The organism is uncultured Gulosibacter sp., assembly GCF_963509965.1.
Classification (GTDB): domain Bacteria; phylum Actinomycetota; class Actinomycetes; order Actinomycetales; family Microbacteriaceae; genus Gulosibacter.
The window spans coordinates 57,672-99,391 of sequence record NZ_CAUPDE010000007.1; the positions used below are offsets into that span (position 1 = coordinate 57,672).

General features: G+C 62.2%; 40 protein-coding genes (1 of these 40 only partly in view). 29 read left to right on the top strand and 11 right to left on the bottom strand.

What is annotated here, in order from left to right:
* From RQ865_RS06030 to RQ865_RS06040, 3 genes are all read right to left on the bottom strand, one after another.
* Positions 1–281, bottom strand: partial view of a glutamine synthetase family protein gene (locus RQ865_RS06030; RefSeq protein ID WP_311478214.1) — the start only. The gene continues 1,033 nt to the left of window position 1, outside the view; only the first 281 of its 1,314 coding nucleotides appear in the window; it begins with the start codon at positions 279–281; its stop codon lies beyond the left edge, outside the window.
* A 24-nt stretch (positions 282–305) separates the two neighbouring features.
* Positions 306–1,814, bottom strand: coding sequence for an APC family permease (locus RQ865_RS06035; RefSeq protein ID WP_311478215.1), 1,509 nt, complete (start codon positions 1,812–1,814; stop codon positions 306–308).
* Positions 1,815–1,968: 154 nt separating this feature from the next.
* Entirely contained in the window at positions 1,969–2,883 is a 915-nt protein-coding gene (locus RQ865_RS06040; RefSeq protein WP_311478216.1) for a hypothetical protein, read from the bottom strand.
* 186 nt (positions 2,884–3,069) lie between these two features.
* Between RQ865_RS06040 and RQ865_RS06045 the strand changes: the two genes are divergently transcribed.
* From RQ865_RS06045 to RQ865_RS06080, 8 genes are all read left to right on the top strand, one after another.
* The gene (locus RQ865_RS06045; protein WP_311478217.1) at positions 3,070–4,734 is read left to right on the top strand and encodes a SulP family inorganic anion transporter; all 1,665 of its coding nucleotides are present in this window, start codon (positions 3,070–3,072) and stop codon (positions 4,732–4,734) included.
* Between the two features lie 52 nt (positions 4,735–4,786).
* Positions 4,787–6,325 carry a tRNA (N6-isopentenyl adenosine(37)-C2)-methylthiotransferase MiaB gene (miaB, locus tag RQ865_RS06050; RefSeq protein WP_311478218.1) on the top strand — a complete coding sequence of 513 codons (1,539 nt, stop codon included), beginning with the start codon at positions 4,787–4,789 and terminating at the stop codon, positions 6,323–6,325.
* Positions 6,322–7,266, top strand: coding sequence for a tRNA (adenosine(37)-N6)-dimethylallyltransferase MiaA (gene miaA / locus RQ865_RS06055; RefSeq protein WP_311478219.1), 945 nt, complete (start codon positions 6,322–6,324; stop codon positions 7,264–7,266). The genes miaB and miaA overlap by 4 nt, the downstream gene beginning before the upstream one ends.
* 45 nt (positions 7,267–7,311) lie before the next feature.
* On the top strand, positions 7,312–8,154 hold the full coding sequence (locus RQ865_RS06060; RefSeq protein ID WP_311478220.1) for a diaminopimelate epimerase: 843 nt from the start codon (positions 7,312–7,314) through the stop codon (positions 8,152–8,154).
* A gap of 150 nt (positions 8,155–8,304) precedes the next feature.
* On the top strand, positions 8,305–9,492 hold the full coding sequence (locus RQ865_RS06065) for an ABC transporter ATP-binding protein (protein WP_311478221.1): 1,188 nt from the start codon (positions 8,305–8,307) through the stop codon (positions 9,490–9,492).
* Complete coding sequence (locus tag RQ865_RS06070) at positions 9,489–10,667, top strand: spermidine/putrescine ABC transporter substrate-binding protein (RefSeq protein WP_311478222.1); 1,179 nt, start codon at positions 9,489–9,491, stop codon at positions 10,665–10,667. Before RQ865_RS06065 ends, RQ865_RS06070 begins: the two co-directional genes overlap by 4 nt.
* Positions 10,664–11,581 carry an ABC transporter permease gene (locus tag RQ865_RS06075; protein ID WP_311478223.1) on the top strand — a complete coding sequence of 306 codons (918 nt, stop codon included), beginning with the start codon at positions 10,664–10,666 and terminating at the stop codon, positions 11,579–11,581. Before RQ865_RS06070 ends, RQ865_RS06075 begins: the two co-directional genes overlap by 4 nt.
* Positions 11,578–12,417 carry an ABC transporter permease gene (locus RQ865_RS06080; protein ID WP_311478224.1) on the top strand — a complete coding sequence of 280 codons (840 nt, stop codon included), beginning with the start codon at positions 11,578–11,580 and terminating at the stop codon, positions 12,415–12,417. Before RQ865_RS06075 ends, RQ865_RS06080 begins: the two co-directional genes overlap by 4 nt.
* A 34-nt stretch (positions 12,418–12,451) precedes the next feature.
* Here the strand turns inward: RQ865_RS06080 and RQ865_RS06085 are convergent, their stop codons facing one another.
* Positions 12,452–13,060 carry a methyltransferase gene (locus tag RQ865_RS06085; protein ID WP_311478225.1) on the bottom strand — a complete coding sequence of 203 codons (609 nt, stop codon included), beginning with the start codon at positions 13,058–13,060 and terminating at the stop codon, positions 12,452–12,454.
* A 48-nt stretch (positions 13,061–13,108) separates the two neighbouring features.
* Here RQ865_RS06085 and hflX point away from each other — a divergent pair, with 48 nt between their 5' ends.
* Complete coding sequence (hflX, locus tag RQ865_RS06090) at positions 13,109–14,740, top strand: GTPase HflX (RefSeq protein ID WP_311478226.1); 1,632 nt, start codon at positions 13,109–13,111, stop codon at positions 14,738–14,740.
* Positions 14,741–14,758: 18 nt separating this feature from the next.
* On the opposite strand, the gene lexA is transcribed toward hflX, so the two are convergent.
* Positions 14,759–15,460 carry a transcriptional repressor LexA gene (gene lexA / locus RQ865_RS06095; RefSeq protein ID WP_399521806.1) on the bottom strand — a complete coding sequence of 234 codons (702 nt, stop codon included), beginning with the start codon at positions 15,458–15,460 and terminating at the stop codon, positions 14,759–14,761.
* A gap of 187 nt (positions 15,461–15,647) precedes the next feature.
* Between lexA and RQ865_RS06100 the strand changes: the two genes are divergently transcribed.
* From RQ865_RS06100 to RQ865_RS06130, 7 genes are all read left to right on the top strand, one after another.
* On the top strand, positions 15,648–16,001 hold the full coding sequence (locus RQ865_RS06100; RefSeq protein ID WP_311478228.1) for a LysM peptidoglycan-binding domain-containing protein: 354 nt from the start codon (positions 15,648–15,650) through the stop codon (positions 15,999–16,001).
* A gap of 145 nt (positions 16,002–16,146) precedes the next feature.
* On the top strand, positions 16,147–17,265 hold the full coding sequence (locus RQ865_RS06105; RefSeq protein WP_311478229.1) for a histidinol-phosphate transaminase: 1,119 nt from the start codon (positions 16,147–16,149) through the stop codon (positions 17,263–17,265).
* A 56-nt stretch (positions 17,266–17,321) separates the two neighbouring features.
* Positions 17,322–17,927 carry an imidazoleglycerol-phosphate dehydratase HisB gene (gene hisB / locus RQ865_RS06110; RefSeq protein WP_311478230.1) on the top strand — a complete coding sequence of 202 codons (606 nt, stop codon included), beginning with the start codon at positions 17,322–17,324 and terminating at the stop codon, positions 17,925–17,927.
* Positions 17,927–18,676 carry an imidazole glycerol phosphate synthase subunit HisH gene (locus RQ865_RS06115; RefSeq protein ID WP_311478231.1) on the top strand — a complete coding sequence of 250 codons (750 nt, stop codon included), beginning with the start codon at positions 17,927–17,929 and terminating at the stop codon, positions 18,674–18,676. The genes hisB and RQ865_RS06115 overlap by 1 nt, the downstream gene beginning before the upstream one ends.
* Positions 18,677–18,809: 133 nt before the next feature.
* On the top strand, positions 18,810–19,559 hold the full coding sequence (gene priA / locus RQ865_RS06120) for a bifunctional 1-(5-phosphoribosyl)-5-((5-phosphoribosylamino)methylideneamino)imidazole-4-carboxamide isomerase/phosphoribosylanthranilate isomerase PriA (RefSeq protein ID WP_311478232.1): 750 nt from the start codon (positions 18,810–18,812) through the stop codon (positions 19,557–19,559).
* A 5-nt stretch (positions 19,560–19,564) separates the two neighbouring features.
* Positions 19,565–20,431: an SseB family protein gene (locus RQ865_RS06125; protein WP_311478233.1), complete on the top strand. Its 867-nt coding sequence runs from the start codon at positions 19,565–19,567 to the stop codon at positions 20,429–20,431.
* Positions 20,432–20,440: 9 nt separating this feature from the next.
* The gene (locus RQ865_RS06130; RefSeq protein ID WP_311478234.1) at positions 20,441–23,038 is read left to right on the top strand and encodes a cation-translocating P-type ATPase; all 2,598 of its coding nucleotides are present in this window, start codon (positions 20,441–20,443) and stop codon (positions 23,036–23,038) included.
* 14 nt (positions 23,039–23,052) lie between these two features.
* Here RQ865_RS06130 and RQ865_RS06135 read toward each other — a convergent pair whose 3' ends face one another.
* The gene (locus tag RQ865_RS06135; protein WP_399521807.1) at positions 23,053–23,436 is read right to left on the bottom strand and encodes a DUF1844 domain-containing protein; all 384 of its coding nucleotides are present in this window, start codon (positions 23,434–23,436) and stop codon (positions 23,053–23,055) included.
* Between the two features lie 280 nt (positions 23,437–23,716).
* Here RQ865_RS06135 and infC point away from each other — a divergent pair, with 280 nt between their 5' ends.
* The 10 genes from infC to pheT all read left to right on the top strand — a co-directional run bounded on the left by infC (position 23,717) and on the right by pheT (position 33,133).
* Positions 23,717–24,352, top strand: a complete 636-nt coding sequence (gene infC, locus RQ865_RS06140) for a translation initiation factor IF-3 (RefSeq protein WP_311478252.1) — start codon at positions 23,717–23,719, stop codon at positions 24,350–24,352.
* Positions 24,352–24,546 carry a 50S ribosomal protein L35 gene (rpmI, locus tag RQ865_RS06145; protein ID WP_201517668.1) on the top strand — a complete coding sequence of 65 codons (195 nt, stop codon included), beginning with the start codon at positions 24,352–24,354 and terminating at the stop codon, positions 24,544–24,546. Before infC ends, rpmI begins: the two co-directional genes overlap by 1 nt.
* Before the next feature lie 64 nt (positions 24,547–24,610).
* A complete protein-coding gene (gene rplT, locus RQ865_RS06150) occupies positions 24,611–24,997 on the top strand; it encodes a 50S ribosomal protein L20 (RefSeq protein WP_311478235.1) in 387 nt (128 codons plus the stop codon).
* 88 nt (positions 24,998–25,085) lie between these two features.
* Positions 25,086–25,889 carry an RNA methyltransferase gene (locus tag RQ865_RS06155; protein WP_311478236.1) on the top strand — a complete coding sequence of 268 codons (804 nt, stop codon included), beginning with the start codon at positions 25,086–25,088 and terminating at the stop codon, positions 25,887–25,889.
* A 114-nt stretch (positions 25,890–26,003) separates the two neighbouring features.
* Positions 26,004–26,768, top strand: a complete 765-nt coding sequence (locus RQ865_RS06160; RefSeq protein ID WP_311478237.1) for an amino acid ABC transporter ATP-binding protein — start codon at positions 26,004–26,006, stop codon at positions 26,766–26,768.
* Between the two features lie 72 nt (positions 26,769–26,840).
* Entirely contained in the window at positions 26,841–27,683 is an 843-nt protein-coding gene (locus tag RQ865_RS06165; protein WP_311478253.1) for a glutamate ABC transporter substrate-binding protein, read from the top strand.
* A 143-nt stretch (positions 27,684–27,826) separates the two neighbouring features.
* Positions 27,827–28,474, top strand: coding sequence for an amino acid ABC transporter permease (locus RQ865_RS06170; RefSeq protein WP_311478238.1), 648 nt, complete (start codon positions 27,827–27,829; stop codon positions 28,472–28,474).
* Complete coding sequence (locus tag RQ865_RS06175; RefSeq protein WP_311478239.1) at positions 28,471–29,448, top strand: amino acid ABC transporter permease; 978 nt, start codon at positions 28,471–28,473, stop codon at positions 29,446–29,448. Before RQ865_RS06170 ends, RQ865_RS06175 begins: the two co-directional genes overlap by 4 nt.
* Positions 29,449–29,510: 62 nt before the next feature.
* Positions 29,511–30,563, top strand: a complete 1,053-nt coding sequence (pheS, locus tag RQ865_RS06180; protein WP_311478240.1) for a phenylalanine--tRNA ligase subunit alpha — start codon at positions 29,511–29,513, stop codon at positions 30,561–30,563.
* A gap of 2 nt (positions 30,564–30,565) precedes the next feature.
* A complete protein-coding gene (gene pheT, locus RQ865_RS06185) occupies positions 30,566–33,133 on the top strand; it encodes a phenylalanine--tRNA ligase subunit beta (protein ID WP_311478241.1) in 2,568 nt (855 codons plus the stop codon).
* Positions 33,134–33,519: 386 nt separating this feature from the next.
* On the opposite strand, the gene RQ865_RS06190 is transcribed toward pheT, so the two are convergent.
* From RQ865_RS06190 to RQ865_RS06210, 5 genes are all read right to left on the bottom strand, one after another.
* Complete coding sequence (locus RQ865_RS06190) at positions 33,520–34,374, bottom strand: DUF559 domain-containing protein (protein ID WP_311478242.1); 855 nt, start codon at positions 34,372–34,374, stop codon at positions 33,520–33,522.
* Between the two features lie 437 nt (positions 34,375–34,811).
* Entirely contained in the window at positions 34,812–35,945 is a 1,134-nt protein-coding gene (locus RQ865_RS06195) for a DNA recombination protein RmuC (RefSeq protein ID WP_311478243.1), read from the bottom strand.
* Between the two features lie 103 nt (positions 35,946–36,048).
* Positions 36,049–36,474 carry a DUF1648 domain-containing protein gene (locus RQ865_RS06200; RefSeq protein WP_311478244.1) on the bottom strand — a complete coding sequence of 142 codons (426 nt, stop codon included), beginning with the start codon at positions 36,472–36,474 and terminating at the stop codon, positions 36,049–36,051.
* Positions 36,475–36,571: 97 nt separating this feature from the next.
* Entirely contained in the window at positions 36,572–37,798 is a 1,227-nt protein-coding gene (locus RQ865_RS06205) for a hypothetical protein (RefSeq protein ID WP_311478245.1), read from the bottom strand.
* 86 nt (positions 37,799–37,884) lie between these two features.
* On the bottom strand, positions 37,885–38,496 hold the full coding sequence (locus RQ865_RS06210; RefSeq protein WP_311478246.1) for a 3'-5' exonuclease: 612 nt from the start codon (positions 38,494–38,496) through the stop codon (positions 37,885–37,887).
* 73 nt (positions 38,497–38,569) lie between these two features.
* On the opposite strand from RQ865_RS06210, the gene ychF reads away from it, so the two are divergent.
* From ychF to RQ865_RS06225, 3 genes are read left to right on the top strand one after another with little or no spacing between them, the layout of a single operon-like run.
* On the top strand, positions 38,570–39,661 hold the full coding sequence (ychF, locus tag RQ865_RS06215) for a redox-regulated ATPase YchF (protein ID WP_311478247.1): 1,092 nt from the start codon (positions 38,570–38,572) through the stop codon (positions 39,659–39,661).
* Positions 39,658–40,809 carry a DNA adenine methylase gene (locus RQ865_RS06220; RefSeq protein WP_311478248.1) on the top strand — a complete coding sequence of 384 codons (1,152 nt, stop codon included), beginning with the start codon at positions 39,658–39,660 and terminating at the stop codon, positions 40,807–40,809. Before ychF ends, RQ865_RS06220 begins: the two co-directional genes overlap by 4 nt.
* 13 nt (positions 40,810–40,822) lie before the next feature.
* Positions 40,823–41,536 (top strand): EcoRI family type II restriction endonuclease, encoded by a 714-nt coding sequence (locus RQ865_RS06225; RefSeq protein ID WP_311478249.1) that lies wholly within the window; start codon positions 40,823–40,825, stop codon positions 41,534–41,536.
* Positions 41,537–41,720: the final 184 nt, after the last annotated feature.

Below are 41,720 nucleotides of genomic sequence, written 5' to 3' on the forward strand. Positions count from 1 at the left end.
TCGGCGAAAGCGACGGTGAATGCTGGTTTTCCGGGCACCCCGTCGATTCGATAGAGCGCATCGTGATCGGGGAGGAGCCGAAGGTCGCCGCTGGATCCGAACGGAATGTTGTCGACGATGTGGCCGAGCGGGCCGATGCCGAGGTTTGCGGGCACCCAGCCGATCGAGGTGTTTTCGTTGAAATCTGCCAGGCGCATTGAGCGTCCCTTGGTGCGGGCTGCGATGTCGCTGGTGGCGATAAAGATCAGTTCGTCGGTGTTGTTGGCATCTTGCTGAGTCATGAGAACTCCTTGTTGAGGGGGTGGTTACGAGTTTGCCGGTTCGTCGATGAGCGGATCTTGTTCGGTGAGTCGCGCGCCGATGCGCTGTGCCAGTGCTGGTTTTGATAGCACCGCGATCAGCCCGATGAGACACCAGGCAGCGGCGATCCAGGGGAAGTAGGTATACGGTGCTTCCTGGCCAGCGACCTGGACGACGTACACCCAGACGAGGAACGCCAGGCCGAGCACGGGCACCACGATTTCCCACTTGGGGATGGGGGAGCCCCGACGCAGCGAGTAACCGATCACGCCGATTGAGGTCATGCCGTAGGCGATGATCATGCACAGTGTCGCGATTGTTGCGTACCAGTAGTAGGCATCGACACTGGTGGCACCGAACAGACCGAGCACGATGGTCATCAGTGCGGTGAGGATGACCGTGAAGATTACCGCGACGGTTGGCACTGCGGTCTTGGGGTTGCGGTGGGCAAATGATCTGGGTCCGAACCCGTCGCGTGCCAGGGCGAACAGCAGCCGCGATGCGGCAACCGTCGAGCTCAGGAATGAGGCGAAAGCGACCAGGAACGCGGTGATCGAGATGAGCAGCGAGAACCACTTGCCAATGTAGGTCGATGACAGCTGCGTGAGTGTGGAGGCCGAGTTGGCGAAAGCCGAGACTCCGGCTTCGTCGGTGCCGAACCCGATGGTCTGTGCAAACATGACGAAGACGTAGACGAGACCACCGATGAACACCGCCAGCGTGAGCGCTCGCGGCACGACGCGGCGGGGGTTCTCGGCTTCTTCACCGAGCGCGGTTCCCGATTCGAATCCCGCCCACGAAAGGAACGCGAAGACGGCGGCGGTCATTACGGCGCTGATCGGGGCGTCGCCCGGTGTGAAAACTGACCAGTCGATGCCGGTTGATGCGGGAGCATCGCCGGAGCCGACACGGAACAGGATGACGATCGACAGCACCACCATGGCGCCGATGCCCAGGAAGCCGATGGCGAGGAGGGTGCGCGCGGTGACTGCCGATTCACGCAGGTTGAGCGCGAGTGCGGCGATCGCCACCACGGCGGGAACAGCGAGCCAGAGCATCGGTGGCAGCTCGAATCCGAGTTCGCTCATCATTGCTTCGAAGAACACCGAGCAAGCGCCGGCGATACATGCCGCGAATAGCAGGTAGGTGCCAAGCAGCGCGAATCCGCCGAAGAATCCCGCGCGTGGGCCGAGTGTTGAGCCCGCTAGCGCGTACACCGAACCGGCGTGCGTGAAGTATCTGGTGAGCCGGATGAATCCGTAGGCAACCAGGAACGTTCCGATGAACGAAACCAAGAAGGTGAAGGGGACGGCTTTGCCGACAAGGCCGGCAACACCAATTCCGTTGAGTGACATTGCCATAACCGGGCCCATGAACCCGATTGAGATGGCTGCGACTTCCCACGTCTTGAGTGGTCGCTTGGGCTGTTCTGCCGTGGATGCTGTCGGCGTCGTTGCTGACATATCGTCTCCGATGCTGGTGGTGGAGTACCCGTCATTGGGTGAATCAAGCATTACGTAGAAGCTTGATTACGTCAAGTATGTAATAACTATTACGCACGGTTTGTGGTGGGTTACTCACAAAGTGAGTGGGGACACTGCCAACACAGTGTCCCCACTCACTACCCGGGCCCGTTCTAAGCCGACCCGTTCAACATAAGTAAACGAACTAGGTCGCTGGCACCGTGGGCGCCGGCTCGGTTGAGTCGACCTCGTTGTTAGTCAACTCCTCCACATTTGCCGGCGGTTCCCAGCTCAGGTACACATCATCAGGCTGCGGCAGGCCGCACTGATTGATCTCCATCTGCACCTGCTTGGTCAGTCGCGACTTACCGGCATCGATCGCATCCTGCACCGTGCCGACCACGATTTCTTCTGCCGTTGACGTCTTCTGCAGTGGCGACACCTCAGCGCACAGGTGGTACACCTCGCCGCCGTCGACCCAGTACACCTCGTCCTTACCGGTCATCGCGATCACTCGCTGCTGATCCCACTGCGCCTCGGCAGTGCGCTGCTCAATCGATGGCGGATTCCAGTCGATGCCCACCAGCACTGCAATCGCCATAACGACCACGCCGATCACCCCGGCGATGGTCTTCTGCTTCTGATCCATGTCTTTGTTCAAGAACACGAGCACGATCAGGGGCAGGAACGCAATCACCGCGATAATGGCGCCCAACTGGTTCTGAATAAAGAACCGCACCGGGTCGTTCTTCGAAGCCGGGTCGAGCTGATTGGCGCGCTTCCACAGCAGCGACCCCGTGATGGTGAGCGCACCAATCACCACCACCAAGACGATCAAGAACACGACCGCCCAGCCGGGGAAAGCCTCGTCACCCGGATCCCAACCAAAGGTCACACCAATATGCGCGCGTGAATTCGAGTTCAGCAGACCGAAGATCGCGAACGCCTCCAAGACAATCGCGATAACCCAACACACAATCGCCCAGATGCGCAGATTGCGGGCCCGGTGCTTGGCCTGTTCGGTTGCGCGCCAGGTCGGTTTATCGCCACCGCCTTCGGCAGCCCCGCGGTCGCGCTTCGGAGCGCGAACCACCTTTTTATTGCTCTGCTGCTCAGCCACGTTTTTCCTCTCGAAAATGCAAGTTGAAGATAAGCAAGCTATCGCTCGAAATCCTACCGACGAATGGCGCCGATGTCGCCGCGCCCGCTGCGGCCCCCGCTGGCGCGTGCTCGATACTATGAGTCTCAGACAGACCGGGTCGCGATCGCATATCCGCCTCGCGACAAACAGCGAAGGAAACTCTATTTGTCGACTCCCTCGAGCGCGTCAGCACCGCGGGCAAACTTTGCGGCGCGTTTTTTGCCATCGGCGGGTGACTATGCGCAGCTGCGTAAGAGCTGGCGAGTCGATATCACCGCCGGTGTGACCGTCGCTATCGTGGCGCTGCCACTGGCACTAGCGTTCGGCATCTCATCGGGAGTCTCGGCCGCGGCGGGGCTTGTGACCGCGGTGGTAGCGGGTATCGTCGCCGCAATTTTTGGTGGCTCGAATGTGCAGGTGTCTGGCCCCACCGGGGCGATGGCGGTCATCCTCGCGCCGGTGGTTGCGGTTCACGGGGCTGGTTCGGTGCCGCTTTTGGCAATCATTGCCGGGATCATGCTCATCGTGATGGCGCTCAGTGGCCTCGGGCGCGCGGTTTCGCTGATTCCCTGGACCGTGGTGGAGGGTTTCACGCTCGGTATCGCCATGATTATCTTTTTGCAGCAGGTGCCGATGGCGCTCGGCACCACGGCCGAGGTGGGGCAGAACCCTGCGGTGGCGGCCGTCGCCGCATTCAGGGATGCTGACTGGTCGGTTGCGCTGCAAACACTCGGCATTGTGGCGGGCGTGTGGGCGCTCATCCTGCTGCTGCCAAAAATCCACCCGATGATCCCCGGCAGTCTCATCGGGGTGATTGTCGCCACCGTCGTGGTGGTGCTGACGGGAATGCCGGTGCCGACAATCGGAGCGCTCCCCACCTCGCTACCGGCACCGCAGCTACCCGCCTTCGACCTGGCGATGCTCGGTGATCTGGCGGGTCCAGCAGTGGGGATCGCGATTTTGGCGGCGATCGAATCGCTGCTGTCGGCGCGGGTTGCTTCCCGGATGGCAGACACCGGCCCCTATTCACCCGACCGCGAACTCAGCGGACAGGGCCTCGCTTCAATCGCTTCGGGGCTCTTTGGTGGAATGCCGGCAACCGGCGCTATCGCCCGCACCGCGGTGAATGTGCGCAGCGGTGCCCGCACCCGCGTCAGTGCGATACTGCACGGCCTGTTGCTGCTGGTGGTGATCTATTTCGGGTCGTCGCTCGTGGCACACATCCCGCTTGCCGCGCTCGCGGGCGTGCTGATGGCAACCGCCACCCGAATGGTCGCGCCGACCACGTTTAGCGCACTGGCGCGGGCACCCCGTTCGGATCTGCTGGTGTTTGCGATCACGGCACTGATCACGGTTGCGTTCGACCTCATCATCGCTATCGAGATCGGCCTCGTCGTTGCCGCCGTATTTGCTCTCAAACAGGTGGCCAGCCAGGCGGGTGTGCGGCGTGAGGAGCTGCCCGGTGAACACCAGCCGGGAGACGAACGAATTGCGCTGGTACGCATCGACGGCGCCATGTTCTTCGGGGCCGCCGAGCGGTTGCGCCGCGAACTCGACAGTTTCAGCGGCATCGGAGTGGTCATTATCCGGCTTTCGCACCTCTCGGGGCTCGACTCAAGCGGCGCGAACACCCTCGTCGAGGTGATCGAAACGTTCGAAGACCGTGGTGTGACAGTGCTGCTGAAGGGCCTCCAGCCGCAGCACCGAAAAGTGGCCGATGCCTACGGTGTGCTCGGTGCCCTGCGCAGCAACGAGCATGTCTTCGACAGCATCGAGGATGCGGTGGAACACGCTCGCAGCCACATCCGACGCGGCCCGGTGTGGCAGTAGCGCGCTGTGGCGGATGCAGTGCCTGCATCTCGAGCCGTAGACTAGCGACACTATGACCGAAAGCCCCACGACTATCGCGCCGTCGCCCGCATCCCGCAATGAGGATGGCACTCAGCGCACGTTCTATGTCCGCACCCTCGGCTGCCAGATGAACGTGCACGACTCCGAGCGGATGACCGGCTCGCTGCTCGCCGCCGGCTACGCGCAGGGTGAACCAGACACCGCCGATGTGATCGTCATCAACACCTGCGCCGTGCGCGAAAACGCGGCCAACCGCCTCTACGGTAACCTCGGTCAGCTCGCCGCCGTAAAACGCGAACACCCCGGTATGCAGATCGCGGTTGGCGGCTGCCTGGCTCAGATGCACCAAGACGAGATCGTGCGCCGAGCCCCGCAGGTGGATGTGGTGTTCGGCACCCACAATATGGGGTCACTGCCGGTGCTGCTTGAACGCGCCCGCCACAACGGCGAGGCCGCGGTTGAGCTGCTGGAGTCGCTCGAGACGTTCCCCTCAACGCTCCCCACCAAGCGTGACAGCACCTATTCGGGTTGGGTGTCGATTTCGGTTGGCTGCAATAACACCTGCACGTTCTGCATCGTGCCGTCGCTGCGCGGCAAAGAAAAGGATCGCCGCCCCGGCGACATCCTCGCCGAAGTGCAGGCGCTAGTCGATCAGGGCGCTATCGAGGTGACCCTGCTGGGACAGAACGTCAACTCGTACGGTGTCGAGTTTGGTGACCGGCAGGCATTCAGCAAACTGCTGCGCGCCTGCGGTGAAATCGAAGGCCTCGAGCGGGTGCGCTTCACGAGCCCGCATCCGGCCGCCTTTACCGATGACGTGATTGAAGCGATGGCACAGACCCCGAACGTGATGCCGCAGCTGCATATGCCGCTGCAGTCGGGTTCTGATCGCATCCTGCGCGAGATGCGCCGTTCGTACCGCTCAAAGAAGTTCCTCGGCATTCTCGACCGGGTGCGCGAAAAAATGCCGCACGCGGCCATCACTACCGACATCATCGTTGGTTTCCCGGGCGAGACCGAAGAAGACTTTGCCGACACGATGCGGGTGGTTGAGCAGTCGCGGTTCGCGAATGCGTTCACCTTCCAGTACTCGATCCGCGAGGGAACCCCGGCGGCGACGATGCCGAATCAGGTGCCGAAAGAAGTGGTGCAAGAACGCTTCGACCGGCTGATCGAGTTGCAGCACCGCATCTCGCTCGAAGAGAACCAGCGGCTTGTGGGTACGCGGCAAAAGCTTTTGGTTTCGGTGGATGAGGGCAAAAAAGATGACGCTACGCACCGGCTCACCGGCCGGGCCGAAGACGGGCGCCTGGTGCATTTCTCGCTACCGGAAGGTAATGAGACGCCCCGCCCTGGTGACTTTGTTGAGGTGAAGATCACCCGCGGCGCCCCGAGCTATCTGGTTGCCGATAGCACCGAGGCTGTGCCGGTAGTGCGCACCCGGGCAGGGGATGCGTGGGATGCGGCTCAGGCAGAGTCGTGCGGCACCTCGGGTGGTGGTGAAGCGGGCGGGCGCGCGGTGAACCTCGGCCTGCCGACGCTGCGAATCGGTGCACCCGGCCGACCGTGACCAGCGAGCTGATCGTTATTGGCGGCGCCACTGGCACCGGTAAAACCGCGCTCTCGCTCGATGTTGCCGAGCGCTTGCGAGCCATTGGACGCGACGCGGAGATCGTCAATGCGGATGCCATGCAGCTGTATCGTGGTATGGATATTGGCACCGCGAAGCTGCCTATGGCGCAGCGGCGCGGCATCCCGCATCACCTGTTTGATGTGCTCGAGGTTACCGAACCGTCGACAGTGGCCTGGTATCAGCGCGAGGCGCGTGCCCGTATCGACGAGATCATCGGTCGCGGCGCGGTGCCGATTCTGGTTGGTGGCTCGGGGCTCTACATTGCCGCGGTGGTGTTTGAGTTGAACTTCCCGGCGCGCGACCCGCAGGTGCGGGCCGATCTCGAGCGTGAACTTGAACAGTGGGGGCCGGGGATGCTCTACCGGCGGCTGGCCGAGTTTGATCCCGAGGCTGCCGAGCGTATCGACCCGCGCAATGCCCGTCGGGTGATTCGCGCACTCGAGGTGATCCGCATCACCGGTGAGAAGTTCTCGGCACAGCTACCCGAACAAGACAATTGGTGGCGGTCGACAAGCGTGGTGCTGGTGGAACGCGATCGTGCCGAACTGGTTGCGGCACTGGATGCGCGCGTGGTGGAAATGTGGCGTACGGGGCTGCTGGATGAAACGCAGCGGTTGCTGGATGCGGGGCTGGTTGCGGAATCAACCGCGGGCAAAGCAATCGGGTATGCCCAGGCGGCACAGCAGCTGCGGGGTGAGCTCAGCGAAGCCGAAGCGATTGCCGAATCACAGCTGTTGACTCGCAAATATGCTCGCCGACAGGTGTCGTGGTTCAGGCGCTATGAGAGCGCGCTGCGGATACCGGCGGGCGATGCGTGGAGTGCGCAGCGGGTGCTTGAGTTTGCCGGGTATGCGGCCGCTGATGGGCCTCGCGAATAACTGGCGCGACCGTTACCGCCAGCGCGCAGCAAGCACGACTCTGGGATGATTGAGGGCATGATCCTGCCCCGGCAATTCACCAAGATCGAATCGAACGGCAACGACTATGTTCTCGTGCTCGATGAGCGGTATGAACTCGAACTCGACTCCGAACAGATCGCGGCGATTTGTGACCGGCAGCGAGGCATCGGTGCCACGGGGCTCGTGCGACTATCAAAAACCCAGCCGCTGCACGGCGATACCCCGCAGTGGCTTGTGGATGCGCGCAATGCCGACGGTACGGTTGCCGAGCTGCGCGGCGACGAGGTGATTGCCGCCGTCGAATATCTGGCCGCAGCGAATGATTTTCCGACAGTAATTTCATCCCGTGCCGGTGAACTCGAAATCACCCGCAGCGGTAACCAGACCCAGATCACGCTCGGACGCTGGCGACTTGCCGGCGGTGAACCGCTCGTGGAAGCAACCCGGCTCGATGTGCCGCGCCCAGGGCTTGGCATTGAACTGCGCACGCCACACGTGGTGGTGGCACTGTCGAGCGCCGAAGAGCTAGAACAGCTTGACTTACGCGACCGGCCCGAGCTTGATCCAGCACCCGTCGACGACGCCACCTTGGTGTTTGTGGTGCCGGGTGATCCGCTCATCCAGGCGGGCCGCGGCTGCCTGTCAACGCGAGTGTATGACCGGATGCTCGGTGAGGTTCCCGGCGGCGCCGTGGCGGCGGGTGCGGCGGCGCTCGCGGTGCGCTATTGGGCCGGCAGCGGTGCGCCGCGCCAGTGGGAGGTGCGGGGTAATTTCGGTGCGAATGGCGTGTCGATTGAGCTCAGTGAACAGGGCGAGACAGTCAGCGTGTCGGGAAGCGCGCGGCGCGTGTTTGTGGGGGAACGCTGAGCCGAGCCTGCCGCTGAGGCCGCTTCGTTGAGGTGGCGCTGCAGGCGGCGGCACGACCCCACCCGTCGACATATACCGTCTAGTTGGTATAGTGGCAGCACCTTGCTGAAACCCAGCAATTCTTACGACGGTGTAGGAGGGGGTACGACGATGCGTACCGCAGGAGACAATCAGCCCACGAACGGCGAAGTTGCTGTTCGGCTCAAGTCAATCACCAAGGTCTACGGCGATCACGTGGCGGTCGACAATATTTCGCTCGATATTGAAGCGGGAGAGTTTCTCTCGTTACTTGGCCCATCGGGTTGCGGAAAGACCACGACGTTGCGCATGATCGCGGGGTTCGAACATCCCGACTCGGGCAGCATCGAGCTGGGCAACCGCAACGTGGTTGGCGTGCCGCCGCACAAGCGCGAGGTTAATACGGTGTTTCAGCAGTATGCGCTTTTCCCGCACCTCTCGGTTGCTGAAAACGTGGCTTTCGGCTTGCAGCAGCGCAAAACCCCGCGGGCAGAAATTGCCGAACAGGTGGCCGAAGCGCTCGATATGGTGCAGATGCGCAAGTTTGCCGACCGCAAACCCACCATGCTCTCGGGTGGACAGCAACAGCGTGTGGCAGTGGCGCGAGCGCTCGTGAACCGCCCGGCCGTGTTGCTGCTCGACGAGCCCCTCGGTGCCCTCGATCGCAAACTCCGTGAAGAAATGCAGCTCGAACTGAAGCTGCTGCAGCGCCGGCTCGGCACCACCTTCGTGTTCGTAACCCACGACCAGGCCGAAGCGCTGTCGATGAGCGACCGGATTGCGATCATGCGTGCCGGCAACATCGAACAGCTCGGCACCAGCCAAGACATCTACGACCAGCCCGCAAGCGCCTATGTTGCAGCGTTCGTGGGGCAACAGAACTTCTTTGATGGCACACTCGATTCGGTAACCGAGATGACCTCAGGGCTCGTGCGGCTGGCGGCCAGCCAACCCTCGGCAGTCGGCGACCTCAAGCCGGGTGCCGAAGTGCGCGGCGCGGTTCGCCCCGAATTCGTGCGGTTCGCCCGCTCCACCGGCGAACCCGCCGCGGTGAACACCCTCGAAGCCAGCGTCAGCGGGTTCGCGCACCAGGGCGAGACGATGCAGTACCTCTTCCAGGCAAATGACGGCAGCACCGTGCTCGCACGGCAGCCGGTAGCGGCACGCGGCGACCTCGAACTCGGTGACCGGGTGCGGCTGAGCTGGGAACCCGAACACGTCCGCATTTTTGCCGCCGACCCCGACCTCGAAAAGGTGCGCGGGCAGATCGACGCAAATCTCTCCACCCAGACGATCGCGGCGATGGGAACGGGACGATGACCGACCGCCAACCCATTCGCATCCTCGCAAACGCCCTCTCGGCGCCACGCATCCGCGCCGATCTCACCCGCCGATCATTTCTCGCCACGTTTGGTGCCTTTGCCGCATCGGGTGCGCTGGCGGCCTGCGCCGGGCCGGCGCGTGACACCCGGGCCGGCGTTGACGGTGAGCCCATTGAAGACAAACTCTTGATGTACACCTGGGGTGAGTATGACGACCCGGAAGTGCTTGACGAGTTTCGTGAGACCTTCAACACCAACTTTATCGTCGACGCATTCGGTTCGAACGAAGAGCTCATTTCAAAGCTTGTCGGCGCCCGCGGCACCAGCGGCTACGACATTGTGGTGCCCACCGGCGGCTACATTGGTGCGATGGCCGAACACGGGCTTATCGAACCGCTCGATCATTCGCTCATCCCGAATATGAAGCATGTCTTGCCCGAACTCATGAGTCAACCCTGGGACCCCGACAACAAATACTCGATTTTGAAGTCGTGGGGCACCACCGGGTTCGTGTACGACACCACCAAGATCAAACGCGAATTGCGCGACTGGAACGATTTCTTCGACTGCGCAACGAACGAAGCGTCGGGTCGAGTGTCGATGATTGACGACCCGCAGAGCCTGGTGGGTACCTATTTTTGGGCGAACGAATACAGCACCAACGACGACAATGCCGCGCACTTTGACGAGGCTGAAGAGTTCCTCGTCAATAAGCTTGCCCCGCATATTTCTGCCTTCGATTCCTATCCGGGCTCGGGTGCGATTCCGCAGGGAACGCAGTGGCTTTTCCAATGTTGGAATAGCGACGCGCGGCTGGGGATTCTCGAATCACCCGACCCCGAGCGGTGGCGCTGGGTGGTCGGGGCGCCGCACAGTGAGCTGTGGATGGACAACTGGTGCATCGCCGCTGGGGCCCAGCACCCTAAAGCGGCCCACGCCTTCCTCAACTTTGTGCTCGAACCCGATATTGCCTATCGCGAAGTCGACTACATCGGGTCGGATGTGGGCATTCAGGGGCTCCGCGAGCGCGCGGACAAAGAGGGTATGGAACTGCCCGACATGGTCTTTTTCGACGCCGATCAGGTGGCGAACTTCAAGGTCATGCTGCTCACCGAGAGCCAGCAGCGCTTCGTGGATATTTGGAACGCAGTCAAGGGGAGGGCAGCAAATTGACCTCGACGACAGCAACTGCAGCTAAGCGCCGCCAGCGCGGGGGTTTGCTCGCGCTACCCGCCGCCGGTTGGCTGCTCGTATTCTTCTTCATCCCGGTATCGCTGGTGCTGTTCTACAGCTTCGGTGAGAAGCCCGATATTTTTGAGACTCACTCGAACGAGGTTTTCACTTTCCAGCGATACGTGGAGGCACTCACCGGCTCGAATCTCGGTATTCTGCTCAACAGCATTTGGATTGGTGTGGTCGGTACCTTCCTGTGCCTGGTGGTGGCGATGCCATTCGCCTATTGGCTCGCCACCAAGGCACACCCCAGCCGCCGCGGTCTCTACCTCGCGCTGGTGCTGGTGCCGTTTTGGACGAACCTGCTGGTGCGCACGATCGGTTGGCAAATCATCCTGGCGCCAGAGGGTTGGCTTTCGCAGTGGCTCATGGGTGCTGGGCTACGGGCCGAGCCGCTGGGGCTGCTCAACACTCGTGAAGCGGTGCTGATCGGTGTGGTCTACAACTATCTGCCCATGATGATCCTGCCGCTATATGTGGCCTTCGACCGGGTGGCAGGAAACCTCCGCGAAGCAAGCGCCGATCTCGGTGCCGGCCGCGTGGCAACCTTCACCCGCGTGACGCTCCCGATTGCCTGGCCGGGCATCCTGGTGGCCATCCTGCTGGTATTCATCCCGCTCATGGGCGACTACATCACCCCGACAGTGCTCGGTGGGGCGCAGGGATCAATGATTGGTCAGCTGGTCGCGAGCCAGTTCCAGACTGCCCAAAACTGGGCGCTCGGCTCGGCCATGGCGGTGCTGCTGGTCGTTGTCGTGCTGCTCTTGGCCGCCGGAATCTGGCTGCTCACCAAATTGATCGCACTGCCATTCCAGCGCCGCTGGCGCGTTTCGATCGAGGAGACGAACTCATGAATCGCACATTGGGAAGCACCCGGTTGCTGAATATCTGGGCGGTGCTGGTATTTATCTTCCTGTTCCTGCCCATCGCCGTAATTGTCATCTACTCGTTCAACCAGGGGCGATTGCTGGTGTCATTCACCGAACCCGGGTTCGGTGCCTACGAGTCGGCTTTCGCGAATGAACGGATCACGAGTTCAGTGGTGGTGACGCTGCAAAGCGCGGCCTGGTCGGCGCTGCTGGCCACCCTGCTCGGCACCCTCGCCGGGCTGGCACTGGCACGACGCGGCGGCCGCTGGGTGCCGTGGCTGGTGCTCGGGCTGGGGCTTGTGACCGTCACCCCAGAAATTGTGGATGCAGTTTCGCTGCTGCCCTGGCTGGTCACGCTGGGGCAAGACCTCCACCTCGGCATTTTCAACAACGGCATCGTTCGTCTGGTGATCGGTAACTCGCTGTTTGCCACCGCGGTGGTCACCTTCATAGTGCGCGCGCGATTCGCCGGCCTGGATGAACGGCTCGAAGAAGCCGCGGCCGACCTGTTTGCCCCGCCCGCGGTGGTGTTCCGCCGGGTGACGTTGCCGTTGGCAATGCCCGCGGTGCTGTCTGGCGGGCTGCTGGCGTTCACGCTATCGCTCGATAACACGGTGATCTCGTCGTTCGTGCAGGTATCGGGGTCGACACCGTGGCCGGTATACATCCTGTCGACACTCAAAACGGGGATGCGGCCAGAAATTGCCGCGATGTCGACCGTGATGATCGTGCTCACCCTCGCGGCGCTCGCAATCGTGGCGCTGGTGCTGCGCCGCTCGGGTGAATCGACCGCCGATATCGTCAAGACAATGGCCGGATAGTAAGGATGCGGCGAGTGCGGCTGAGCTGGCCGAACTAGCTCAGCCGCTCCACTCGCAGCACCCGAAAGCCGCCGCTGGTGGATGCGCGGGAGACACGAAACCCGTCACCCAGCGCATCCGCCAGCCGTCGTTGCAGTGAATCGGCGCCGAGATTTTTACCGACCACGTACCAACCGACACCTCCCGGCGCCAGCCGCCGGTTCCAGGTGAGCATGAGCTCATCCATCGCCTGTTTACCGATGCGGATTGGCGGGTTCGACCAGATCACATCAAACATCACGCCATCGGGAATTTCATCGGCGGTGACGGCACGCACCCGCTCGAGGTCGTGCCGCGCCGCGTTCTCGGCGGTCAGTTCGAGTGCGCGTGCGTTCACATCGAGCGCCCACACTTCGAGTTCTGGTGCTGCCAGCGCCAGCGACAGTGCAAGAGGGCCCCAGCCGCAGCCCAGATCGAGCGCATTGCCGTGTAGCGGGGGATTGGGCACCTCGTGCAGCAGGATGTTCGTGGCTTTGTCGAGTCGGTTGCCGCTGAACACCGATGCCGCCGTGCTTACCCGCACTGGCGTACCGCGCAACTGCACCTCGATTTCGCGGCGACGCTCATCGGTGTCGGGGTCGGCATCAAAATAGTGCGAGGTCATAGCAATGACAGTACCCGCTTGCCGTAGCCGCGTAGACTTGATCAGAATATGAATCTTGACCCATCTGACCGACTCGCTGGTAATGACGCCGACAGCGTGATCGACCGCATCCTGTCGCGCGGCGAAACCAACCGCGGCCACACCGCGGTATTCAGTGCTGCCGAGGCGCTCATGGACGATGCCGACACGGCTCACAATGACGATATTGATGGCCTGCAGCTCGACCGTGAGGCGCGCCAGTCGCTGCAGCGCGTCGATGGGCTGTCGACCGAACTCGAAGATGTCACCGAGGTTGAGTACCGCCAGGTGCGGCTCGAAAAGGTCGTGCTCATTGGCGTCTATTCGGCGGGAAGCCAGCGGGATGCCGAAAACTCGATGCAGGAACTTGCGGCACTGTGTGAAACCGCCGGCGCGGTGGTGCTCGATGGCGTCTTGCAGCGGCGACCGCATCCCGATCCGGCCACCTATCTTGGTCGCGGCAAAACTGAAGAGTTGCGCGAGATCGTCATCGCCTGCGGCGCCGACACCGTTGTCGCCGATACCGAACTGGCGCCGAGTCAGCGACGCGCACTCGAAGATGCCGTCAAGGTGAAGGTGATCGATCGCACCGCGGTGATCCTCGATATTTTTAGTCAGCACGCAAAAAGCCGCGAGGGTAAAGCCCAGGTCGAACTCGCGCAGCTCGAATACCTGCTGCCGCGACTGCGCGGTTGGGGTCAGTCGATGTCGCGACAGGCCGGTGGCCAGGTGTCCGGCGGTGCCGGTATGGGCTCGCGCGGTCCGGGTGAAACGAAGCTCGAACTCGACCGGCGCCGCATCCACATTCGGATGGCGAAACTGCGGCGCGAGATCGCCCACATGAAAACCGCCCGCGACACCAAACGCGCTCGCCGTGCTCGCAATATGCTGCCGGCGGTATCGATTGCCGGCTACACCAACGCCGGTAAATCATCGCTACTCAACCGCATCACCCGCGCTGGAGTGCTCGTTGAAAACCAGCTGTTCGCCACGCTTGATGCCACCGTGCGGCGCTGCTCCACCCCCGACGGACGCCCCTACACGATGGCCGACACGGTCGGTTTTGTGCGAAATCTGCCACACCAGCTGGTTGAGGCATGCCGGTCGACGCTCGAGGAGGTTGCCGACTCTGATCTCATCGTGCACGTGGTGGATGCGGCGCATCCCGACCCCGCCGGTCAGATTCAGACCGTGCGTGAGGTGATTGGTGAGATCGACAGCCGGGATATTCCCGAAATCATTGCGTTCAACAAATGCGATCTGATTGACGATGCCAAGCGCATCGAATTGCGCGGCCTGGAATCAAACTGCGCGTTTGTTTCGGCGCGCACCGGTGAGGGAGTCGACGAGCTACTCGAACGCATCGCCGAGATGCTGCCAAACCATGATGTTGATGTCGAACTCGTGGTGCCGTTTGATCGCGGCGATCTCGTGTCGATGCTGCACGAGCGCGGTGGCGTGCTCGCCGAACGTTACGAAGCCGACGGTACGCACCTGGTGGCGCGCGTGCATCCCGATCAGCTGGGGTTGGTTGAGCCCTACCGGGTCGACGGTAAGCACGCGCCCGAGCGTCAGCGCCCGACGCTCAAACAGCGTCCGCGCCGCAGTGAGGATGCGCCAGCCGATCGGGTGCTCGACCTACCGCGCAACGATTCGCAGTAGCGCGGCGGTGGTGCCGACCTAGACCGACCGCAGCACTGCAACAACTTTGCCGAGCACCTCGGCGTGATCGCCAAGGATTGGTTCGAACGCGCTATTGCGGGGGAGCAGCCAGGTGTGCCCGTCACGCTGTTTAAAAGTCTTCACGGTCGCCTCGCCGTCGATCATCGCGGCAACAATTTCGCCATTGGCCGCGGTGCGCTGCTGGCGCACAACCACCCAGTCGCCATCGCAGATTGCCGCGTCAATCATCGAGTCACCCACAACGTTCAGCAAAAACAGGTCGCCCTCACCGACGAGGCTGCGGGGGAGTGGCAAATATTCTTCGACCTGTTGCTCGGCCGTGATCGGGATGCCCGCGGCAATACTTCCCACCAGCGGCACCACGGCGGTTGCTGAAATATCCGGAGCGCTCGCGGAATCTGATTCGTTGATGTCGATGAGCAGCTCGATGGTGCGAGCCCGGTTGGTATTGCGGCGCAGGTAGCCGAGTTTTTCGAGCCGGTCGAGCTGATACGACACCGATGACGATGAGGTCATGCCGATTGCGTCACCGATCTCGCGCATTGAGGGGGCGAAGCCGTTGCGATGCAGGTGTTCAGCGATGAACGACAGGATGCGCTCCTGCACTTCGGTGAGGGGTTTGCGGGCTGCTGGCACGGTGGCTCCTCGGGCTTCGACCTGTTGAGCTCGGCCGGGGCGCCGAAAATGTCGGAGGCTCATGGTCTGGTGGTTGGTGTTGGTTTTGACGCTAGTCGAGGCCAGCACGGTTCTCAAACACATTTTCGAGCGTGTTGTCGAAAAACTTTCGAACATCTGCTTGAAATCGACGATGTTCGAATGTATGTTTGGAACAAATGTTCGAAAGCTTGCGGGTGCACGCGATCCGCTCAACCGAGAAGGAACCACCATGACGATCAACGCACTGCCTCAACGGGTAAACCGGGGTGCTCGGCTGCGCTTGACTGCGCGTGGACGTCGAGCATTGGCTGGAGCACTACTCATTCCCGCTGTTTTGGGAGTCGGTGCCGGCATTGCTCAGATTCCGACCGCGATGGCCGGTCACGAGCAGCAGGCTGCCGCAGCATACGAACAGTTCGACACCTACACGGTGATGGGTGGCGAGACGCTGTGGTCGATCGCCGAAAAGGTTGCTGGTGACCGAGACGTGCGCGATGTGGTGCACGAGATCATGCGACTCAACAACCTTCCGAACGCCAATGTGCAGGCGGGGCAGCAGCTTGCCCTGCCCAACTTCAACTAACGTCGCCTAGCTTCAGCAGGCGCCAGACCGGCTTCTGCTGGAACCATCCAACTTCAGCTGGCACCAGACCGGTGAGCAGTGATGAGTGCCAGCGCCGTGGGACGCTGCGGCGCCCGGTTCTGCGGCCTCGACCTAGAATGGAGCGGTGACTGTTATCGACGACCTTCCCATTCGAGACGACCTGCGTGGCCGCACCGCATACGGGGCGCCGCAAGAACCCGTGCGTGTTTCGATCAATGTGAACGAAAACCCGTACGACGTGCCGGCCGAAGTCGTTGAGCGGGTGCTTGATCGGGTGCGTGCAGCGCTACCGGGGCTCAACCGATACCCCGACCGTGAGTTCATCGAGCTGCGCGAAAAACTTGCCGAATATCTCGGGCACGGGCTGAGTGCCGACCAGATTTGGGCTGCGAACGGGTCGAACGAGGTGCTGCAACACCTGCTGCAAACCTTCGCCGGCCCGGGGCGCTCGGTGATGGGGTTTGCCCCCACCTACTCAATGTATCCGCTGCTCACCGCGGGGGTGGGAAGCGAGTGGATCGCCGCCGAGCGCGACACCGGCTATGAACTCAGCGCCGCCACTGTAGCGGCCGCTATCGAAACGCACCGGCCCGACGTGGTGATCTTCTGTGCACCAAACAACCCCACCGGAACCCCGGTTGACCTCGAAGTCATCAAAGCTGCCTACGCTCAAACACCAGGAATTGTCATCGTCGACGAAGCCTACGCCGAGTTCCAACCCGACGGCACCCCTTCAGCCCTCGAATTGCTGCCGGGGCGCGAACGCCTGGTGGTTAGCCGCACGATGTCGAAGGCATTCGCGTATGCCGGGGCACGGCTCGGCTATCTCGCCGCCGACCCGACGCTGTGCGACGCGCTGCGACTGGTGAGATTGCCCTATCACCTGTCGGCAATCACGCAGGCCGCCGCGATCGGGGCGCTCGAGTGCACCGACATTATGCTCGGCCAGGTTGCAGCGATTCGCGTGCAGCGCGACCGGCTACTCACCGAAATTCCCAAGCTCGGTTTCCCGGTTTACCGCTCCACCGCAAACTTCGTCACCTTCCACGGGATTACCGACCCGCAAGCAATGTTTGAAGAGTTCTATCGGCGCTCGATCCTGATTCGCAATAACGGCCTCCCCGGCAGCCTGCGAGTCACCGCCGGCACCGAGGCAGAAACCACGCAGTTTCTTGACGCGCTCGCCGAGATTGTTCGCGAGCATCCCGAACTGCGCGCCGGCACCACACCGGCCGGCAACTAGCACCTAACATCCACCGCGCGGAAAACCACCAGCCGCGCCGCACACCCGGAGGAACTATGAGCACCACACGTCAGGCAACGGTGAGCCGCGAAACCAGCGAGTCGCGCATCCAGTTGACCATCAACCTTGATGGCGCCGGCAAGAGCGAGATCGACACTGGGGTGCCGTTCTACGACCACATGCTCACCGCCTTCGCGAAGCATTCGCTCAGCGACCTCACCGTCAAAGCCGTTGGTGACGTGCACATCGATGAACACCACACCATCGAAGACACCGCCATTGTGCTCGGCCAAGCCATCCGCGTGGCTCTGGGCGACAAGCACGGCATCGCGCGGTACGGCGACGCGCTAGTACCGCTCGACGAAGCGCTCGCGCAGTGCGTTGTCGATACTTCCGGTCGCCCGTTCTTGGTACACGGTGGCGAACCCGAAGGATTTGCGTTCCACCGCATCGGCGGCCACTTCACCGGGTCGATGGTGCGGCACGTGTTTGAAGCGATCAGCTTCCACGCGGGGCTGACCGTGCACCTCAATCTGCTCGCCGGACGCGACCCGCACCATATCGCCGAGGCCGAGTTCAAGGCATTCGCGCGCGCGTTCCGCGCCGCCAAGCGACTCGACCCCGAAGTTGACGGCGTGCCCTCAACCAAGGGAGCGCTGTAGTGGCATATCGACCCGATGTTGTCGTATTCGACTACGGCTCGGGTAACGTGCACTCGGCCGTAAAAGCTCTCGAGGCAGCCGGTGCGCGGGTAGAGCTCACCGGTTCGCGTGAGCGCGCGCTGGCCGCCGACGGGCTGCTCGTGCCCGGAGTGGGAAGTTTCTCGGCGGTGATGTCAGCGCTCAACGCTGCCGGTGGCCCGCAGATCATCGACCGGCGACTGGCTGGCGGACGCCCGGTGCTGGGTATCTGCGTGGGAATGCAGGTGATGTTCTCACGCGGCCTCGAAGGGCAACGACCAGCAGCAGACCGTCCCGAAACAATGCCCGACCCGCAGCGGCACGCCCACGCCCACAACGCCGACGACTTCTGGTGGCGCGAGCACGAGCCCAGTGTCGACGGTGGCGGAGTAGCGGGTCTTGATCAGTGGAATGGTCAGGTGCGGCGGCTGCGGGCAGATGTGCTGCCACATATGGGCTGGAACACGGTGGAGGTGGCTCAGGGGTCACGGCTTTTTGCGGGTATCGAAACCGAGCGCTTCTACTTCGTACACAGCTATGCGGCCACTGATATCGAGGTGGATGAAATGCTGCCGTATGTCGCACCCATTCAGAAAACCTTTGCCACCTACGGCGAACGGTTCCTGGCAGCAGCCGAGAATGGTCCGCTGAGTGCCACCCAATTTCATCCCGAGAAATCTGGGGAGGCAGGAATCGCCCTGCTGCGAAACTGGGTTGATTCGTTAGGCTGAACGATGCGGCCCGCTCGCAAAGCGTGATGCCGGGCCAGCCAAGGCAGTTTCGCTGCAGCTACGGGTGCTGCCATCAGCACCGCACAACAATGTTTGTCTCCACGTCATTTCACACTCAAAGGATTTCAACGCAGTGAGCGAATTCAACACCTCGCCGACTCTCACACTGTTCCCGGCAGTTGACATTGCCGATGGTAAAGCAGTGCGCCTCGTTCAGGGCGAGGCCGATAGCGCAACCTCATACGGTGACCCCGTAGACGCTGCCACCGATTGGGCCGAGCAGGGCGCCGAATGGATCCACTTGGTCGACCTTGACGCCGCATTCGGTCGCGGCGAAAACCGTGCTGTGATCCGCCGGGTAATCCGCGCGATGCGTGGACAGCTGAACGTTGAGCTTTCGGGCGGCATTCGCGACGACGAATCGCTCGAGCACGCCGTTGAAATGGGGGTGAAGCGCATCAACCTCGGCACCGCCGCCCTCGAAAATCCCGAGTGGGCTGCCGCAGCAATCAATCGCTACGGTGAACTCATCGCGGTGGGGCTCGACGTTCGTGGCACGACGCTCGCCGCGCGCGGTTGGACCCGCGACGGGGGCGATCTGTGGACGGTGCTCGAACGCCTCGAAGAAGCCAACTGCTCGCGCTACGTGGTTACCGATGTCAACAAAGACGGCACCCTCAAGGGCCCGAATATCGAGCTGCTGAAAGCAGTGATGGAACGCACCGACCGCCCCGTGATCGCATCCGGTGGTGTCTCGAGCCTTGACGACGTTGCCGAGCTGCGCCAGCTTGTACCGCTGGGGCTCGAAGGCGCGATCATCGGTAAAGCGCTCTATAGCGGTGCGTTCACGCTGCGCGAGGCGCTCGACGTCGCAGGCGACTAGCCACGATGGTCGAAATCCCCGAGCACCTGCGCGGCCATCTCACCGACTCTGCCGGTCAGCCGTGGGCGGGACGTAACTTCAGTGAGAATCCCTGGCAAGATGACCGCGGTGAGGCGCCGCCCAAACTACTGGCGGCAATCCGTGCCTTCCGTGCCGGTGAAGCGCCCGGCAGCGCAGTGGTCGATGCGCTGCGCGATTCGCGGCTGCTGATCCCGCTTGTTGCTGAGCTGGGTGAGGCCAGTGTCAATGAGCACGGACAGACTGTCGATAAGTCTGCCGACCTGTCGATTGTGACGGTGGCCGCACCTGATGGGCGTGGTGTCGTGCCGGTTTTCAGTTCGGTTGCGGCAATGAAAGCCTGGGATGCAGATGCCAGGCCCGTGCCTGTCGACGCGCGCCGGGCAGCGCTTGCTGCAGTAGAGGCCGGTAGTGACGTGCTCATACTCGACGCCGCAAACCTCGAAACCGAGTTTGTGGTGCGTCGCCCCGCCGTGTGGGCGATTGCCCAGGCACACGACTACATCGAACCGTGGACCGACCCGAAGGTGCTGCAGCGCATCCAGCCGCTGCTCGAGATCGACCCGGCGGTGGTGGGCATCAACGTGCTGCCGGGGGATGCGCAGGCGCGGTTTGCCGGCCCCGAAGTGCAGCTGGTTGTTGAACTTGTCGACACCGAGCGCGAACACCGGCAGGCCGTGCTGCACGAAATTCAGCAGCGTATCGCTGCCGATACCGAGCTCGTGCAGCGGATCGACTCATTGAGCATTGCGGCAGCACAGGCCACCCCCTCCGAAAGTATCGATCAGAATCCGACTTCAGAACCAGTAACACCCACCCGGCGATTCGGCTTCGGCCGACGCAAGCGGCGATAGGCTCAAAGAATGGCCAACCAGACAACTACGAAAAAAGTGACTGCGGACGAATCCGGTGCTGTGATCGATCCGACAAATGTCAGGGTTCGGCCAAAGGATACCGAGACCGGTATGACCTCAGCCGAGGTCGAACAGTCGCGTCAAGAGTTTGGCGACAACAAACTGCCCAGCACCACGAGTCGCTCAATGTGGGCGATTTTGCGGGCCAACGTGTTCACGCTCTTTAATCTGATCGTGCTGGCATGTTTCACGCTGCTGGCGGTGCTCGGGCGCTGGCAGGATGCGATCTTCGGCTTCGCGGCGATTGCCAACTCGGTCATCGGTGTCTGGCAGGAATACTCTGCGAAACGCCAGCTCGACAATCTTCGAGTGCTTCACGCCCCCCACGCACATGTGCTGCGCGATGGTGAGGTTTTTGATCTTGACCGTGAAGATCTGGTGCTCGGCGACATCATTCAGGTGCGCGCGGGCGACCAGGTGCCGGCGGATGCGGTGGTGTTGAGCGCATCCGGGTTGCAGGTTGACGAGTCGCTGCTCACCGGCGAAGAAGACGCCGTCGATAAACACAACGACCTTGCCCTGCTGTCGGGATCGATCGTGGTGGCCGGTTACGGCACTGCGGTGGTTACAGGCGTGGGTGCCGAATCGTTTGCCGCCAAGCTCACGGCCGAAGCGAAGCGATTCTCGCTCGTGAACTCTGAGATTCGTGACGGCCTCAACCGGGTGCTGCGCCTGGTTGCCATCCTGTTGGCGCCGGTGATGCTCATCGTTATTAACGGCCAAATGCAGGCTTTTGGCGGTTGGCAGTACGCGATCGATTCGGGACAGTGGGTGGATGCGGCTGTGGGTGCGGTTGCCGCCGCAATTGCGATGGTGCCGCTGGGGCTGCTGCTGATGACCTCGGTGGCGTTTGCTGCAGGAGCTGTCAAGTTGGGTCGCCGACAGGTGCTCGTACAAGAGTTGCACGCGGTTGAGGGGTTGGCACGAGTGGATATGCTCTGCTTCGACAAGACCGGCACGCTCACCGAGGGCGGTATGGCCTACTGGGGTACGCACGAGGGACCAAAGCCGCAGCCTGGCTGGGAGAACGTGCTTGCAACTATCGGCGCCGACAAGAACGCGAACGATTCGGCGGCCTGCCTTGCCGAACCATATGGCGCCGAACTCGCCCTACCGGTGGCGCGCGAGATTCAGTTTTCGTCACAGCGAAAGTGGTCGGCGGTCGTCATTGAAGATGAGCGGGCGCGCGGCACCTGGCAGCTTGGCGCACCAGATATTGTGCTCTCGCCCGAATGCGACCAAGAACTTCTCGATGAAGTGGCCGAGCTGAGCAATATGGGGCGCCGCGTGTTGGCGCTGTGCTATTCGCCCGAGCTGCTCGACGAAGAACAGGTGGCCGCCGAGACTGCGCCGCAGAACTGTCACGGCGTGGTGCTCGTGTCGCTGCGCGAACGTATCCGCCCCGATGCGGCCGATACGGTTCGCTACTTCCGTGAAGAGGGCGTCGACCTGCGAGTTATCTCGGGCGATGATCCGCGCACCGTTGCGGCCGTGGCACGCGAGGTGGGGCTCATCGAACCAGACGCGGCAGGCTTTGATGCCCGCAAGCTACCCACCGATATTGATGAGATGGGAGAGGTGCTCGAACGGGAGCGCGTATTTGGTCGCGTTACTCCCACTCAGAAGCGTGACATGGTGCTGGCGCTGCGTGAGCGTGGGCACGTGGTTGCCATGACCGGTGATGGCGTTAACGACGTATTGGCCTTGAAAGACGCCGACCTGGGTATCGCGATGGGACACGGCTCAGCTGCTGCCCGAGCGGTTTCACGATTGACGCTGCTCAATAACCAGTTCGAAGCACTCCCGAAGGTGGTGGTCGAGGGTCGTCAGGCAATCGCGAATGTCGAACGAGTTTCGATGCTGTACCTGTCGAAGACTGCCTATGCGGTGATGTTCGCGGTGCTGTTTGGGCTCATCCTCTGGCCGTACCCGTTCTTGCCGCGACAGCTTTCGATCCTCGATGGCGTGACGATTGGCTGGCCAGCCTTTGTGCTCGCGCTGCTTCCCAACTCGCGCCGCTATGTGAGTGGGTTCTTCCGGCGGGCGCTGCAATTCGCACTTCCCGCTGGTGCCGTGGTGTTGCTTGGAGTGTTCACCATTACCGCGGTTGGTCGCTTCACCGATGCGAGCGTTCCTCAGCAGCAAACAACCGCGTCGCTCTTCCTCGCGGTTGCCGGCCTGTGGATTCTGAGCCTGGTGTGTCGCCCATTCAAACCACTGCTGGCGGCCGTGTTCGCGGGCTGTATCGCGGTATTCCTGTTGGTGCTTGCAATTCCATTCGGGCGCTGGTTCTTGCAACTTGAATGGCCGACGAATGAGCTTTGGATTGCGCTCGCGATCACCTGCTTGGCCGCAATTGCACTGCTCGAACTGCATGGCCGCTGGCGGGCCGGTGCGCTGGGCGCCGAGGTTGAGGCTTCACTGCAGCGCATCCACGATCGTCGTGAGCGTCTGTCGCGATTGATCCCGGGGCAGCGCCACGGTGATGGGCCGGTTCAGCGCCGCCAGCGTCACGGGCGTCATGCCGATACCCAGCGCCACCGCTAGTTACCGCGGCGCGACTATCCGAATACCGGGCCGGTGAACTCCTCGCCAGGCCCCTTACCGATCGGGTCGGGGATGGTGGAGGCTTCGCGGAAGGCGAGCTGCAGCGAACGCAACCCGTCGCGCAGTGGACGACCGTGGTGGTCACCCAGGTAGGGCGTGGCCCCCTGGATGAGTCCAGCGAGTGCGCTGATGCACTTGCGCGCTTCATCGAGATCGGGTTCGGTGCCATCTTCGGCAAGACCCAGATGCACCGCGGCGGCACTCATCAGATGCACCGCGAGGGTCGAGATCAGTTCGACGGCTGGCACCTCGGCGATATCGCGAAGCTGAGCATCGATCTGTTCGTTGTCGAAAGCAAACTGATGGGTGCCTGCATCGGCGGCATTGTTCTCGGCCACAGGGTTCCTTTCACACGAAGATTCTGGTAGCCTATTGGGCGGTGTCTGCACTGTTTGCTGCTTCGGCAGTGGTCAGTTCAGACGGCCTAGTCAAGAGGACTCGTCCCACCCGCGACTACCGCTCAAGGTTACCGGGTAAACCACTCCCTTAGCGCTGTATCGACAGTGTTGAGTGATCCAGCTCTTGGATAGTGGGTGGCTGCACGTGCTACGAACTGTCGTTGCCGGTGGGAAGATCCGAAGCCGGTGAAGCGATTCACGTGCAAGAAGAGGAGCCACCATCAGCGAACCACGCACCAACGACCGAATCCGCGCCCACGAGGTACGCCTCGTCGGGCCTAGTGGAGAGCAGGTCGGCGTCGTCAAACTCGAGGTCGCACTGCGCCTCGCCCAGGAAGCCGACCTTGATCTCGTCGAGGTGTCACCGAACAGCCGTCCTCCCGTGGCGAAGATCATGGACTACGGCAAGTTCAAGTACGAGGCAGCACAGAAGGCGAAAGAAGCTCGCCGTAATCAGGCCAACACGGTGCTCAAAGAGGTCCGTTTCCGCCTGAAGATCGACGATCACGACTACGAGACGAAGCTCAAGCGAGCCATCGGCTTCCTCTCGGCGGGTGACAAAGTCAAGGCAATGATCCAGTTCCGTGGCCGTGAGCAGTCACGTCCCGAACTCGGTCTGAAGCTGCTGCAGAAGTTCGCTGACGATGTTGCCGAATACGGCACGGCCGAAAACCGACCGAAGCTCGACGGTCGCAATATGGTCATGATCGTCGCACCGATTCGCAACAAGTCCGAGGCGAAGGCCGAGCAGAACGCCCGACGTAACCAGCAGAAAGAAGCGGCTCGTGCCGCTAAACAAGCCGGCAAGGCAGGCGCCGACAGCGCCGACGCCCCGGCAACTACCAAGGAGAACTGATGCCGAAGCAGAAGACCCACTCGGGTACGAAGAAGCGCTTCAAAGTCACCGGCACCGGCAAGATCAAGAAGCAGCAGGCCGGCATGCGCCACAACCTCGAGGTCAAGGCCCCCGGCCGTAAGGCGCGCCTGAACAACGACAAGATCGCTGCACCTCAGGACGCCAAGGTTATCAAGAAGCTGCTCGGTCGCTAGTCGGCAGCCAACAAACGTTTTGCCGGAGCATCCCGGCACTGAAAATCACTAGGAGAACACTGCTATGGCACGTGTGAAGCGTTCAGTTAACGCGAAGAAGAAGCGCCGCGTCATTCTTGATGAAGCCTCTGGCTACCGCGGTCAGCGTTCGCGCCTCTACCGTAAGGCGAAAGAACAGGTCACCCACTCGTATGTGTACAACTACGCACACCGTAAAGACCGCAAGGGTGACTTCCGTCGCCTGTGGATCCAGCGCATCAACGCGGCATCGCGCGCAAACGGTCTCACCTACAACCGTCTCATCCAAGGCCTGAACCTGGCTGGTGTTGAGGTCGACCGCCGGATGCTCGCCGAACTTGCTGTGAACGAGCCGGCAGCGTTCGCCGCAATCGTTGAGACCGCGAAGGCTGCTCTTCCCGAGAACACCTCGGCACCGAAGAACGCCGCGTAGCGATCTGTGTGAGTGGGCGGCCAGCCGGAGAGTTTCCGGCCGGCCGCCTTCTTGCATCCCGAGCAGTGCGACCAGAAGGAGTCATCTCATGATTGAGTCGGTACGCAACACCCGCGTACGTGATGTGCGCAAGCTGGCACAAAAGACCGAACGCACCGAGCGCGGTCTGTTTGTGCTTGAGGGGCCGCAGGCTGTGCGTGAAGCGCTGCACGATCGCCCCGACCTGATTATCGAGCTGTTTGCCACCCCCACCGCAATGGAACGGCATCACGATCTTGCCGAGCTTGCCGACGCGGCCGGTATCGAGGTTGTGTGGGCGACCGAAGAGGTCGTTGACGCCATGTGCGACACCCGCACCCCACAGGGCGTGGTTGCGGTTGCGCGGCAGTTCCCGGTGGCAATCAAGCGCCTGTTTGACGAATCGCCGCAGCTGGTGGTGATTCTGGAAGAGGTGCGTGACCCGGGAAACCTCGGCACCATCATCCGGGTGGCCGATGCTGCCGGTGCTGACGCGGTCATCCTCACTGGCCGCTCGGTCGACCTCTACAACCCCAAGGTGGTGCGTGCCACCACCGGTTCGCTCTTCCACGTGCCGATCGCGGTGGACGGCGAGTTCGTTGACGCCAGCGTGCGTGCTAAAGCGGCGGGGATGCGGCTGGTCGCCGCCGATATTGACGGCGACGATCTGCTGGCGGCCCGCAATGCTGGCGAGCTGGCGCAACCGACGGCCTGGGTGTTCGGGAATGAAGCGCGCGGCCTATCAGACGAGATTATTGCGCAGTGTGACGCCTCGATTGCGGTGCCGAATTACGGGCGAGCCGAGTCGATGAACCTCGCCACTGCGGCGAGCGTTTGCCTGTACGAGTCGGCGTTCGCGCAGCGTTCTGCCTAGTTTCAGCCCGTGGTGGCGGTTGCAGCTGCGGCAGCCACCACGCGGGTGCTCGGTAGCCGAGCTGGTTACCTGCCGTTTCCACACTCGGTTTCGTTGTGTGGTTATATGTCACCCATGAACTCGAACAATGATGTTGAGTCGACGCGGCCACTTGTAGAAATCAACGGCGTGAACAAGTGGTACGGCGAGAACCACGTGCTGAACGACATTAATCTCACCGTGCATCGCGGTGAAACGGTTGTGATCATCGGGCCTTCCGGGTCGGGAAAATCAACGCTTTGCCGATCGATCAACCGCCTCGAAACCATCGATGAGGGTGAAATCCGCATCGACGGTGTGAAGCTTCCCGAAGAGGGCGCCGACCTCGCGAAGCTGCGCAGTGATGTGGGCATGGTGTTCCAATCGTTCAACCTCTTCCAGCACAAAACCGTGCTTGAAAACGTCACGCTGGCGCCCATGAAGGTGCGCAAGATGAACAAACAAGAGGCCGAAAAACGCGCGATGCAGCTGCTGGAGCGTGTCGGCGTCGGTGCCCACGCACACAAAATGCCCGCGCAACTGTCGGGCGGGCAGCAGCAGCGCGTGGCAATCGCCCGGTCGCTGGCAATGGATCCCAAACTCATCCTGCTCGACGAACCCACCTCGGCGCTCGACCCCGAAATGATCAACGAGGTGCTGGATGTGATGGTCGAGCTGGCACGCGGCGGTATGACCATGGTGGTGGTCACCCACGAAATGGGCTTTGCCCGCAAAGCCGCCGATCGCGTTGTATTCATGGCCGATGGGGCAGTGGTAGAAGAAGCCGACCCCGAACAGTTCTTTTCGCATCCCACCAGCGACCGAGCGAAAGAATTCCTCTCGAAGATCCTCGAACGTTAATTCTGAACCCCACACCACGACGACAAAGGAGTCACAGTGAACAAGAAACGCCGACTGCTCTCAGGCCTCGCAATGGTTGCCGCCAGCTGCCTCGCACTCGCCGGCTGCTCGAGCTCAGGCAGCGGCCCAGAAGTGGCCGAAAACCCCGAGTTTGCCGACGGCACCACGATGGCAAAGCTCGCCGACGCCGGCACGATCACCATCGGAACCAAGTTCGACCAGCCGCTATTCGGGCTATCGGGCCCCGACGGCACGCCCGAGGGCTTCGACGTCGAAATCGGTAAGCTCATTGCGGCCGACCTCGGCATCGCACCCGACAAGATCAAGTGGGTCGAGACGGTATCGCAAAACCGCGAGGCCTTCGTTCAAAACGGCACTGTCGACATTGTGATCGCCACCTACACCATCAACGACAAGCGCAAAGAAGTAATCGACTTCGGCGGCCCCTATTACGTCGCTGGCCAGTCGTTCCTGGTGCCCACCGGCAACCCCGGCGGCGTCACCACCGAAGAGGGCAAGATTGCCGACTCGCTCAAAGACAAGACCGTCTGCACCGTGGTCGGTTCAACCTCGGAAGAGAACGTTCGCGAGTACACCGACAAGGTCATGACCGTCGACAAGTACAGCGACTGCATCGAACCGATGCGTTCGGGACAGGCCGACGCGCTCACCACCGACAACGTGATCCTCGCGGGGCTCGCCGACCAGAACAAGGGCGAGTTCGAAGTGGTCAGCGGCACCTTCACCGAGGAACCCTACGGCATCGGTTTGAAGAAGGGTGATGACGAGTTCCGCACCTTCATCAACGACACCCTCGAGGCCGCCTACGAGGATGGCCGCTGGGAAGAAGCCTGGAAGTCAACCGTTGGCGACAACCTCGAGCTTCCCGACCCGCCCGCCGTCGACCGCTACTAGGCCGACTCGAAGCAAACTGACCGTTTCGGCTCGGGCGCCAGCTGAACTCGCGCCCGGGCACGACATTCATCCCGAGCTGCGTGACACCGCCACGCAACTGTTGCACCGGTGTCACGCAGCTCACCACCACAGGAAACATCAGGATGCAGGCACTCTTCGAGAACTTTGACCAGGTGTGGGCAGCGTTCGTTAACACGCTGCTGCTGCTCGCCGTGGGCGGCATCGGAGCATCCATCATCGGCATGTTCGTGGCGCTACTACGAATCTCACCGATTCCGGCGCTGCGGATGATCGCCACCGTCTACACCGAGCTGGTGCGGAACACGCCACTGACGCTCGTATTCTTCCTCGTGATCGTCGTGCTGCCAGTGCTCAACCTGGGGCTCGACTCAATGGCCGGCGCATTTCTCGCGCTCTCGATCTACACCTCACCATTCATCGCCGAAGCACTCCGCTCGGGTGTGAACGGCGTGCCCATGGGGCAGGCTGAGGCGGCTCGATCGCTGGGGCTCAATTTCAATCAGACGATCCGGCACGTGATCTTCCCCCAGGCGATGCGTATGGTTGTGCCGCCGCTCATTAACGTGTTCATCGCACTCACCAAAAACACCTCGGTGGCATCAGGCTTTTACGTCGTTGAACTGGTTGCGCAATCAAAAATTTTGGCCAACGCAAACGGTGACCAGGTCATGTCGATGCTGCTCGGGATCGCACTCTTCTACCTGATCATCACCGTGCCGCTCGGTCTCGTTGCGGCACGCATCGAACGAAAGGTGGCGGTGCTTCGATGAGCGCATCAGTTCTCTATGACGCGCCCGGCCCCAAGGCGCGGAGACAGTCACGCATTATTTCAGCCGTGGCCACCGCCGTCATCGTGGTGCTATTGGGCTGGTTCATCTTCGAGCTCGGCCAGCCACGAACCGCTGCCACGGGAGCCGAACTTACCGGCTTGTGGCACCCCGACCGCTGGGATATTTTCACCGACCCGCGAGTCTGGGAGGGGCTGCTGTGGCGTGGACTCGTGATGGGTACGCTGCGTGCGGCCGCGCTCGCAGCCGTGCTCGCGATTGTGCTTGGCGTTTTGTTTGCGCTCGGGCGACTGGCACGCAGCCGCTGGATACGCATCCCGGTCACTATTGTGCTCGAATTTTTCCGCGGTATGCCCGTGCTGCTGATGATGCTGTTCATCCTGCTCGGCCTCAAAGTGGGTGACTACTGGGCCGTGGTTGGCGCGCTCGCGCTGTATAACGGCGCCATCATCGGTGAAGCACTGCGCGCTGGTATTACCTCGCTGCCACGCGGTCAGCAAGAAGCGGCGCTCTCGCTGGGAATGACCCGGATGCAGACCCGCTTTTTGATTGAGCTGCCGCAGGCTTTCCGGCAGATGCTGCCGATCATCGTGGCGCAAACCGTGGTGCTGCTGAAAGACACCTCGCTGGCCTACATCGTGTCGTACCCCGAACTGCTGCGAGTTTCGAACCAGCTCAAAGATTATTACGGCTCGGGCAACTATTCGTTCTCGATCTTCTTCGTGACGCTGGCGATCTATCTGCTTGTGAACCTCACATTGAGCGCCTTCGCGCGCTGGATCGCGCGTCGATCGGGGCCGCGTGCCGTGGGCGCGACCCGACGCCGAACCCGCCGCGGCGGTGACGCCACCACACCACCGCCCGGACAGATCGGCACCGACACCTCATTGCTATCGATCGGGAAAGCAGAAGGGATGACCGGCCGCACCGAACAAACCGGTGGCCAGTCGAGCTAGTGCGTGTTCGCGAGCGGGATGCAGCGCGCGTCTCGCCCGCGACTTCACTAGACTTAACCTTTGTGTCAGACCTAAATGCGCCAGAAAACCCGATTACCCCGGCAGCGGTCGAAGCGGCAGAACAAGCCGCGCTGACTGCCATCGCCGCGGCTGCGAGCACGGCCGAGCTCAAGCAGGTGCGCAGTGAACACCTCACTGAAGCATCGCCGCTCGCAACATTCAACAGCCAGATGCGCGCGGTGCCGAAAGAGCTGAAAAAAGAAGCCGGCAAACTGATCGGCGGGGCTCGAGGACGAGTCAACCAGGCATTTGCGGCCCGCGAAGCAGACATTGCCGCAGCCGAAGCTGCCGCGCAGCTTGAAGCTGAACGGGTTGATGTCACTGCCGCACCGCTACGTGAACGCGTCGGTGCCCGCCACCCGCTCACCATGCTGCGCGACCGGGTCTGCGACGTTTTTGTTGGCATGGGTTGGGAGATTGCCGACGGCCCCGAACTTGAAAGTGAGTGGTACAACTTCGACTCGCTCAACTTCGACGCCGACCACCCCGCACGCGCACTGCAAGACACCTTCTTCGTCGAACCGGTTGAACGGCACATGCTGATGCGCACCCACACCTCACCTGTGCAGATGCGCTCGATGCTCGAACGCGGTGTGCCACTGTATGTGCTCGCCCCCGGACGCACCTACCGCACCGACGAACTCGACGCGACACACACCCCGGTGTTCATGCAGTTCGAGGGCATCGCGATCGATAAGCACCTCTCAATGGCGCACCTGCGCGGCACCCTCGAACACTTTGCCCGCAGCATGTTTGGCGAGGATGCACGCATCCGGTTGCGGAACAACTACTTCCCATTCACGGAACCGAGCGCCGAACTCGACGTGTGGCACCCCGGAGCCAAGGGCGGCCCGCGCTGGGTTGAATGGGGCGGTTGCGGCATGGTGCATCCGAATGTGCTGCGTGCCGCGGGCGTCGACCCGGAAGAGTACCGCGGTTTTGCCTTTGGGATGGGTGTCGAGCGCACGCTCATGTTCCGTAACGATCTCAGCGATATGCACGACATTGTTGAGGGCGACGTCCGTTTCAGCCAGCAGTTCGGGATGGTGATCTAGTTATGCGTGTACCTCTCTCTTGGATTCGCGACTACGTCGAGATTCCCGCCGAAGCAACCCCGCGTGAGGTGCTTGACGCATTCGTGCGCGTGGGTCTTGAAGACGAAGCCATCCACGCCACCGAAGCATCCGGCCCCATCGTCGTGGGGGAGGTGCTCGAGTTCGTTCCCGAACCGCAGAAGAACGGCAAAACCATTAACTGGTGTCAGGTGCGGGTTGCTCCCGACGGCGCCAGCGCGGCCGACGGCGGCGAGGCCGTGCGCGGCATTGTCTGTGGCGCCCACAACTTTAAGGTCGGCGACCAGGTGGTGGTCACTCTGCCCGGAGCGGTACTGCCCGGTGACTTCCGCATCTCGGCACGCAAAACCTACGGCCACGTGTCTGACGGGATGATGGCGTCGGTGCGCGAGCTCGGCATCGGCGATGATCACGACGGCATCATCGTGCTGGCAGACCTCGGTATTGAGGCAGAGGTTGGCGAACTCGCGCTGCCGCTACTTGGTCTCGACGATGTTGCGGTCGAGGTGAACGTCACCCCTGACCGCGGCTATGCCATGTCGATGCGCGGGCTCGCACGCGAATACGCGAACTCGACCGGTGCGGCGCTCACCGACCCCGCCGAGCGCGACGAACTGCAGCAGATTCTTGCCGCCGGCGTGGCGACCGACGCTGCCGATGTGCGGGTGCCGCTGTCGATCAGCGATGAACTCGGTGTGCGCGACCAGCAACTGGCACCGGTGTTTGCCGGGCTGGTGGTGACCGGTGTCGACGGGCATCGCCCAACACCGGCGTGGATGGCGCAGCGGCTACGCCTGGCGGGAATCCGTTCGCTCGGGCTGCTGATCGACATCACCAACTATGTGATGCTCGAACTCGGCCAGCCGATCCACGGATACGACCTCGACAAGCTGCGCGGCGGCATCCACGTGCGTCGCGCCAAAGCGGGCGAGCGGCTCACCACCCTCGACAGCAAAAACCGCGAACTGTCGCCCGAAGACATCCTGATCACCGACGAGCGCGGCCCGATCGGCCTCGCCGGCACGATGGGCGGCGAAGAAACCGAGCTCACCGACGACACGGTGAACGTGTTCATCGAAGCGGCAAATTTCGCGCCAATTTCGATCGCCCGCACCGCTCGCCGGCACAAGCTGCCGAGCGAAGCATCCCGCCGTTTCGAACGCGGAGTCGACCCGGCGATCGCACCTGCCGCAGCCGCACGCGTGGCCGAACTGCTGGTGAAACTTGCCGGCGGCAAGATCGAACCGGTCGGCCAGATCATCGGCTCGGTGGTGCCGCGCGACGAGATCGCAATGCCCGCATCCCTCCCCGCAACCCTGATGGGTGTGGATTACGGTGCCGATGAGGTGCTGGATGCGCTGCGCGCCGTTGGCTGCGAGGTGCGAGTGGACGGCGACACGATCTTCGCGCGTCCGGCCAGCTGGCGCCCCGACCTCACCAGCGACGTCAACCTGGTTGAAGAAGTTGCGCGGCTGCTCGACTTCGACCGCATCCCCGCAGAGCTACCCATTGCGCCCGCGGGCCGCGGATTCACTCGCGAACAGCGTCTTCGTCGCCAGCTTGCGGATGTGCTCGCCGCCACCGGTTGCACCGAGGTGATGAGCTACCCGTTCGTGAGCGCCGACGACGTGGCGACGTTTGGTGCGCCCGAGGCTGACACACAGCCGGCGATGAAGCTTGCGAATGCGATGGATGCGACCGTGCCCTATCTGCGCACGAGCACGCTGCCGGGGCTGATCGGGGTGGCGCACCGCAATGTTTCGCGCGGACTCACCGATATTGCCGTGTTTGAACTTGGCCGCGTGTTCCGTCCCGTGGCGGGTAAGCGGTACGGTGTCGACTCGCTGCCGCCGGTGGCTGAACGCCCGAGCGACGAGGTGCTTGCCCAACTGAATGACGGGCTGCCGCCGCAGCCGCACTATCTCGGTGCGCTGCTCGTGGGGGAGCGTACGTCGGCGCAGCCGGGTGTGCGGGCCGTGAAATTCGGGTGGCAGGATGCGCTTGAACTGGTGCACCGGATTGGTGCGGCGGTGGGTGCCGAGATCGTGGTGCGCCAGGGGCGGCACGTTGCCTTCCACCCCGGACGCTGCGCTGAAATTTCGGTGCGCAACACCGCCGGTGTTGAGCGGGTGATCGGCTACGCGGGTGAGCTGCATCCCGAAATTGCGGCCGAGCGCGACCTGCCGCGAGTGGTGGGCGCCGTTGAAATTGACGTGGATGCGCTGCTTGCGGGCACCGACCGGCATGTTTCGGCGGTGGTGATCGCGGGTGTGCCGGCAGCCACCCAAGATCTGTCGCTCGTGGTGCGCGAAGAGGTTGCGGCCGGTGAGCTGCGGGATGCGGTGGTTGAGGGCGCTGGTGAGCTGCTCGAAGACATCCGGCTCGTGGCTGACTACCGCGGTGAGGGGCTCGAGCCCGGCACGAAGTCGGTGACCTTCGCGCTGCGGTTCCGCGCGAACGACCGCACTCTGACCGCTGCCGAAGCCACCGAGGCGAAAGAAGCCGGTGCCGCCGTGGCTGCCGAACGCTACGGAGCCAGCATCCGCGCCTAGCCCAGTTTGCGGCTGCTGCCCGCAGCCGCCCTGCAGCTGTCGCGCGTCTCCTTCGGGCGGCAGCTGCTTGCTTTTGTTGCCGGTTGCTGTCTTGCTGTCTTGCTGGGGGCCCGCATCCCCCGCATCCCCTGCATCCGCTTGCGGAATTTTGTTTCCTGACTTCATCCCGGTGCTGAAATTTGTTTCCTGGCTGCAAAACTTGAGTTTTAGGTGCCATTTGGGCTGGATGCGGGTAATTTGCAGCCAGAATTCTGAGGCCAGGAAACAAAAATCTGCAGACAGACAGGGAAACAGGTGGACAGGTGGGGGCAGCAGGTTGGGTAGCTGGGATGCGCATCCCAGGGCGGGGGAGGCGCGCTTCTCAGATCGGCAGGATGCGTCGCGTCTCAGGCCGGCACGATGTGCCGCTGTCCGAGCGCTGCAAGAATAGCTTGCGACACTGCAGGCCAGTTGAAATACACGTCTTCATAGGTGACACGAATCACCCGGAAACCCAGCGCTGACAGCTGCTGGTCGCGCGTGCGGTCGCGCTGGTAGTGCAGTTCGCCCGTGTGATGCGCACGACTGTCCACTTCGATGACCACATTGTCTTCGACGAGAAAATCCACGCGCGCGTGCAGCTGTTCCACCACAAACTGCGGCACGAAACGAAGGTTTTCGGCTTCGAGCCACATGCGAACGAGAGTTTCGGCGCCCGACTCAGCTCTGCCATCCACCCGGGCGATGCGGCTGCGCACCGACTGCGGATAATCCTGGACCAATTGCTGCATCTCATCGCGGGAGAGTAACTGGCGCTGAACGAGGGAATCGCCGACGACCGTGCAGGTTGCCCGGTCGCTTGTCAACACCATGACTTGAAAAGCAACCTGTAGCGAATCAACTGACTGGATGATCGGCGCATTTTTTCGTTGCGGGAGGGCGACAGGGTGCACTCCGTCGCGCTGCTGAATGCGGTGGATATAAGCGGCGCGCACCGGGATGTCGGGGCCGCCCGGATCCCAGGCTCCGCGCAGGGCGAGCGCGCGTGCGCCAGTGAGCACGCCTCCGGCAGCGACCGCCGTAACCACATCGGGATTGGGAGTCATGAATCCCGGTGCTTGAAACCAACCGTGGCGGATGCGTTTCAGGACGCCGCGGCGTAGGCCGCGGTCGACATCGTGTGATCGGAAGCCGGCGTTCAGTAGTTGGAACCTTGCGACGACTCCGAAATTTGCTTCAAGCAATTCTTCGATTGATTGCATGCTGTCAGGTTGGCAAGACATCGCGTTTTGTTCCTGGCCTAGTGCGGTCTCTGGGGATAGCTCACTATCCACAGCCCCTCCGGTCTGGTTTGCGGTGTTCAGCTCATTGTCTCGGTGTCTAACCGGCCCTCCGCTCTTGCTCAGATAACGTCGCTGCGTGCTTGGTAGCGCAATCAGGGGCTCAAGTAGCCTCGCCCAGCTGTCGCCAGCTGCTCGGTGCGAAATTTGTTTCCTGGCTGCAGAATGCCTGCAGTTGAGGCTAAACCGGCCTGATTTGGCCTTATTTCGCTGTGTATGCAGCCAAAAAACAAAAAACAGGAAACAAAATTCTGAGGTCAGGAAACAAATTTCTGCAGGGATGGCAGAGGCTGGGCGCAGGGGCTGCAGGCAGCGGTAGGGGCTGCAGGCAGGGCTACTGGCTGGGCCCGGCGCGGGGGCTAGGCTCCGGGTGCGGGTTCGGTGAACTCGGGGGCGGTGAGGGTGCGCGGCGCGACGCCGAGCGGCGGCGTGCTGGGCAGCTGCTTGGCGGCCGCATCAAAATCGGCGAGGCGCCGCGCGGTGGGCAGCACTCGCGCTTCGAGCGACCCGACCAGCTGGTCGTAGGCCTCCACCGATCCCTGCAGCTGCCGGCCAAGTTTGGCGAGGTGCCCGGATGCGGTAGCAAGTCGGCGGTACAGCTCGGTTGACAGCTCAAGCACCTCGGCAACTGAATCGCTGACTCGCTCCTGCTGCCAGGCCGCTGCCACGGCACGCAGAATCGCCCAGAGCGTGGTGGGAGATGCGAGCGCCACATCACGGCTGAACGCATAGTCGAGCAGCGCCGGGTCGGCACCAACCGCCGCCGATAGCGCCGCCTCACTCGGCAGATACGCGATCACCAGTGGCGCCGCGCCCGAAACCGCAGCCGGATAGTCGCGGGTGCGCAGCGCATCCACGTGCCCCCGCACTGCACGCGCGTGCTCGAGCAAGAGCCGCTGCCGCTGCTTTTCATCGGCCGCATCCCCAGGATTTGGCACCGCCAGCGCCTCCAAATACCGTGCCATTGGCGCCTTGGCGTCAATGATCAGTTCGTGTTCGCCGGGAAGGTGCACGAGCGCATCCGGTCGCGCCCCGCCAGAACCTGATGCCACCGTCACCTGGGTATTGAAATCGACATGCTCGAGCATCCCGGTTGCCTCGAGAAGATTGCGCAGCTGCGCCTCACCCCAGTTGCCGCGGGCACTGCTCGACCGCATCGAGGTGGCCAGCTGTTCGGTGGCGGCCCGCAGCTCGGCATCGGATCGCGCCTGCACACGCAGCTGCTCGCTCAACCGGCCGTGCAGCTCGAGCCGCTCGCCTTCAAGCTCTTGCACCACGGCACGCAGCTGCTGCAGTTCTCCGCGCACGGGGGCCAGTTCGCGAAGCACCGCAGTGTCGCCGCGATGCCGCGCATCCTGCGTTTCGAGCGCGCTGCGCAGCTCAGCGACCCGCGCTTCGGCAGCGGCCGCGCGGGCGCGGTTGACGAGCAGGCCGATGGCGATGCCGAGCGCAGCGCCGACGATCAAGCAAAGGATGAGCCAAATGGGATGCATGGGTGAACTCTCGCATGAGCCTCCGACATTTTCGGCTCAACACCGGCCAAAGCCGAAACAAGACCGCCCAAAATCCGGCTCAACACCGGCCCAAAGCCGAAAACTATCGCTGCCGCACCATCAGTACGATCACGGGCACGGGCGACACCAACAGCACCGCCAGCCCAACCCAAAGCAGCCACACGATCGGTGACCCGAATAGCGACGCTGCGATTCCCGCGTAGATCAGCTGCATCCCCACTCCCACGATCACCAGCAGCTGGTAGCTCAGCGCGTAGAGGCGGGCGGCGTTGTCGGCAGTCACCGGCACCGGATAGTTGACGATGCGTGGCCGCGCCGCCAACCAGAAAATGAGCACCGTCAACGCGAGCATGATTGCGACGAGCCAAAACACGCTCGTTTTCGGCCCGAAGTTGTCGGGTTCACCGTTGAAATCGAAGTGGATTGGCACGATATCCGGCATCGAGGGGTAGGCGGCGAGCAACGCTACCGAAATCGCGATTGCCGAAATCAGTGATGCCCACCGCAAGATCCGCCAGACGGGGCCAACAGCGGGTGCAATGCGGGGGCGGGATTCCATAGTTATCTCTCTGTCGGATGCTCGTGCAGGCCGCATTCAAGCAGCGTTAGTTGCTGAAGAGCCTACCGAGAAATCCGCGGTCGCGACGAGTGGGTGGCTGTGCTGCCGGCACAGGATCGGCTTCAGGCAGCTCATGCTCGAGGGCCCAGCTGGCATAACTTGCCCACTCGAGCGCGAGCGCGTCGTCGTTGGGGATATCGAGCGACTCGGCGATTCGGTGCGCGATGGTCATCGTGTCATCGGCCTCGTCAACGACTTTGGCGAGTGCTGCGCGGGCTTGCCTGCCGGGGCCGGTTCCTTCGTATCTGGCGAGCAGGCCCGACACGTGCATCCCGTCGAGCACGAGCTCGACGCGTTTCAGCAGCGGCGGTCGCACACCCGCCAGTCGCCGCCGCCGAGCAGCAAGTAGCTGCACTGCAAGTCCCGAAGCGGGGACTTCGGCGCGGGCTATTTCGAGCAGGTGCGTTTCGGCGGTGTTGCCGACGGTTGCTTCCAGTGCGCGCAAATACTGTTCGGCGGCCATGCTTGAGCTGGTCCACCCTTCGCGGTGTCCGTGGGCGACTTCGATGACTCGGTCGGCAAAGGCGGCATCTCGGGTGCGGTGGATGAGTTCGCAGGTGGCGGTCCAGGATGCGGGCTGTTCGCCCGGTTGCGGTTCGCCGGTGGGCACTGCATCCAGTGGCTGTTCAAGCCCCCAGTACGACAGTACGGTGTTGCGCACGTCGGGCCGGTCGGGGGTGGCGGATGCTGCTGCAACGAGTAGCTCGTCGGTGACTCGTTCAACGGCCGGGTCGTTGGGCTGTGGCGCGGCTTCGGTGAGGTCGCGCCGCAACTGCAGGTACACCTCGCCGCGGTCATCGGCGCGCAGGGCCCTTGCCGATCGCGCCAGGTCGAGGGGGAGCGAGTCGGCATCGTGTGCGACGAGCCAGGTGCGCAGCTCTTCGATCACTTTTGGGCTGAATGCCCGGCGCACCGGCTCGCTTGCTGGCTGCAGGTAGCAGCGCCAGGCGAATTCGTCGGGGAAGGGTTCGGGCCAGTTTTGGGCGATGTATTCGACGGCACGGTGGTCGTCGAAGCTGCGTGCCAACATGAGCGCGAGTCCGGCGACCAGGTCGCGTTTGCCGCTGTCGCGCATCCGCACCCATTTGTCGAGCAGCGCCCGGTAGGCTTTTTCGCCGCCGTCAGCGACAAGGGCAGCGTACACACCGTTGGGGTCGGCCTGTTCGGCGTGATCGAGGGCGTATTTCCAGAGCGGAGTTTGCGCTGCGGTCATGTCGTCATAGTAGGTGGGCAATCTTGCGGCAAACTCAGTGCGGCACTGTCAGTGCCGCGTTGACGGGATGCGTGCCAGAGCCGGCGCTAGAAGGTTGCTTTTCGCTCGAGTGCGGTGAGTGCGTCGGCATCCTCGGCGGGGATTTCGCGGATGAACACCGCGGTTTGTTTTGACAGCTCGGCGAGCGTTGCGGCTTCCATCCGTCGGGCGATGTCGATGACGATTGCCGCGCAGGCTTCGGCGTCTTCGAGCGGGTCGTGATGGTTTTGCAGCTCGTATCCGGCTTCGCGGGCGGCGTTGGGTAAGCGGTATGACTGCATCTGATAACCGCGCCGGGCGAGGCGCAGCGAACAAAAATATCGCACGCCGGGCACGGGTAGTGCGCAGGCGCGGGTGGCGGCAACGAGCACCCCGGCGTCGAAACCGGCATTGTGGGCGACGATGATGTCGTCACCGACGAAGTTGAGGATGCGTTCGAGTGCTTCGGGCCATTCGGGTGCGCGGGATACTCGCTCGCGTGAGATGCCGTGCAGCTGCACGTTGAAGGGGGTGAATTCGTCGTGCCCGGCCGGCGGGCGGATGAGGAAGTGTTCGCGGTCGGTGATCTCACTGCCGCGCACCCGAACCATCCCGACGGCGCAGGCTGATGCGGGGGAGCGGTTTGCGGTTTCAAAGTCGAGCGCGACGAAATCGGGCATAGCAACCATCCTTGCAGGTGCCACCGACTCTCGCCGAGCTAGGCGGGGCTTGCGGCGGGTAGAATCGGTGCCTATGGCTCTTACTCTCGGAATTGTCGGTCTGCCCAATGTCGGTAAGTCGACGCTGTTCAATGCTCTGACCAAGAACACCGTGCTCGCGGCGAACTATCCGTTCGCGACGATTGAGCCGAATGTGGGTGTGGTTGAGCTGCCCGATGAACGTCTCGGCCGGCTCGCCGAGATTTTCGGTTCTGAACGCATCCTGCCTGCGACCGTGTCGTTTGTGGATATTGCCGGCATTGTGAAGGGTGCTTCGGAGGGCGAGGGTTTGGGTAACCAGTTCCTCGCGAATATTCGCGAGGCGGATGCGATTTGCCAGGTGGTGCGCGGGTTCAGTGACCCGGATGTGGTGCACGTGGATGGCAAGGTGTCGCCGGCGAGCGATATGGAGACGATTAATACCGAGCTGATTCTTGCCGATCTGCAGACGATCGAGAAGGCGCTGCCGCGCTATGAGAAGGGCGCGAAGCACAAGACGCTTGACCCGCAGATGTACAGCACTGCGAAGGAGGCGCTCGCGGTGCTTGAAGAAGGCAAGCTGCTGTCGATGAGTGATCTTGATCTTGAGCCGATTCGTGAGCTGGGGCTGTTGAGCGCGAAGCCGTTTATTTACGTGTTTAACGTGGATGAGGATGCGCTTGGCGATGAGGCGAAGCTTGCGGAGCTTGCCGCGTTGGTGGCGCCGGCGAAGGCGGTGTTTTTGGATGCGAAGACCGAGTCGGAGCTAATTGATCTGCCGGCCGATGAGGCGGCTGAGCTGCTCGCGTCGTTGGGGCAGGAAGAGTCGGGGCTTGACCAGCTGGCGAGCGTCGGTTTCGACACGCTGGGCTTGCAGACGTATTTGACTGCCGGGCCGAAGGAGTCGCGCGCGTGGACGATTCGCAAGGGGTGGAAGGCGCCGCAGGCTGCGGGTGTGATCCACACCGATTTCGAGCGCGGGTTCATTAAGGCTGAGGTCGTGTCGTTTGACGACCTGGATGCGGCCGGTTCAATGACGGATGCGAAGGCCGCCGGCAAGGTGCGTATGGAGGGCAAGGACTACGTCATGCAGGATGGTGATGTGGTGGAGTTCAAGTTTAATGTAACCCCTGGAGGCAAGAAGTGAGTCAGGCGACGCTTTTCGAGCTTGGACTGAGTGATCAGGTAGAGCCCGGCGAGGATCCTTCCTACCTGACTCGACAGCTCGTCACCTATATCGGGAACAAGCGGGGTCTGGCTGGTCCGATCAGTCAGGCTGTCATCGATGCGCGAAGTCGACTCGGCGGACGAAAGTTGAGGTCGATCGACTTGTTCGCGGGTAGCGGGTTCGTCGCGCGCCTCTTGAAGAAGCACTCTTCGCTAGTGGCGTCGAACGACCTGGAACTATACGCGCAGGCGATTGGGGAATGCTTCCTCGCCGACCGTGACGAGGCGCTGCTGGCCGAGGCGGCGCAGCACGCCGACCGCCTCAACCGCGCCGCGCTCGACGGGGCGTCGCACGACGGCTTCATCCGTGAGCTGTATTCCCCAGTTGACGACCAAGACATCCAGCTGGGTGAGCGAGTTTTCTACTCGAACGACAATGCGCGCCGCCTCGATTTCTACGTTCAGGAATTGTCGAAACTGCCGGACGAGATCCGTTGCCTTCTTCTTGGACCGTTGCTGTCAAGCGCATCGATTCACGCGAACACGGGAGGCGTCTTCAAGGGGTTTTATAAGGACAAGAACACTGGTATCGGTAAGTTTGGCGCGGCGGCTGGCGATGCCACGAGCCGGATCCTCTCTCCGATTACTCTCGAAGCGCCGGTTCAAAGTGTTTTCCGGTCCGAGCATAAAGTCTTTCGACGAGACGCTAATGACCTTGCACCCGACTTGGGATCCTTCGACCTGGTCTATATCGACCCTCCCTATAACCAGCACCCCTACGGTTCGAACTACTTCATGCTCAACCTGCTCGCGAACTACGAGCGTCCCGAGGAAGTGAGTCGGGTTTCCGGCATTCCGACCGACTGGAATCGCTCGGGGTACAACGTAAAGAAGCGATCTCTGACGCTCCTCACTGACCTGTTTGAGAAAATTCGAGCGCGATTCCTCCTCGTGTCGTTCAACTCTGAGGGTTACGTGTCCACGGAGGAGATCAAGGAAGTTCTGGGCTCGCACGGTCGAGTCGACGAGGAGATTTTTAAGTACAACACCTATCGCGCCAGCAGGAACCTGCGCGGCAGGCCGATCCACGTGAACGAGCACCTTTTCCTGCTCGATCGAGAGGGCTGAGGACAGGAGTGAAATGGCTCATAAAGCACGACTTCGACAGAATCGCTATGGCACTGTCATCAACACGACTTCGTTGAAGCAGGAGCTTCAGCTCGGCGACGCACTCGTTGATGCCACTGAGCGCCTGACCGAGAAGTTTGGAATCGCGTTCAAGCATGAGAAGAGGGTCATGCTCAGTGACATCGTCACCTCCCTCCGTGGCAGTTTCCCAACGGTCTCGTTCAGCGATCCGCTACCAAACACGTTCATGAGCCCCGACGGTGGCATTCTCTCGATCGTGGCGGCGGACAGCGGGCGCACGTTCCCCGTGTTGATCACGGAAGTGAAGAATCAAGGGACCAACGACCTGCGGGCGCGAGAAGGGCTGAAGAAGCAGGCGATGGGCAATGCCATCGAGCGCCTCGGGAAGAACGTGATCGGATTCCGCGCAATGATGCTGGAAGACGGCATCATCCCCTTCGTGTGCTTCGGTTATGGCTGGGACTTCCATGAAGGCAGCTCGATTCTCGACCGGGTCAAGACGATCGCAATGTTCGGCGAGTTGAATCAAGTGAGTGTCATTCCCGAGGGCGAAGAGGGTCTCTTCAACCGAGGCAGCTTCTTCTTCCGCCTTGAGCCTTGGTCCTTGGAGGAAATGTCGGACGTCATGTTCGACGTCGGGAGTCGCGCGATTCATTACTACTTTGCCAAGTTCGGCGACGACGCATTCAGGATGATCGAGACCTGACCCACTGCTCAGCACCTTCGGTAGACACCAGTCATTCGAGACCCCCGTAACTTGTCGGTTGCGGGGGCTTCGCGTCCTACGGGCGCTGGTCGAGCAATGGGAACCCGAAACCCGGTGGAGTTCAAATTTAACGTGTAGTGCTTAACCTCTGCGATGAACTCTTTGATCCCGGGACGTGATGAGG

What these genes read in the sequence shown, in the direction of transcription:
- RQ865_RS06170 (WP_311478238.1), top strand. Translation starts at nt 27,827, where the DNA reads ATGCAGGCACTCTTCGAGAACTTTGACCAGGTGTGGGCAGCGTTCGTT.
- RQ865_RS06080 (WP_311478224.1), top strand. Translation starts at nt 11,578, where the DNA reads ATGAATCGCACATTGGGAAGCACCCGGTTGCTGAATATCTGGGCGGTG.
- hflX (WP_311478226.1), top strand. Translation starts at nt 13,109, where the DNA reads ATGAATCTTGACCCATCTGACCGACTCGCTGGTAATGACGCCGACAGC.
- RQ865_RS06210 (WP_311478246.1), bottom strand. Translation starts at nt 38,496, where the DNA reads ATGCCCGATTTCGTCGCGCTCGACTTTGAAACCGCAAACCGCTCCCCC.
- rpmI (WP_201517668.1), top strand. Translation starts at nt 24,352, where the DNA reads ATGCCGAAGCAGAAGACCCACTCGGGTACGAAGAAGCGCTTCAAAGTC.
- RQ865_RS06205 (WP_311478245.1), bottom strand. Translation starts at nt 37,798, where the DNA reads ATGACCGCAGCGCAAACTCCGCTCTGGAAATACGCCCTCGATCACGCC.
- rplT (WP_311478235.1), top strand. Translation starts at nt 24,611, where the DNA reads ATGGCACGTGTGAAGCGTTCAGTTAACGCGAAGAAGAAGCGCCGCGTC.
- ychF (WP_311478247.1), top strand. Translation starts at nt 38,570, where the DNA reads ATGGCTCTTACTCTCGGAATTGTCGGTCTGCCCAATGTCGGTAAGTCG.
- RQ865_RS06070 (WP_311478222.1), top strand. Translation starts at nt 9,489, where the DNA reads ATGACCGACCGCCAACCCATTCGCATCCTCGCAAACGCCCTCTCGGCG.
- RQ865_RS06125 (WP_311478233.1), top strand. Translation starts at nt 19,565, where the DNA reads ATGGTCGAAATCCCCGAGCACCTGCGCGGCCATCTCACCGACTCTGCC.
- RQ865_RS06165 (WP_311478253.1), top strand. Translation starts at nt 26,841, where the DNA reads ATGGTTGCCGCCAGCTGCCTCGCACTCGCCGGCTGCTCGAGCTCAGGC.
- RQ865_RS06130 (WP_311478234.1), top strand. Translation starts at nt 20,441, where the DNA reads ATGGCCAACCAGACAACTACGAAAAAAGTGACTGCGGACGAATCCGGT.
- hisB (WP_311478230.1), top strand. Translation starts at nt 17,322, where the DNA reads ATGAGCACCACACGTCAGGCAACGGTGAGCCGCGAAACCAGCGAGTCG.
- RQ865_RS06035 (WP_311478215.1), bottom strand. Translation starts at nt 1,814, where the DNA reads ATGCTTGATTCACCCAATGACGGGTACTCCACCACCAGCATCGGAGAC.
- RQ865_RS06175 (WP_311478239.1), top strand. Translation starts at nt 28,471, where the DNA reads ATGAGCGCATCAGTTCTCTATGACGCGCCCGGCCCCAAGGCGCGGAGA.
- RQ865_RS06155 (WP_311478236.1), top strand. Translation starts at nt 25,086, where the DNA reads ATGATTGAGTCGGTACGCAACACCCGCGTACGTGATGTGCGCAAGCTG.
- lexA (WP_399521806.1), bottom strand. Translation starts at nt 15,460, where the DNA reads ATGAGCCTCCGACATTTTCGGCGCCCCGGCCGAGCTCAACAGGTCGAA.
- RQ865_RS06060 (WP_311478220.1), top strand. Translation starts at nt 7,312, where the DNA reads ATGATTGAGGGCATGATCCTGCCCCGGCAATTCACCAAGATCGAATCG.
- RQ865_RS06190 (WP_311478242.1), bottom strand. Translation starts at nt 34,374, where the DNA reads ATGCAATCAATCGAAGAATTGCTTGAAGCAAATTTCGGAGTCGTCGCA.
- RQ865_RS06195 (WP_311478243.1), bottom strand. Translation starts at nt 35,945, where the DNA reads ATGCATCCCATTTGGCTCATCCTTTGCTTGATCGTCGGCGCTGCGCTC.
- pheT (WP_311478241.1), top strand. Translation starts at nt 30,566, where the DNA reads ATGCGTGTACCTCTCTCTTGGATTCGCGACTACGTCGAGATTCCCGCC.
- RQ865_RS06085 (WP_311478225.1), bottom strand. Translation starts at nt 13,060, where the DNA reads ATGACCTCGCACTATTTTGATGCCGACCCCGACACCGATGAGCGTCGC.
- RQ865_RS06100 (WP_311478228.1), top strand. Translation starts at nt 15,648, where the DNA reads ATGACGATCAACGCACTGCCTCAACGGGTAAACCGGGGTGCTCGGCTG.
- miaB (WP_311478218.1), top strand. Translation starts at nt 4,787, where the DNA reads ATGACCGAAAGCCCCACGACTATCGCGCCGTCGCCCGCATCCCGCAAT.
- RQ865_RS06065 (WP_311478221.1), top strand. Translation starts at nt 8,305, where the DNA reads ATGCGTACCGCAGGAGACAATCAGCCCACGAACGGCGAAGTTGCTGTT.
- RQ865_RS06225 (WP_311478249.1), top strand. Translation starts at nt 40,823, where the DNA reads ATGGCTCATAAAGCACGACTTCGACAGAATCGCTATGGCACTGTCATC.
- RQ865_RS06160 (WP_311478237.1), top strand. Translation starts at nt 26,004, where the DNA reads ATGAACTCGAACAATGATGTTGAGTCGACGCGGCCACTTGTAGAAATC.